Source organism: Thalassospira sp. MCCC 1A01428, assembly GCF_002115825.1.
Classification (GTDB): Bacteria; Pseudomonadota; Alphaproteobacteria; order Rhodospirillales; family Thalassospiraceae; genus Thalassospira.
The window spans coordinates 1-57,671 of the sequence record NZ_JFJZ01000017.1 but is presented as its reverse complement, the minus strand read 5'-3'; the positions used below and the strand labels follow the sequence as shown (position 1 = coordinate 57,671).

Genomic DNA, 57,671 nt, shown 5'->3' with positions numbered 1-57,671 from the left:
ATGTTCGCGGGGTTTATTTGCTTGATGCGGTAGCCGTCCCGGACTCGGTACGCGAGATTTTGCGCAAGGATGAAGCCGAATATCTTGCGGATATGTTTTCGGAACTTGGCTTGCTTGATGTTGATATGCTTCGGGCAATGACACCGGAACAAAGGATTGATTATTTGCTGGTACGTGGCAAAGATTCGGATCTTTTGCCTCAAAGTGCGGATCGCAGTGTTATTCGGCGTTTGTTGGCGGTATTCCAGAATAATGCGCTGGCAGCGATTCATTATGTACCGCCCAAACTTGACGATATCGATGTTTTGCTGGTGCGACCAACAACTGCAAGCCTGGCCGCACCGGGCATTGACGGCGACCCATATAGCGGTTGGGAACAGTTTGTTGGTGCGAACCTTACCCTGAAATGGGTGAGTGGCACGCACGGATCCATGATGATGGCACCAGATATTGTTGGCGTTGCCAAATGTATCCGTGAACAACTTGGCTGAAAATTCTGACCCGGGGCAGGTAACATCTGCCCCGGACCCCGATGTTAAGGGTATTTGGCGTTATGAACTGGCCCTTACGTCCAGCGAAAGTCTGATAGGGAAAGTGCTGTTTCGCGGGGAAGGGTAAGCCCGAACCAACCCTTAATGCCGGGCCAGATCAGGGTGCGGTATTGGGCAAAGTTTTCATATTGCACAACAAAAATTCCGTCCTGCATTTCGATTGATGACGGGGCATATATTGCTAAGGGCGTCATCATGCCGGTTGTCAGGGTTTTTCCGATGCTTTCGCGCGCCACCCAGATCAGGCCAGCACGGGCTTGGGTGCCAAGGTGCAGGCCGGCAAGCATTTTGGTGATGGCAGGTTTTAAGTCAGCCAGAATTAAGTTGGCATCGTCAGTGGTTGGCAAGTCGATATCAATTCCCATCGGATGAGCGCGATGAAACACCAGTGCAGCCGCATAATGGCCAGAATGCGTGATTGAAACACCAAGGTCATTAAATGCGGTGCTGGCACTTGTGATGACAGGCTGATCAAAAACACCGTTATCGACTTGCGCATGTCGCGGATTATGACCCGGGCAGTGATGAGAAAGTGCCAGCTTTGCCGCAAGCCTGCCAAACGTAAAACTTTGCTGGCGTTTGGCATGTGTAAATTTGTTGATACGGGTAATTTCAGTTTTGTTTAACAGGGACGCAACCAAATTGTTACAGGTCGCCGGTATCAGGCAATCAAGGTCAATTATTGCCAGTGTTGCGCGTAGCGGTGTATCGCTTGCAAAGCTTCCGGGTGCCTTGTTGCGTGTTAATACAAGTGATTGAATGCTGATCGCATCCGGATTGGTCATCTCATGGTCTCGTACTGATTACCGGGATTAAATATTTAAAATGAACAAAAATACTTGGGTGTGAACTCTATTATAAAACACAAATATATTTATCGCGATCTGGTCTGACAAACAGGTTCGGCACCAGATAAAAAAATGCCCAAAGCATGCTTTGGGCATTTTTAATAATATTACGATGTGCAGGCCAGAATCAGGCTTTGGCCGTTGCTGCACCACCGGTGGATTTTGCAGACGTTGTTTTGCTGCTGCCACCTTTAACAAATTCCGACGCTTTGCGTTTGCCTTCGGCAAATTCGCTTTTGAAACGGTCTTTCATTTCTTCTGAGTCGAAATCGCAAGCCGTGCCACCGCGGGCGAAATGCCAGGAAAAGACGCGCCCAAGGGCATAGGTGCTGGCGGCTGCAAAGGTTGGCATGGCAACCATACCAAACACAGTGCCCGCGACCGGGATACGACGGATAAGGCTTGCTGTTGCTACGCCAACGCCGGTAACCGGGAATACTGTTGCAACAAGGGTCGCAACCGAGTTTTTGATGGCATTTTCCGAGAACGGCACGCCGTAAATGTCACACAGCTTGGCAAGCATCCGTAACTGGATGGTGCTGCTTGTTGCCATTTCAAGGAAAGGAATTGGAACCAGTCCGCCCACCGCAGCATAAACGCTGTGGCGATGGATGCAGTCACGGGACTGAGCACGGAGCTCGTCAGCTTCTGCCAGCGTGACTTCTTCAGTCTCTTCGATTGTCTCTGCTTCGCTCATAATCGCCTCTTCGTAAATAGCTGTATGTCGATGGATGGGCTAAATAAACAGTGATAAGATATCTTTTATACTCTACCTCAACTTACGACCATTCGCAACGCGTAGAAGTAATTATCATTTTAGGACATTTTCATCAGCGGTTGAGGCATGGTTTTTTTCGTTTGCGTTTTTAGGATTGAATATTTTTCCCGACATTTCGGACGCAATAATAGATAATAACGTGTTTTGATGGTCCTGAATAAAGAAATGACCACCATGATAGGTGTGTATTTTAACGAGCGCATTTGTTGCCTGATGCCATCCGGCAAGTTCCCCTGGTCGAGGACTGGTATCTGTTGTGCCGCCGAAAACAGTAACAGGGCAATTCAGTTTTTGCAGGTTCCGGGAAGATGTTGTTTCGACCAGTTTGAAATCGGCCCTTAGTGAGGGTTCAAGCAGGGCACAAAATTCTGCGCTTTCCAGTATTTCTTTTGGTGTTCCGCCATAGTTGGCAATGTGTTGCCATAATTCATTCGATGGCAAGGCGTGAACCGGTGGCCTTGACAGGGGCAGGTCGGGGCCACGAAGAGCCGCAATAAACAGATGCGCAGGCGTGCGATGCCCCTGAATTGCCAAATGGCAGGCCAGATGATGGGCAATGATACCGCCCATGGAGTAGCCAAAAAATGCAAAGGGCAGGTCAAGTGACGGTAAAATTGCCTTTTCCAGGCCTGGAACCATCTGATCGATATGATCAATTGCAGGTTCCCCCAACCGCTGTTCCCGGCCGGGCAGACAAACAGGAATAACCTCAATATCGTCAGGCAGCTTTGATTGCCAAAGGCGATAAAAAGACGCCCCGCCCCCCGCACATGGCAGACAAAACAGGCGCATCCGCGTGGAATGTCGGGGTGTTGGCTGTATCAGCCAGGGTGTCTGGGTCATGTTCTGTGTTTCTGAATTTTATGCTTGCCGATAAAATCGCCAGGTAAAGGTAATTCTAACAGGCCGTTGCATTTCATCGTGACGCAACAGGCCTGTTACAGGATGGGTTATTTTCTGAGCGCTTCTTTGGTGCCAGGTGTTTCAGGTGCGCCCGCCGGATCGGCCTGGGCCGTTGGCTGGGGTTCGCCATCGGGCCCGACTGGATTATTGCCAGGTGCGGCAGCCGATGACAGCGTTGCGGTTTTCTGGCTGGTTTGGTTGCCATTTGGCATGCCATCAACCGGTGCAGCAGGGGCCTCGGTGCTGGTAATGCCAGGTGAAATGGCATTTTGTGGCGAAATATCTGGCATCCGGGCATTAAACTGTTGCCCGGATGGCAGGGTGTTCATTGTATCGCCAGTTAAATCTGCCGATGAACCCTGGTCTTTTTCCGGTTTATTGCCATCGTCGCTGATGTTGTTATCTGCGGTATTTAAAATAACCGGCAGGCCATCTTTGCCACCAATGATAATTGTTTTACTGTTTTTCGACGTTGCCAGCGCCATGGTTGCCTCGATACCGCGCAGGCGCAAATATTCCGGTGTAATTGTTTTGGCAACGATATCCTGAAATTCACGAATACCTTCGGCTTCGATTTTTTTGCGCTGTTTTTCCTTTTCTTCGCGCGCAAGCCGGAAATCATATTCCAGCATCGATTGATATTGTTCAGCCTTGCGTTCAATCGCGGCAGAGACACGTTCCGGTAACGTTACCGAACGGATCAGCACATCCTCGACAATTACCAGCTTTCCCTGGAAACTTTGATTAACCAGCGATGACCCCAACTGGTTGACCATGCGTTCGAGAATTTCAGCCTGAATGAAAGCACGGGTTTCGGTATAAAGCTGTTCAGGGGTATAGCGCGAAATCAGTTCGCGCGCGTGCGAACCGATTTCGGGGTAAACAAGTACCTCGGGGTAACGGGGGCCGACCAGTTTGTGCAGGTTGCCGGCATTATCGCGGTTAATGCGGTAGCGTACAGCAATATCGACCTTCATCGACAGGCCGTTCGATGAAATGGTGTCATAGACACGTGACTGATTTTGAAGGCGGGCATCGTAAATATACATTTCATCCCATGGGAAGATCATGTGGATGCCTTCGCCATAGGTATGATCGGTTACAGTACCGCCAAAAAAGCGATACCACAGCACACCGACATGCCCGGATGGCACGGTAATGAATATCTGCGGCGCCAACGCAATCAAACCGATTACGAAAAACAGCAGTGTTACCAGTATTGACGTGCGATATCTGCGAAGCAAGGCCGCCAGCCCGTCGAGATACCTGTCGATGATGGCACGAAGGCCGCGATTTTGTTCCTGCCCGCTTTCTGTCTTCCCTGTGTCAACGCCAGGTGAAACAGTTGCCGTGTCGGCGCTCTCAACCATTCAATGTCTCGTCCAAACCGGGAAATGCCAGAAGCTGCATCAGCATGCTATTCGATGTCATAATCTTTTATTCTCCTGCGCAGCTCGCGGGACGGGCGTGCAACGAGCTGTACAAGAAAATCGCCAATCGGGGTAATGATCAGTGCAAGAATGAAATGCCCAAGAAACCCGAATGCTGTATTGCGCCCGAGCATGCCGCATATTGCTGCGGCGATGATATACAGAATGAGAACGACGAACTGCATTGCTTTCCCCTGCGGACGCTATGTCCTGCCCCAAAATTTCGGCACTATATTTTTGAACGCGCCTTGATAGATATTCTCAAAATCAGGCAGCGGCGGCTTGCCGCGCCACAAATTCCTTACCTTCTTCAAATTTCTGGCGGAAATGCCGCTCTGTTTTTTGGGGGTCAAATGTCAGAAAAGTGCCACCCGCGGAAAAGTGCTGCTGAAAAACCTTGCCCAGTGCGTATGTTGCCGCACCGTTAAAACCGGGCATGGTTAAAATGCTTAGCCCATAGCCAATGACCGGAACAGATTTGGCCATTGCCCCGAATACGCCGGTCGCCAGCAGGGATTTCCCCAAAGCACCACTGCTGAGACTGCATATCAAGGCCGCAATCGCCGACTTGCCGCTGTTGCGGTTAAATGGAACGGTATAAATGGCACTAAGTTCGGCAAGCATTTTTAACTGAACCGCAACAATTGTTGCACTGTCAACCAGGGGTATGGGAATAAAGCCGCTGCCCACTGCCCACATTGTATTGCGGCGCACGATAGCGCTTGCAAGACGATGTTGCTTTAACTGTTTTAATTCAGCAAGTTTTTCCGCACTCATGACGGGCAGTCCTCTGATCGCAACAAGGAATGAAAGCATACCGGCTAAGGACTGCTACTGCAAACCTTATCAAGTTGGGGTAGCAGTCATATACAATCTGCTGGTGGGTGCTTGACGTTGGTACAGGACACAGGCAAACATGCAGCCAGCGGGGGGATAGGTTTTCATGATATTTAACGTCAGGGTTAACAGCAAAACAGACCGGGCTGTCAGTGTTGGAGGATGGTCGTGAGTTTGGCTCTCAAGATCGGTCTTGCGCTGCTTTTGGTCTTTGGTGCGGCAATTGCCATGACAACCGGGCTGAATTATTTGCGTTTTGATCAGACATTGCATCACCTGCTGTCCCAGCGCATGACGGTTGTGTTGTCCGAAACCCGACGCGATATTGTTGCAGGCCTTGATTTGGGGTTACGGCTTGAGAACATGGAAAATCTGGATGCCATTCTTGGCAGGCGTCTTGATATGTCGGAAGGTATCAGGAACATTCAGGTTTTTGCCTGCGATGGATCGCAAATTGATGTCGCGCAGGCAGGCTCTGTTGCGCCACCGCCATTTTCTTTGCCAGATATGGATCAATGGCAAAGTTTTGATCATGATCGTGCGATTATGGGAACGTTACTGCGCGATAGTGTGGGGCAGTGCGCGGGCTATGTTCGGATTATCACCGATATTTCCGATGCAAATGCCCAACTTGACCATGTTTCCAGCCGGATGTGGCAGGCGACCATGATCAGCCTTGGGACGATTGTGCCGGTTTTGCTGGTTCTGTTTGTATTGATGCGCCGACGGCACCGGGTTTTTGTCGAACTCAATGATGATCTCGAGCGTGCGCTGGACGGGAAAGCATCGGCTGTTTCTGCCCATGACGGTGATGTTCTGACCGGCGGTGAAATGCGCATGATTTCCCTGTATCGGCAATTGCGTGATCAATTGTCGCGTGAGAACGCAAATGCCGAAACCAGACATGATGACGGTTTGATTGACGGTGATGATCAGTCCGGGGATGGACAAAAACATGAAAAATGAACCTGTCACCCGTCGCAGCGGCCTGTTTCCCAAGGGCACGATCTGGGTTTTGTTGCTGGTCAGCGTGGTTGCCTTGTGTATTGCACTGGTTGGCATTTCCTGGCGTGCAGCTGATCTGGCACGAGATGACCTTCGCAGTGAAACCATCAAGAAGGCCACCATCGAGGCACAGGTTCTGGTCGAAAAGATCGCTCGTGCGCTCGACCTTGGTATTCCGCTTGATAAAATTACAGGGTTCGATGACCTGATCGTCGGGATGCAGGATGGTGACCCTGATCTGTTGTTTGGCGCGATCCTGACATCTGACGGACAAGTGCTTTTTAGTGGTGGGCTGGAGCCTGCTGCCTTTGAGAAAAGTCTGTCACTGTCGCAGGACGATCAGCAAAAAAACCGGTTTATCCTGACCCGTCTGCCCCTGAAAATGGGCGATGGTGCGCTGGAAGCCGGCGATATCAGGTTGGGCAGTCTTGTCATCGGGCATGATCGCCGGGCGCTGATGCGTCCGTTGATTGACAATCTGTTTGATATTGGTGTGATTTTGCTGATTGCGCTGGCATTGTCATTTGAACTGATGCTGCTTGTGTTAACGGTCAATGTCACCATGCCGGTCAGGGTGGCATCGCGGGTATTGGCCAATATCCACGCCCGTAAATTTACGCTTTTGCATGGTCAGTCAACGCGCGATGATATTGGCCAGTTTATGGGCGGCATTAATGCGGTGGTCGCAAACACGGCGCAAAAAGCCGGGATTATACCCCAACCCGCCCGCGAGGTTCGGCTGGTAGGGGTCAGGATGCTGGCCTTTATGTTTGTTCTGGCCGAAGAACTGGCCCGGCCAATTATGCCTGCCTATTTCAGCGACCTGACAGCGCACACGATGGGGGGGCAACTTGGTGCCGGCATTGTGATGGCGGTGCATCTGTTGATGATCGCAATTGCCATGCCGCTTTGCAGCCTGATACAGGGAAAAACCGGCCCGTTGCGTATGTATCTGATAGGGGCATGCCTGGCGACGGTCGGGCTTTTCGGGGCGGCCAGTGCCATCGGGTTCTGGGACCTGGTGATTTGGCGTGCTTTGTCCGGGCTTGGCTATGCCACTACCTTTGTTGCCTGTCAAAGTTATGTTCTCGATGCCACGACCGAAAAAAATCGCTCGCAAGGAACCGCGATGATGGTCAGCGGGATTATGCTGGCCGATATTTGCGGACCTGCGATAGGTGGCATTATTGCCGGATATTTCGGGGCATCGCTGACTTTTTTCATGGGTGGTTTTGTGGCGGTGTTTGCCACCGGCCTTGCCTTTTTCCTGATGGATAGCCAGGTCGGATTGCGTGGCGATATGGCTCCGGCCTTGCCTACACGGGCGGCGTTTGGGGCATTGTTGCGTAATCGCCGTTTGCAGGTATTGATGGTGTTTGCCGCGATTCCTGCCAAATTAATCCTTAGTGCATTCTTATATTACCTTGTGCCGGTTTTGATGTTGCAGAATGGGGCAACGATTGCCGAAATCGGCCGGGTTATCATGCTATACGGGATGGTTGCCTTGCTGTCAGGCTGGGGTGTTGCCCGCTGGACGGACCGTAAGCAACAAGAAATGCGGGCCGTTGGTATTGGCGGGGTTATAACGGCCATCGGGCTGGTAATGGCCGGAATCTTCCCCGCAGGGCCGGTAATTGCGGTTGCGGTTGGTATGCTGGGTTTGTCGCAGGCAACATCCATTCCGGCACAGGTTTCACTAAGCCTTAAACTTAGCCGTACATTCACGGAGAAACATGGCACGGGCCCTGTTTTGGCTGTTTTGCGGCTGGCCGAACGGTTTGGCGGTGCCAGTGGCCCCTTGATTGCCGCGATGCTGGTGCATTATTTCGGTCCCGAGAAGGCTATCCTTTATCTTGGGTGTGGTGCGGTTATTTGTATTTTGTGTTTTGAATTGTTTATCGGGCGATCACCGGTCGACAAGGATATTGCGGATAAAGCAGGGGTGAAACAATGAACCGGTTTTATGCCTGTATCCTGCTAGTGCTTCTAACCATAATCGGGGCAGGCAATGAACTTGCCTATGCATCAGACCACCGCGCGTCCCCTGACCATCCTTTTCATATTGCGATGGTTCTCTGGCGGGGTGAAACCCAGGTCGAAGAAGGGTTTCGCGCCTATTTTGCAAGCCGTAACATCCCGGTGGATATTCAGGTTTATAATATCAACCGGGATATCAGTGCCATTCCCGATGTGATTGCCCAAATCCGCAAGAACCCGCCGGATCTTGTTTATACCTGGGGGACGGGTGTTACAATGGCGGTCGCAGGTCGGTATGACGCTGTTGACCCGGTGCAAAATATTACCGAACTGCCTGTGGTTTTTGTGATGGTGTCGGCACCCTGGAAAACCGGGATTGCTGCGCCGCCCGGTCAAATGCGCACCAATATTACCGGCGCGAGCCACATTGCCCCGCTTGCGGCACAGATTAATGCTATTCGGGCCTATCGCCCCATGAAGCGTCTGGGCGTGGTTTACAATGTTCAGGAAAGCAACTCGGTTTCGAATATTGCCGACCTTAGGGCGCTGGGCACGGAAATGTCGTTTGAGGTTCTGGCCGAACCCCTGGGTGAAAACGGCACCCCGGACCCTGACCGTATTGCCGGTGCTGTGGCCGATCTGGCAAAGAAGGGGGCCGATTTTTTATATATCGGGCCGGACAACTTTATTGGCACCTATCGCGACAACCTGACAGATGCGGGCTTCGCAAATGGCCTTGGCACGTTCAGTGCCACAGAACTTGAGGTGCGCGAGGGACATGCCCTGTTTGGTCTGGTCAGCCATTATGAACTGGTGGGGCGTCTGGCCGCAAGCAAGGCGGCAGACATTCTGCTCAATGGTGCAAAACCGGGTGATTTGCCAATTGAAACATTAAACCGTTTTTCCTATCTGATCCGACTATCTGCGGCAAAACAGTTGCAACTGTACCCGCCGTTGCCATTGCTTGATTACGCGGAAATTGTAAAATGACGACGATCCGTCGCCTTGGCACCGAACACTTGCCTGCAATTATTGGACTTCATCACAAGGTCCTTGCATTATTGCCGACGAAAAACCTGGCCGCATGTGAAACAGATGGCTTTTTCGCTGATCATATTGCGACCTGCGGGCATATTTACGGGGCTTTTCGCGACGATACCCTTATGGCCTATAGTGTGTTGGGGCTTCCCCGCCGGGATGATCCCAATTTCGGTGTCGATCACAATTTTCTGCCGGGACAATTGGCCGGGGTGGCCCATATTGATGGTGTATCGGTGACCCCTGAATGGCGCGGCCAGGGCTGGCAGCGTAAGATGATAAATCACAGGCTGGCCGCTGCCCTGGCTGCTGGTCGTTCTATTGCCCTGTCGACTGTCGCACCGGGGAATGTGCCCAGTTTGCGCAGTTTGTTGTCGTGCGGGTTAACCATACGGGGAATGGTCGAAAAATTCGGGGGTATTCGCTATCTGGTAAGGCGTGATCTGGCGGCGGATTTTGCTCCTGTCCCGGTTACGGGCAATGGCATCGGGGAACCACCGCAAAGTGACATGCAATGGATTAATCTTGATGATCTGCCAAGGCAACGCACAGCGATAGCCGGGGGGTGTATCGGGGTGGGGTGGCGTGTTGACGGGGGCAAGATCCAGATTGGTTATGTCCCTGAATAATCCTCCCGGTCGGCTTATTGATCATCTGTAAGGTATTTTGATTTGGCGTTAAGCAGTCTTGCCGCCTCTGCATCGCGTGCAATATAGGCTTTTTGCCAGTCACAGGCGTGCGGGTCGGTTTCCCAATAACAGGCTGCACCACTGTGGAACGGCAAGAAATTGCCTTTTTTAAACATGTCATCGGCTTCAACACTTAGAAACATCGGCATCATTTTGCGCAAATCGGCAAGATGCTCGTGCACGATACGTGTTAACCAGTAAACAACATAGGAATTGGCCGGTTCATAAGCGATAAGGGATGCCTTGAAGCCGAAAGATTTGACCGGTTTATTTTGACCGGGATACGTGTTGGCAGGCAGGGTTTGGTTAAAGAAATAACTGTTGTTTTTGACCAGTTCCTCGGTTGGGCCGCCGCCCATGCCAACGACTTCTGCATCGCAACCCAATGTGTCGTTAATCGGTTCTGCCGGATGCCCGATCCATAGGCCGAACGCATCGAGATAGTTATTGCAAATGCCAATGCCGTTGTAATCCTGTGCAACGCCATAAACCTGGCCCAGGTCCTTAAGGCCGATATCGTATTTTTTTAACAGTTGCAGCCACAATCCCCGTGAAGCTGATCCTTCGGGGCCAACATTGATGCGTTTGTTGCGTAAATCAGCAACGGAATGAATGCCCGAATCCTTGCGCACGACCAACAGGCCCATTTCATCATGAAGTGACATCACAGAACGGGCACCGGGAATTGGACTGATGCCGTTCTGGGCCTCCCAGTTCGTATTGGACTGGACGATGGCAACCTGAACGCGGCCTTCTTTCATCAATTCAACATTGCTGCCAACCCCTTGCGAACGCAGCGGAACACAATGCACGCGATGTTCCTCATAGGTTTGGCGCATGAGTTCGCAAATCCTGGCCGCGACCTGAAAGTAAACACCGTTGGTACTGCCGCTATAGATGGCAAGGTAATAGGAAGGGCGTGTGTCGCCAGTTTCAGAGATTTTCTGGCTCAGGCCGCCTATCCCTTTGTAATCGCGCCGATATTGCGACAAAGGGATTGCATCGGGCTTATAAATCAGCCCGTCTATCATTTCGGGATTTGTCGGTATTTTTTCTGTGGGTTGATTATCGAACTGATCAATATTGCCGGTCGCATTATTTTGGTTGGCCAGCCGCGATGATGTATCTGGCGATGCATCGGGCAGGTCACTGCCTTGCGCGCAGGCAACAGAAATCGCGCCAGTCGATGCCACAATAAGCAGGCTGACCAGCAGCGCGTTTTTCAGAAGCCCGAATTTTTTGCCCATTGTGACCTGTTGCATTGGATCGCCCTGTAACCCCCTGGTTGCAAAAGAGAGTGTAATGGACCGCAGCATCCCCCGTCGAGGACGAAGTTACGCTGTTGTCGTCTGATATCAATTTCACGATTTGGGGGCGCGGTATAGCCCGGCAATTGTATTTTCATAATAATTCACGACATATGGATAGTGTTGTGACCAATTGAGTAGTAAAAACTTTGTTGCTTTACGGGGGCGATGGCGTGAACAGGCGGGTGTCTGAGACGGTCATAATAGATGCGGGGTATGGAATAATTGTCGAAACAACCGGATTCAGGCATCGATGCCCTTTTTCCCGGCCGGGATGAAATCTATCGGGCGCTGGACTTGATTTCAGACTGGCAGGAATATCGCCCCAGTCCGCTTCTTTCCGCTCCGGGTTTGGCAAAACAGCTCGGTATCGGATCGGTTCTGATCAAGGACGAAAGCAGGCGTTTCGGACTGGGCGGTGTTAAGGCACTTGGTGCGCCTTATGGGTTGAAACAACAGTTGCTGGACCTTGGGCTTGTGCCGGGCAGTACCGATTGTGCGGGCTTTACGGCCGTTGCGGCAACAGACGGGAATCACGGGTTGGCGTTGGCGTGGGCGGCAGCAAAATTTGGCTGCAACGCCCGTATTTATGTTGGCACAGATGTGAATGTGGGTCGGGTGCAGCGCATGCGCGACAATGGTGCCGATATTGTGGTGGTTGCAGGCACCTATGACGATGCCGTGCTTGCCGCAGAAAACGCCGCACGCGACGCTGGCGTATTACTGATTACCGATACCGATTATCACGGTGGCATTAAGGTAACCCGCGACATTATGGCCGGATATGCAGTTATGGGCATTGAATGCGCCCGGCAACTGGAACAGATTGGCGTGTGGCCCGGACATGTTTTTTTGCAATGCGGGGTGGGCGGCATGGCGGCAGGCTGTGTGCTGGGCCTGTGGCATGAAAGTGGTCGCAAGCCCGGTGTAATTACTGTTGAAGCCACCAACGCGGCTTGTGTGAAACAAAGCCTTGCACAGGGGCGCCCGGTCTCTGTCGCCGGGCAGTTGCTAACCCGGATGGTCGGTTTATCCTGCGGGCGACCAAGCCTTCCGGCATTCGATATTTTGCAAAAGGTTGCGCGCGGCAGCATTGCGATTGATGATGCCATTGCCCTTCATGCCCAGACAGAACTGGGACGGGGAATAAATGGGGATGTGCCGCTTGATTGCTGGGACACGGGCATTGCCGGTATCGCCGGGTTATGGCATGTGGCGCAAAGCCCGGTTTTGCGGGCGCAATTTAACCTGGACGCTAACAGCAGTGTTCTGGTGGTTAATAGCGAGGGCGCCATGCCCGCACGGTATGCCAGTACAATTACACCTGTTCCCGCCTATGCGATCACTGGACAGCCCTAACGCCGGCAGCTACACTCGCCGGGTTAATTCGGCCCGGGACACAATATCTTAATGGCCGGACCAGGGGGACTTCAAACCAATGAAATTGCTTGATCTGTTGTCGTCGGGGGATAACAGGCTGTTAACCCGTCTGACGCTTGCCGGTGGACTGGCAGGGGGCGGCAGTGCTGTGTTGCTGGCAATCGTAAATGCGGCAGCCGAACAGATTGAACAAACCGAAATTGACAAGGTTAACTGGTTTCTGGCCGGGGCATTTATTGCCGTATCAATAGTGTATTTTTTTTCCGAGATTTATCTGGTTGCCCATATTGGCGCGCGCATTGAAAATGGTATTCACCGTGTGCGCGCACGCCTTTTGACAGGTTTGGCAAATGCCGACTTTGCCCGGATAGAACGTTTCGGGCGGACCCGCCTTTATGAAAGCATCACACAAAGCAGCCAGGTAATTTCGCAAAATTCGCAATTGCTGGCCCATGCGTTTCGCTCGTTGCTGCTGGTTTTGGCGGTGATGTTGTATGTCTTGTGGTTGTCCCCGCTGGCCTTTTTTCTGATCGTGATAGTGATCGGGTTTGGCACGATGATTTATTTACGGATGGGGCGTGAACTATCGGCTTGTTATCATCGGCTGGCGGCAGCAGAAAATTCCCTGTTTGAAAGGGTTGCCGACCTGTTTTACGGCATCAAGGAAGTGCGGATGTCCTCGGCACGCAGTGATGCGTTAAATACTGCTTTTACTGCGACGTCGGCGCATAAGGAAGAAACCGCCGTTCAGGCGCATGATCTTACCTTTCGCCAGCAGGTAATGGGCATGATGGCGTTTTATATTTTGCTTGCAGTGATTGTGTTTGTTGTTCCGGTTTATTCCCCCGGCTTTTCCGGCACGGTAATGAAGGTCAGTACGGCAGTATTATTCATGATCGGGCCCATTAGTGCCGTTGTGCAAAGCTGGACTGTGCTTGGCGCGGCGGAAAACGCGGCATCGCGAATGATCTCGCTTGATGCTGACCTTGTCGCAATGGCGGAACCCGTGGCCGAAGATGATGGCGCGATGGTTGCCGGTGATTTTACCCGCATCGGTTTTCATAACGCGATTTTTCGCTATGCCCATCGGGATCAGAACCATGGTTTTCAACTGGGGCCGGTAACGCTTGAAATTGCGCGCGGGGAACTGATTTTTATTACCGGTGGCAATGGTTCGGGAAAATCAACCCTGATCAAATTGTTGACCGCTTTATATTATCCGACCGACGGTCATATTGAAATTGATGACATTCGTCTTGGTCCGCAGAGCATCGGCTCGTATCGCCATCTGATTTCAACTGTTTTTTCCGATTTTCATCTGTTTTCCCATCTTTATGGTTTGGGCGAAATTGACCGCACCGAAGCGGCCTTCTGGTTGCGAATGTTTGAACTCGACCATATTACCGGCATAAATATTCCTGACGAAAAAGACCCGGCAGAGGCAGATAGCGCGAACACCCTGTCGGTTGGACATGCCCGCTTCGTTCGTCAGGATCTGTCACAGGGACAACGCAAACGTCTTGCGCTGATTGCGGCCATTCTTGAACATCGCCCGATCCTGGTGCTTGATGAATGGGCAGCCGACCAGGACCCGCATTTTCGACGCAAATTTTATCGCGAGATTTTACCTGAGCTTTGCAAACGTGGCCTGACGGTTGTGGCAGTAACCCATGACGACCATTATTTTGATGCTGCTGATCGTTGTCTGCATCTTGAAGCCGGGCAATTGCGCGATGTGGCAGGCAAAAGCAAGGCCGATAGCGTTCATGACGCCGGAGGCCCAACAGCATGATTTTGGTCGATCTGATCCGGCAAAGAACACGGGTTAGCCTGCGTGGAGTTGCGATGTTGACCGCCCTGTCGGGCATTGCGACCACCATGATTTTGATGGTGGTTAATATGGCGGCCGAACAGGCGGCACAAGGACAGGCCAGTGTACGATTGCTTGCGCTGATGGGGGTGTCGCTTTTGGCATATGCGTGGTCGCAACGGCAGTCTGATGTCATTGTTGCGCGCGAAGCCGAACATATTTTGCATAATTTGCGGCTGCGGTTGTTTGATAATGTACGCAAGGCCGGGCCTGATACCCTTAATGATATTGGTCAGGGGCCACTGCAAACGGCACTGACCCAGGAAATGCAGACGATTTCCGGGGCCTTGCCGATGATTCTGACGGGGCTGCAACAAATGGTGTTGCTGGTTTTCGTCAGTCTTTATATGGCCTGGCTTTCAATGCCGGCCTTTATCATGGTGATGGGTTTTAGCGTAATTGCCGCTGTGGTGCATTTACACCGTGCCCGCAAGGTAAGTGATGCCACCCGCGATGCCGTGGCAGAAGAAAACAAGCTGTTTGATGGCCTGACGGATTTGCTGCAAGGATTTAAGGAAGTCCGCATGAGCCGGGCGCGCCGTGATGATTTGATGGTGCAATTATATGACCTTTCTGATCGTACACGCCTTGCTAAAACAGCAATCAAACGTCAATGGGGACGGGAATTTTCATTAATTCAGCTGGCATTCTATGTGATGATGGGGCTGATGGTGTTTGTGGTGCCAATATTCACCACGGATTATCACGAGGTTGCCACCCAAACGACAACCGCGGCCCTTTTCATGATCGGGCCGATTGGATCGTTATTGTTTGCCATTCCGTCTTTTGGCAATGCAGAGGCATCGCTTGCCCAGATTTCCCGGCTTGATCAGGCACTGATCGCTGCGGCGGCACCGCCAACAGGTAAAGATGGTGTGGTAAAAACGGGGCAAGGTGCCGTTTTGCCCGTAGATGATGTGGTTCGCGATATTACATTAAGCGATCTTTGTTTTGCATATCGTGATCAAAACGGGGGTAAAGGGTTTGCTCTGGGCCCGCTAAATGCAAAATTCGAGCGCGGCAAGATCAGTTTTATTACCGGTGGCAACGGGGCTGGTAAATCGACCATGATTTCGCTGTTAACCGGTCTGCGCAGCGCAGAAAGTGGTGATATCCTGGTAAACGGTGTGCCGTTGGCACCCGACCAGTTGCAATCCTACCGTGACAGGTTTGCCACTGTTTTTAGTGACTATCATTTGTTTCGTGACCTGTTCGGGATTGCTCCGGTTGACCCGGAACGGGCACAAATGTTGCTCGAAAAGATGGAAATCGACGATAAGGTTGAACTGGTCGATAACGCCTTTTCGACAACAGATTTGTCCCAGGGACAACGTAAACGCCTGATGCTGGTAACAGCAATGCTGGAAGACAAACCGGTCCTTGTGCTTGATGAATGGGCGGCGGACCAGGACCCGTATTTTCGCAAGATTTTTTACGAATACCTGCTGCCGGAATTACGGGATCAAGGCAAAATTGTTATCTGTGTTACCCATGATGACCGCTGGTTTCATATTGCAGATCAGGTTTGCTACCTTCGGGATGGTGCGTTCGAAGGTTAGAGGGCCCCTAACATGTAATACCGCGGGATTCAGTGCTGAAACCCGCGGCATATCTATGATGTATCAGGTGCTTCACGCGATCCTGTTGCCATCTTTTGCAAAGGCATGAACATTATCGGCTTTGGCATTAAGCGATATTGTTGTTCCCGTGGTTATTTTTGTGCCAACGGGTTGCTCAAGAATAACCGGGTCATGTCCTTCTATGTCGGCATGGATCAGGCAGGCATTGCCAAGATATTCGTTCAGGCGAACCTTCCCTGACAATATACCTTCTCCGGGTTGCACAATTTCAAAGCTGTCTGGTCGTATTCCGAAATAATGCGCGTTACGGTCCAGTTTCAGGTTTTCCCGCAGGTTTTGGCATTCATCAGTCAATTTGAAAATGTTCATCTTGGGCGCACCGATAAACTGTGCCGCAAACAGGTTTTGGGGGCGCTCATACAGATCATGCGGTGTTCCAACCTGTTCGATACGCCCGTCTCGCAAAAGAACGATTTTGTCGGCCAGCGTCATCGCCTCGACCTGATCATGGGTCACATAAATCATTGTCCGTTTCAAACGCTGATGCAGTTCGGAAATTTGGGTACGCATATGGACCCGAAGTTCGGCATCAAGGTTTGAAAGGGGTTCGTCGAACAGAAAAGTTTGCGGCTGTCCGACGATGGCACGGCCAATGGCCACGCGTTGCCGCTGCCCGCCGGAAAGCTCACGCGGATAGCGCTCCGTCAGTTTTTCAAGCTGCAACATGGTTACGGCCTCGCCGACCCGTGTTTTGATTTCGCTTGCCGATGTTTTGCGAACCTTTAGGCCAAAGGCAATGTTTTCATAAACGGAAAGGTGTGGATAGAGCGCGTAGGATTGAAACACCATGGCGACCCCGCGTTTGGCGGGGGCGATGTCGTTCATTCGGCTGCCATCAATTTCAAACGTTCCGCCGGTTATGTCCTCAAGCCCGGCAATCATACGCAAAAGTGTCGATTTCCCGCAGCCGGACGGGCCGATAAAAACGCAGAACTCGCCATCTTCGATGGTCAGATCAATTCCTTTGATGACATCGACGGTGCCATAGGATTTGCGGAGTTCCTTTAGGTGTAGTTTCGCCATCGTTTTACTCCACACGGCCAAACAGTTCGAGCCTTGGGGTTTCGCGGATGTGTTTTGGCCAGGAAAGGGGCACTTCAAAACGCGTCGCGAGCAGGTCCTGGAAAGCGGTGAGTTCGTTTTCTGTTTCGCGCACGGCACGCGGTGTTATTTTGTGGTCAAGGCAATAGGCCGCCAGTGCACCAACACTTTCGCCAATATTCCATTCCACCGGATGCAACCGGTAACAGCCGTTGGTCAGGTGGGTTGTGCCAATATTTTTACAGGCAGGCAGCATGTTTTTGACGCGTTGTGGTATCAGGCTGCCGAGCGGTATTTGAAACGGCCAGTTGGCAATATCGACATAGTTGCGCGGTGCCGTTGACGGGTGAAGGTCGATGCGATAACTGCCAACACCCACTGAATCATGGAACTGTTCTGCCCCGACAAGGCCATCTCGCGCATCAATACCAACATGATTTTCGGTAACAGTGAACAGCGCCTTGATCCGCCGGCTTTCGCGGATATAGGGGGCAATGGTCAAACCGTCTAGTGTGCCCATTGCGTTTCCAGCAGGTTTAAGGCCGCGGTAACCATAACCACCATCATGGCGGGGGGCCTCTGTTTGCATCCAGTAAAGCATGGACAATGATAGCTGACGTGCCCCTTCCAGGTGTTTTTGGGCTTCTTCTGCCGAAACGCCAACAACCGGGCCATCGCAATAATCAATTTGCGGCCAGTTAACCAGGCAAATATCGGATGGATATTGATCGCCGACATGGTTCCGACGATAGAAAATGCGCCGATAATGCCAGTTGTCAGGGGCGAATTTTTCATCGCTGTCCCCCACGAAAAGCGGGCGGTTGTCAGGTTCCAGTGTTACCGGGTTGGGGCCAACAAATGAAAGTTGACGGTCAGGCCAGAAATCCAGCTTGTAATCGCGCCAGATATCGTAATCACGCGGGCGTTCTATCGTATGATCTTCATCGGGGTGGTAGCTCATGGCAAAGCACCAGCTAACGGCCTGCTGGTCGAACGGGTCTGCGTCACCGGGTAACGCCGATGGCTCACCGGTTTGGGCCTGGCTCTCCGCACCAATGACATGTTCAACCTTGCCAAGCTCTAAAAGGTCGCCAAGTTCAGTGGCATCAACGAAGTAGGCGCCGGTCAGAACAATGTCACCATATTCGGCAGAATGAACCGTAACAGAGGTAAATTCGTCGTCTCTGGTTTCTACAGCAACGGGCTTTGCATTCATCAATATTGTCAGGCGGCCCGTTGCAAACCATGGTGCCAGCATGGCGTCGATCGCGGCAACGCCTGCGCGCGGTTCAGCACAAATGGGCGATACATTGCCACTGCCAGGGTTAAGGGCCTCATCGGCCATTGCCTCGTCGGTCAGGGGATAATTACGGCGATAATATTCGCGAATATGCTGCCGAAGCTCGCGGTAGCTTGCGGTTGAGCCATCAGATTCAATCCACGGATTTTCATCAGGCGGGACGGCCTGTGTGGTTAATTGCCCGCCCAACCATTTAAATTCCTCTGTCAGGATGACGCTTTTGCCAAGTTTCAATGCGGACAAGGCAGCGGCTATCCCTCCCAGTCCGCCTCCGATGATTACGATATCAGAGTTAAGTTCTTTCATTTTTTATCCTTTCACGCCTGACAGGGCGAAACTTTCGACGATTTGGCGCTGGGCCAGAATGTAAACAATAAGCATGGGAATAACGGCAAGCGCGGTTGCTGCCAGTTGCAGATGCCAGAGCGGCAAGCCGTAGGTGTCGGTAAAATTGGCAAGGGCAAGCGGGAGGGTGAACAGTTCGATGTCGTTCACAAAAACCAGTGGTTCGAGAAACAGGTTCCAGGAAAACAGGAAGGTGATAATGCCAACGGCTGACAGGGCCGGCCTGGACAGGGGCAGCGCCACCTTGAAGTAAACCCCGAAACGTGAAAGCCCGTCCATGCGCCCGGCTTCTTCAAGTTCTTTGGGCAAGGCCAAAAAGAACTGCCGCATCAAAAAGGTCGCCATAACCCCCTGCGAACCAAAAAGCGGCAACAGGATGAGCGGCATATGGGTGTTCATTAACCCAAGCTTTTTCATCAGGAAAAAATTGGGAATGATGGTGACTTCCTCGGGCATCATCAATGCCGAGATCAGCAATAACAGTACCAGCGCACTGCCGGAAAACCGTAAACGTGCCAGCGCATACCCGGCCATTGATGCCAGAAACAGGGTTAACCCCGTTACAAGCACAGCAATGTAAAGCGAATTGAAATATTGCCGGGCAAAAGGCTGGTAGGCGAAAATTTCTGAAAAATTCGACCAGTGTATTTGTGACGGGATCAGGGATGCCGAGGAAAATACGTCTGCCTGCCCTTTCAGTGCACCGGAAAGCATCCAGATGAAGGGAAAGACAAAGGGGATAGCCAGCGCACAAAGACCGATGATCCAGCAAATACGGGTGATTTTCTGTTGGGTGCGATAAGTCATTTGCGCGCCGCCTTCAGGATCGTTTGCAGGATGGTAAGCGCCAGAATCAGAACGAACAGGATGACGGCAAGCGCTGATGCGTAACCGGTATTGAAGAATTTGAAACCCTGTTCATAGATGTAAAAGGCAAGCACCAGTGTTGCGTTCTGTGGTCCACCGCCCGTCATCAGATAGATGTGGTCGAAAACCTTCAGGGAACCGACAACTGTAATCACCATGATGACAAGTGTGGTGGGGGCAAGAAGAGGCCAGGTGATCCGGCGGAAAATTTCCCAGCCATTGGCACCTTCAAGTCTGGCAGCTTCCGTATAGTCGCGCGGGATGGATTGCAGCGCTGCGATATACAGGATCATGTTCAGCCCAACTGTTTTCAAAACACGGGTGAAAATGACCGACGCCATGGCCCAATGTGGTTCGTGTAACCAGTTTGGCCCGTTTATGCCAATGACGGATAATGCCCGGTTAACAGCGCCACTTTCATGTTGAAGCAGGAATGTCCAGATGATGGCCCAGGCAACAGCCGAGGTAATAACCGGCGCAAAAAACACGGTACGGAAAAACACAGCCCCGCGGACCGACCTTGAAAGGGCTAGTGCCAGTCCAAGTGCCAATAACATGTTAAGGGGCACCAGCCCTGCTGCAAAGACCAGCGAATTTACCAGTACGTTCCAGAATGTGTCGTTGCGGGTCAGGGCATCGACATAGTTTTCCATACCCACAAAGTGCGATTGCTGGCTCAGCAAATTCCATTCGGTGGTGCTGTAATAGAATACTGCGATCAGGGGACCGACGAAAAAAATCATAAAGCCCGTTAGTATCGGACTTACGAAGAGCCATCCCGATATCGCTTCGCGCGCTTTCAGTGTCAGGGATGGCCCCTTGATGGCAGCGGACATGTTCGCTTCCTTTGTAGGGCAATGTTGGATGCAGGTTTTACGCGTGCCGGGTTAAGGGCGACGATAACGGGTGGTTATCGTCGCCCATCCTGGTGGTGCGTTACAGAAGGGGCTGAATGCCCTGGCAAAGTTTGGTCATGGTTGCCTGAATGTCGGCATCCTTTGACCAAAGCGCATCGAACTCCGGCCGAGCTTTTGCTTCGATTTGTGGGAAATGTTCATGGCTTGGCAGGACGGAACCGTTTTCAATGCCCTGGGCAACAATTTTCATTTGTTCCGGGGTGATTGCCGGGTTACTGGACAGGAAGGCGTCTCCTTCAAGCACGGATTTACGTGCCGGCGGAAAAAATTCGGCCATCTTTGCAACGTTTTTTGCGTTGGTCATATAGGCAAGAAATTCAGCTGCGATATCTTTGTTCTTACCCTGTGCAAAGGCAACAACAGCCGCCTGGCCAACGGTTGCCGCATTTCCGGCGGGGCCGGCGGGCAGGGGCGCAATTCCCCAGTCAAAATTTGCGTCGGCCAGTTTGGAAACGCGTGAAATCTGGGTAACGGTCAGGGCTGATTTACCTGAAAAGAAATCACCCTGTTCGCCAGGGGGAACGGCTGATCCATCGACATAAATCATGTCGTGAAACAACTTGATGGCCTTAACGGCCTCGGGGCTGTCAAGATGGCAGGTCCCGTCTGTCCATGCATTCCCGCCATAGGCGCGGATGATCGGGATCAGGTTATGCCATACGCGTGCGCTATAACCCTGACCGTCAACTGTTTCATAACCCCACACCCCTGCATCTGCGTTGCGCAGGGTGGCAGCATCTTTTTTAAGCTGTTCCCAGGTCCAGGTACCATCTGTCGCACGCTGGTCCGGTGTTTCCAGTCCGGCGGCATCGTAAAGCGATTTATTGTAATAGACGAGAAACGGCGACGTCGAAAAAGGAATGCCATAAACACCATCATCTTTGGTCCAAAGGCCCATGGCAGATGTCGAGAAATCGGCATAGTTGTAATTTTCTGTGGCGTGCAATGTCTTTGAAACGTCGGCCAATGCGCCTGCTTCGACAAAAGCCGGGGCCGAGTTTTCAAGCAGCCAGCCAAGATCGGGCGGATTGCCCCCTGCCATTTGTAATGTCAGCTTTTGCACGTAATCCCCAAAGGGAATGGTGTCGTAGCGGACGGTTACATCAGGATGGGTTTGCCTGAAACCCTCGGCGATATCATTTAGCATATCAAGATGTGCCTTGCTGCCGGTCCAGACGGTAAAGCGCAGTTCCTCGGCGTTCACGTTTGTTGCTATGGTTCCACTAAGCACAGCTGCGCAAATTAAGCGCTTAATCATTATGGTTGACATTTTTTATTACCTCCCGTTTCAGATTAAATTTAGATGGCTTGCAGGGTGCTGCCTGGTACGAAACCGCAAGGCAACGTGGTTTTTATGGGGGTGTTTTCAGGACTTCTGATTTGGGCAATCAGGTTGCGCACGGCGACTTCGCCCATTTCTTCCCGGGGAACGGAAATACGGGTCCAGCGTTCCACATCGGCGGGGCGGGTTAACGGGGATGCCAAGGCAACGATGGAAATGGTTTGCGGGACACTGCCTGACATTGCAGCCACCTGGCGTTCCAATGCAACCGCATGCTTGAAGGTTTCGGTCAGAACAACAGTATTCCCATCGTCCAGACACCGGCGAAGCCATGCACCGTCGATGTCATCAGTTTCAAGTCGTTCAACAGAAAGGGTCAGGTTTTCTGCCTGCCGATCCATAAAACCACGTTCGCGGTCAATATTTTGTTCGCGTACTTGCGTTGCGCCCACAAACTTTAATTTACGATGGCCCAATGCGGCACAGCGTTTTACAACATCGGCAACTGCAGCGGTGTAATCGGCAGCGACCCAGTTAAGTTCCGCCTTGTCAGTGTCACGTCGGCCAATCGTTACAAACGGAAAGCCTGTATCGTAAAGCCGCTTTAGTTCGCGTTTGTCGGGTTCTTCGCCCAGCAGAATGGCCCCGTCGGCAACGCCCATGCGATTGGCCCCACCCGGAAAAATGCTGCGCGGCCCTTTTTCAAGCGACGATGACGTAAAAAGCAGCAAGTCCTGCCCAAGTTTCATCGCGCCACGTTCAATGCCAAGCAAGAACGGATAGAAAAAGTTTTCGCTGTCGGAGGGAAAGATGGCTTCATAGGTAAAAACGCCAATGATATTGCGTTTTCCCCCTGCCAGTGACTGGGCAACAACATCGGGGGCGTAGCCCAATGTTTCCATCGCCGCACGGACCCGTTTTTCGGCTTCTTCCCCAACCCGGATGGTTTTGCCCGGCTTTGGCGAAATCACAGCAGACACCACGGCGGTTGAAACACCGGCCATCGCGGCGACATCGCTTTGGGTGACGCGCTTGATGCGACTTTGCTTGACGGACACGCGAATTCTCCAGATTTGACCTTGATTAAGCGTATAATCAAAAAGAAAAGCGCTGTCAATACGGTGTGAAACTGTAGCGTCAATGATGTAAGCGATCTGAACCAAAGGGTGAAAATGCCTTTAGGGATCCAGCCATCATTTTAATGGGAAAAGATATTAAGTTTGCTGTTCGCGGTCGTTGTGCATGTGCTGGGCGTGAAATATTCCACGTTTGCTGTGCGCGCAAAAAGTGTTTTTTAGAAAGACAAACTGGAATAATTCCATTTTCAGAATGGATGTTAAATGTCATATGATGACATTTGAATAAGTCATAATGCATTTTTGTGTGTCTTCTTTTCCTGGTCCGGAATGCTTGTCGAACGAACAGGGCGCTTGGTGATTTGCGCGATGCCCATGTTTTGATTGGGGCAGGGAAGACATTAAAAAGCACATGATTGACGCTGGTTACTCAATGCACAACTTGATATCCCCCTATTAACAAAAAATTGCATCCGAGGAGAAACGTTCGTGATTCTTCAACTTTTTCCGGTTTGGGCATTATTGCTCTCTTTGCTGGCTTTTTTCGTTCCTGGTCCATTCACCTCGCTAAGTGCGGGTATTGTTCCGCTGCTGACGGTGATTATGCTGTCCATGGGCCTTACGCTGACGGCGAAAGATTTTGCCAATGTTGCTAAAAGCCGCAAGGCATTGGTTGTTGGTGTTCTTTTGCAGTTCCTGATTATGCCGGTTGCAGCCTGGCTGACAGCTAAGTTGTTCGGGTTCGATGCCGAACTGACTGTTGGCATGTTGCTGGTGGGCAGTGTTGCGGGGGGAACTTCGTCCAATGTGATGTGTTACCTGGCAAAGGGTGACACCGCGCTTTCAATTTCAATGACGGCAACTTCCACCATTATCGGTGTGTTTCTGACCCCGGTTCTGGTGTCGCTTCTGGCGGGGCAAAGCATTGATGTTCCCGTACAGCCGATGCTGCTGGCATTGGTCAAGGTTGTTCTTGTGCCGGTTATTCTTGGCGTTGTTCTGAACGAACTGGCATCAAAATGGGTTCGCAAGATCGATATGATCTTTCCCTATGTTTCGATGGTTGCCATTTTGCTGATCATTGCCATCGTGGTAGCGCTTAATGCCGGTACGATAGCAAGTGTTGGTCTGATCGTGGCCTGTGCGGTGGTTTTGCATAATGCCATTGGTCTGTGCCTTGGCTATGGGGTAACCGCATTGCTTGGATTTGATCGCAAAATTTGCCGGACCATTGCCTTTGAAGTTGGGCTGCAAAATTCCGGTCTTGCAACGGCGCTGGCAATGAAGTTTTTCACCCCGGTTTCGGCCTTGCCCGGCACATTGTTCAGTGTCTGGCACAATATTTCCGGGTCGTTGCTTGCGGGTTATTGGAGCCGCAAGCCGCTGGGTGATTTAACCGACGATACCACGCCCGAACGTCGCGTTTCCGAGACCGTTTAATCAAATAAAAACCCGGACTGGATGCTGCAATGGCAGAATCTTTGGTCCGGGTTTTCGTTTTAATATGTCAGGTATGGCAACGGACATTCCACCATCAAAGATGCCGTTGTGTTATCGCTGATCGATCCTGATCAATGTGCCTTGGAACGTCCGGTCGGGCACAGAACGCCACTGGTCCCCCCCAGAACATCCCCATTTAGGTTTAGGCCCAAAAACCGGTGCCGGTCAAAATAACCGGGCATCGACAGGCCTGCTGCCGGTGCGGCCATAAAGTCGAACCGGGCGTAATATTGTGGATCCCCAACCAGCAGAATGGCCCGGTGGCCCGCGTCAAAGGCGGCATTGATGGCAGCGTACATCAGACCAGCCCCGACACCGGAACCATTATAGACCTTTTCTACCGCAAGCGGGCCCAGCATCAGGGCGGATCCGCCATTGCCCGCATTGACATTCCACAGCCGGACAGTACCGATCATGTGTTTGCCATCATGGGCAACAAAGGCCAGCCCGTCGGCCGGAAGGCGGCCTGCACGGATCACTTCGGACGATTTTTTAAACCGGTCTGGTCCCATCACGCGATCCAGAAGCTTTTCCCGATCAATGTGGGACAAAGCACCTTCGCGATCAATGACAATCATTGGCGGGGTGCCTAAATGATATAGGCGGCTAACGGCGAAAAGCCGTTAAACGCCACCGATGCATAGGTTGTGGTATAGGCACCCGTGGCTTCGATCAGAACTTCGTCGCCAATTGTTAAGGCAATCGGCAGATCGTAGGGTTTCTTTTCATACATCACATCGGCTGAATCACAGGTCGGACCGGCCAGAACACACGGGGCCACAGCGCCACCATCATGGATGGTGGTAATGGGGTAACGAATGGCTTCGTCCATGGTTTCGGCCAAGCCGCCGAATTTACCAATATCAAGATACACCCAACGCACCGGATCGTCTTCGTGCTTGCGCGAAATCAGCACCACTTCGGCTTTGATCACGCCTGCATCGCCGACCATGCCACGGCCCGGCTCAATGATGGTTTCGGGCATGTGATTGCCGAAATGATCATGAAGGGCGTCTACAATGGCGGCACCATAGGCTTCGGTTTTCGGCACATCGCGCAGGTAACGGGTCGGGAAACCACCGCCCATATTGACCATGCGCAGCGTAATGCCTTTTTCCGCCAGGGTGCGGAAAATCATCGCGGCTTCGCCCAGGGCGGTGTTCCAGGCATCAAGGTTGCATTGCTGCGACCCCACATGGAACGACACACCATAGGCATCCAGGCCCAGATGATGGGCATGTTGCAATACATCAAGCGCCATGGTCGGTGCGCACCCAAATTTGCGCGACAGCGGCCATTCGGCACCAAAGCCGTCGGTCAGGATGCGGCAAAACACGCGTGATGCCGGGGCAACACGGGCAATTTTTTCAACTTCTTCAACACAATCAACGGCGAACAGCCGCACCCCCAGTGCATAGGCACGGGCAATGTCGCGTTCTTTTTTAATGGTGTTGCCAAATGAAATGCGTTCGGCAGAGGCACCAGCGGCCATTGCCATTTCAATTTCAGGCACCGATGCGGTGTCGAAATTGCTGCCAAGATCGGCCAGAAGGCTCAGAACTTCCGGTGCCGGGTTTGCTTTGACGGCATAAAAAATGCGCGAGTCAGGCAGGGCACGGGTAAAGGTTTCGTAATTGCGCTGGATGACATCCAGATCAACAACAAGGCACGGACCTTCCGGTCGGTTCTGGGCAAGAAAATCAATAATACGCTGCGTTGCCATGGGGGCGTTCTCCCATTCCACTATAAAGAGCATAGCGACACCTGATGCACACTGACGCGGTGGAGGCGCAGAATGCGGTCTATCGTTATGCCAGACGTGAACACCGATGATCCGGGTTCGCGAAAGTTGCCTCGATATAAGAATGGGAAAATGCCATTCCGCACGGCGGGCAATGATGGTGTGCCTCTTCAGTGTCGATGGTATTTGGACAACCACCTGAGACCAAAAAAGCCCTACACCGTCGTTGCTTTAAGTAAGTCCTACAGGGTTCCTGATCAGGACCACCACAGGCACGTGCGACTTTGGGCAAGTCGCGATTTACGCCTGTTCTAACCTTTGTGCAAGTGAAATTTTCAACCATTTTGTCATGGTTCAATCGCAGGATCGTCGAACAAGTTCACGTCCTGCGCAAAAAATGGCGTAAATGGCCGTGTTTTGCCCGGGCGGCTTTTTTATTTAAGGTGTTTTGGAATGGGGCATTGCAATTTGCGCATATCGCACGGCCTGATCAACCGCGTTTGATGACCAGGTGTGTGTCTGTCAGTCGGGGACCGTTGCAATATAAAGCGGGTAGGGGCCAACAATGTGCCACCCCAGGCGTTTTTGTAACCGGATCGAGGCCGCGTTGCGGCGTCGGGTAATACTCCATAACGCGTCAAACCCGCGTTCGCGATACAGATCCATCGTATAGCCAATGATCCACTGGGCAAGTCCGGTGCCCCACCAAGGCCGCAGCACCGCGACGCCGGAAAACAATGACGTCCTGGTGCCTTCGGTATAGGCCGCGATCTGACCGCTGGCATCGTCGCGGGCATAAACCATCCAGACGTCATCACTGGTAATCAGGCGCCTGATTTTTGCCCCGGTGAACGCGACACCTAATTGTTCATTGGCATAGGCGCGATTGTAGAAATTGGCCAGTTCGTCATCGATCTTGTCATCAAGACAGCTGGCGTCATAGAGATGAAAAGACAGGCCGGGGACTTCCTTATAGGAATAATCATCGCCGTCCCATGCAAGCTGTACCATATCATCTTCGGCGACAAATCCGGTTTTTTTAAAAAAACCTGTCGCCGGAAGGGATATTTCGTTGAGTAAGGCGACCTGATGGGTCAGTCCGCGTTTGCGAAAGGCGACATCCATTCCGTTTTTCAGGGCCGTACCGATACCTTTTTTCTGGCAATCGTTGGAGACGAGATAAACGACAGAGCGTGCATTCTCATTGCGGTAGGGACGCCAGTTGGCAAATGCGACGCCCTTTGCCTGATCATCCTTTACGGCCAGCAAAACGACTTCCATGCTTTTATGCGGCGCCGCAATCACCGATTGCCAAAACTCATAGTAAGGCGATGCCGGATCATTTACACCCCATCCCGCGACCAGTGCGATCAGCAAGTCTTGCATGCAAGCCGGATCATATTCGACAATCTGGCAGGCTAAGGGCTGTATCGTGGTCATGAAACGTTTCTTTCTTAAATGCCGGGGAAGCAATATGCGGTGGAATGGCGCAGCACATTTTGAGAACAAAAAAGCGCGATTGCCAAATCCAAATAGCAATCACGCCCTTGTCAGATAATTTTTAGCCTGCCGACATCAGAATTGTCACATCAGAGACCACGCATATCTACTAGAATTGTGGGGCCTGTTCGCTGAGGGCGCAAGCGCAGCGCAAGCAGCCGGTGGGTGCAGGAACAGCCGACAGGTTTTGGTCGTCGCTGATGGAACGGCAAGCCGATATCGGCGGCCTAGGGCCGCTGGCGGAAAGCATTTCTTCGGCATTGGTCCAACAGAAAGTTGGCCGCACCGGAGCTGCCACTGTCAGTTTCTCATCCTTGATATTCATACAGGGGCCGAGGCACATGGTGTTCGGATTTGGCACAGGGCCGGATAGTACGGCAAGAGCCTCAACATCGCTAATGCGCGATAATAGCGGTGTTGGGAGACTGGTTGAAACCTGAGCGGTTTCGTCGTCATTAAAACGAGAAAAAACCGGCGGCGGCAAGTGACCTGCCCTGATGGAATTGTTCTGTGTCATAACCCCTGCTTCTCCTGATTGTGTGTCTACGCCAATAAGGACCGCCCTTGCGGCGTAATCCGGAATTCAGGCTGAAAATCCTTGCTAAAGGAATGCCCGCCTATTGTAAAATTTCAAGAAACTTTATTTTAGTTTATTGATCTCCCAAGACTTTTTATTGCATGACCTTACGCGATGAATGAAAATGACGCAACTGAAGGGTGATTTTGGTTTTGGGCAATTGTCGGGTGTTCGGCCCGGACAAAACAAACACCACAAGACGGGTTACAGCTCGTCAAAAAGAGGGGCCGGGTCACAAACCGGCAAAGATCGGTTTATGGGACAAAATAGCAGTCATTATTTGGCCATCGCACCGCATTTTAATGTGCATCGTATGGGGGATGACCAGTTTATTTTATTGTCCGAAGATCAAAGTTTCCGGCTGTCCGGGGCAGGGTATATGATGCTCATACCCTTGCTTGATGGTCAGTTTACCCGTGTGCAAATCCTTGAACAAGTGGCCGGGCGTGCCTCTGTTGACGAGCTTAATGCTTTGATCGATACCATGCTGGCCAAGCGCTATGTCGTCCCGGTCGAGCCATGGGCAGATAGTGCGCGATCCGCATTCTGGAGTGCACAGAACCTGCCGCCGGTTGATTGCGAAAGCCACTTGGCGCAGTATCGCGTAGCGGTGGTGCCGTTGGGCAAGGATGGACCGGCTGGGTCCGTGCAGGCATCGCAACTGGCCGCCATGTTGATGGCAGCGGGGTTTTGCATCAGTGATTATAAAAATGCCCATGTTTCGATCGTGCTGGTCGAGGATTATCTACAGCCCGCCCTTGGCGATTTCGCCCGGTCAGCCGCACAGCGAAAAGCCCTGTGGATTCCGTTCAAGCCGGGCGGTATGTCCGCATGGTTCGGGCCGGTCATGGGCAGCCACAGCGGCGAGTATAATTGTTATTTCTGTCTGGCACGACGGCTGGCGGAGCACCGGCCAACTGAGCATGTGCTAACCCCGACCATGATGGGTGTTCGCGCGGCAAAGGCATGGACCCCGGCCACTTTGGCGATTGCAAGTGGTCAGGCAACGCTGGAAATGACCCGCTTTGCCCTTGGTCAGTCGCAACAGATCGAACAGCGCCTTATGACCTGGGGCCTTGTTGACGGTCAAAATGCGATGCACATGGTGCCGTTGTTTGATGATTGCCCCTCACAAGATCGCGCGCAGGCGCATGGGCAGAACGGGGGGGCTGACGGGACAAAGAATACCGTCGATGCCGTTCCGATCCGGTTGCTGCCGGTTAAAAATTTCGATGGTGCCGACAGTGGCTGGCGTGCCCTTTCGCCAGAGCAAGCATTGGCGCGGTTAGAACCGATCGTCAGCCCGATTACCGGAATTGTCGCCTATATAAGTCCGGTTGCCCTTGGCGAAGGGTTGCATGTTTACAGCGCGTCCCAAGGGAGCAGGAGTGCGATTGATCCGCGCCAGAACCGCACCCTTGGCCGTGCGGGCGGGGCAGCAGGCAAAGGATTAAGTGCTAAGCAGGCAAAAATCAGCTGTCTGGCCGAGGCGGTCGAGCGATATGGTGCGCAATGGGTGGGCAGTGAACCCCGGCGACAGGCAAGCTGGCGCGATCTGGGCACACTTGCCCCACATCCCCGTGATTTGTTGCAATATAGCGACTTTCAATACGAAAACCGGGCCGAATTAAACAAAACGATTGGCATGATGGGCCGGATTGCCGAGCCGTTTGATGAAACCGCATTGGTTGACTGGAGCCCGGCATGGTCGCTGCGTGATGACGCTGCGCGCTGGTTGCCCAGCCGGTTTTGTTTTTATCAATATCCCGACGGTCTTGCGCCGGGCGATCATAAATTCTGTTGGGCGGATTCCAATGGCTGTGCCACGGGGGGCAGTCTTGAGGAAGCCATCCTGCAAGGGTTCCTTGAGGTGGTTGAACGCGATGCGGTGGCGATCTGGTGGTATAATCGCCTGCGGGTTCGACAGGTTGCGTTTGACGGGCTTGATGATACCTATGTGGCGCAGGTTCAGGATTATTATCGCGGCTTGGGGCGTGATATCTGGTTGCTCGATATCACCACAGATCTTGGGATTCCGGTGGTGGTTGCGGTTTCGGCAACCTTTGATGGTCGTCGTATCCTGACCGGTTTCGGGTCGCATATTGACGGGCGGATCGCCGCTTTGCGCGCCCTGACCGAAATACATCAGATTATATTGTTCGATCAATCCCCCGATACGGAGCGCAGTGCAAATCATCTGGTTGATGATGGGCTTTGGCAATGGCTTGATCAGGCCAGTCTGGATGATCATCCCTATTTGAAACCCGATGGCATGATCACGGTGCATGAGATGCCCGCCCATCAGTTTGACAGCATCGATCAGGCGGTACGTTATGGCGTTGACCGCGTGGCGCAGGCAGGCCACGATTTTATTGTTGTTGATTACAGTCGTAATGACTTGCCGCTAAATTGTGTGCGGGTAGTTGTGCCCGGCTTGCGCCATTTCTGGAACCGCCGCGCGGTGGGGCGTTTGACCGAGGCACCGGTGCGTATGGGGAACCTTGCCCGGCCTTTACGCGAAGACGAACTTAATCCTGTTAACTTTTTCATTTAGGGCATTTTTTATGACATTCGATGCGGCCGAACCGATGCCCGGTATCATGCTGTCGCCCATGATTACCGCAGTTTCGTATGATGCAGATCGTCTTGTGCTGTCAGTGCATTTTCAAGATTGGCCAAGCCGGGATTTGCCCTGGAATGATGCAGCGCTGGCCGAATTGATCGGGAAGATGCAGGGGACTGCGGGTATGTCGCTTTCAGACGTTGGGCGCGCAATGGGGGGCTTGTATCCTGGCATTTCTGATGCTGATCTTGGCAAAGCCACCGACACTTTTTTGCTTTTTCTGTCTCAGAACGACATGCTGCACTGGTGGTTTGGCACGGCACAGAAACCCTTGTGCATTCTTCATCCGCAGTCGCATCTGTTTTTCCCAAGATTTAGCTTGGGGCCGTTGCCCGATGGGGTGGTTTTGTCGCGTTTTGTCTTTATGCGGCGTGATGGGGATGCTGTTCTTCTGGAAAATCCTGAATATCATGCGGTGTTGCGCTTTACTGCCGCCGGGCGGGATTTGCTGCCGGTGGTTTTTGCTCATTCTGCATCTGACGCGGCAGCAGAAGTAATATCATCCCATCAGGCCTTCTGGCATTTTCTGTGGTGTTCAGGGTTTCTTGAAACTGGCGCAACCGATACGCCATCCCGGCAAGCGTGGGATTTTCATGACCGGGTTTTTCATGCCGGATCACGGTCTTTTCTTGGATTGGCGCGCCTTGGTATCCGGGAGCACTTAAATGACACGGTTGCCCCGCCCCCCGCTCAGAAATCGGCAATGTCGAACCGCAAGATTAACTTGTTGCGCACACGCGACGGCGAAGCAACACCGCAATCCCGGCCCTTAAGCAGTGTGATGGAAACCCGGCATTCTGTGCGCCACCCCGGCCACTTTCCACTCAGCCTTGCCGATTTGGGGGTGTTTTTATGGCGCACAGCTTCTGTCCGTGGGCAAGGGTTTGGCGGGGGGCAGGAATTGTTAAAACGGCCGATGCCCGCGGGTGGTTCGATCCATGAGCTTGAATTTTATATTGCGGTCCATCGCTGTGACGGGCTCGAACCAGGGCTGTATCACTATCATGGCAGCGAACACGCCCTTTATGCCCTGCCGACCAAACCGCCCTATGTGCAAGCGATTGTATCCAGGGCCGCCGGCGGCATGGGACAGCTCGACATTTTGCCTGATTGTGTGATTGTCATGGCGTCCCGGCTGTTGCGACTGGCGTGGAAATATCAGGCAATTTCTTATCGGCTGTCGCTTTTGCATACCGGGGTGGCGATGGAGACATTTTATCTGGTGGCCGAGGATATGGGGCTTTCGCCCTGTGCGGTCGGCAACGGCGATTCATCCCTGTTTTCGATTGCCACGGGCCTGCCCGAGGACGAAGAAGCGGCAATTGGCGAATTTGTTTTGAACGGTCGTCAGTTAACTGGAACGGCAGGGGGTGAAAGCGGGCTGCTGCAATAAAAAGCCCGGAACCGGCACGACCATCATATTATTGTCACCGTCATCGCTGATTTTCGCCTAAACCATTTGGGACGTTATAGCAGGGATACTCGCCCATGATCACGACTGTCCGATTGTTTAAATCCTGTATCGTGATGGCGGGCCTGTCGCCGTTTGTTTTGACTGGATGCCAGACACTTATGGCCGATGACGTTGCTGCCAACCCGGATCGTCAGCCGCCAGCCCTTATTATGCCCGACCGCCCGGCGGTGGCTGATGACTGGTCGGACAATTTGCCGATCATTTATAATCAGGTGGCGGGATGCCTTAATGCGGACCCGACACCACCGGCGCGTGTGGTTGATGCCGGACAAAATGCGGATGGGCAAATTGTCATTGATATGCTTGGTGACAGTGGCAGTTATATCCGTTGCATCAGCGATCCCTCGGGCAAAAGCAAACCGGTATTGCTCGATCAGGTGGCCCCGGCCGATTTGCCCGGCCCTGTTTACACATCTACCCCGTATCCGCCCCCCAAATCGCCCGACGCCGCAATATGTTATGAACATTTTCCAGTGTTGGACAAAACCGGCTGGCAATTGGGGTGGCTAAGTTATGCGCAAGCGGCAGGTGACTGCACCGATCGGACCGTTGCCAAACCATAAACCGGAATTTCCGGCTGCCCAAACCGGGCCGCACCTGTGTTTTCTTTCATATTGCCGGGTAGTCTATGTGATCGCTATTTTAAAGCTGTAAACACCGCAAGGATGAAAGAAACCTGGAATGACCAAACTGAAAATCACGGCAGGCCCGTTTGTATTTGCTGGCAAACTGGAAACCGAAGCCGCACCCAAAACCTGTGCTGCTTTTGTGGAACGCCTGCCGTTTGAAAGCAAAGCGGTTCATGTGCGCTGGAGCGGCGAGGGAGTATGGATGCCGCTGGGGGATTATCAGTTTGGTGTCGATTATGAAAATCATACCAGCTATCCGGCACCGGGGCAGATTATTCTATATCCCGGTGGGATTAGCGAAACAGAAATCCTGCTGGCTCATGGCGGTGTTCATTTTGCATCCAAGGTCGGCCAGCTTGCCGGCAACCATTTCATCACCATCACCAGCAATCTTGATGACGTGGTTAAACTTGGCAAAATGACCCTGTGGGAAGGCGCGCAGGATATCCGGTTTGAGCTGGTTTCCGATTAGTCCGTGATCTTGTTTGGGTGGGATGCGGGCCGTTTAAGCAGCATTGATGTACCGCCCGAAATATTTAATGACCAGCGGGTTTATCACAAACACGATGCTAACGACCGTGGCGGGTGTTAAAAGCAGGGTTTGATGCCAAATCTGCCAGCCCTGGGTGAATGGCGCGATCACATAAATCAGCATTGTCACCAGCGGATAGACACATGCGATCATAATGATTGCCAAGCGGCGTTTTAGAGGGCGCACTGCTGGCGGGTTGCTCTGGCAAGGGTGTTGTGGCCTGGTGGGACCAGGATGTTCACTTGTTTGCATCATATATTTTCCCGCTTAATAATCGGCGCTGGGCCGTTTGCGGAAATTTCTAAACCACGCATCAAGTCGTGGGTGTTCAGTGCCAAACGGCAGATTGAAGCGTTCGCGCGCTGTCTGGAAAATTGCAAATACGGTGAAATCCGCGATGGTTGGCTGGTTACCAGTCAGAAATTTGTTATCCCCAATTGATTTTTCCAGTGCATCAAGAATTTCTGTAACATGCCTGAACATGATGTCGGCGGTTTCTGGCGAAGGTTTGGGCTGCATATGCGGGAAGCTGTTCGTTACATTCCATAGCCAGACCTGCGTGCGAACCACGAGATCGGTACCCAGCCGTTCAAGGGCACGAACCTTGGCCCGCGTTTCGGGATCGTCACCGATCATTGAATTGGCGGGGTAAAGCTCCTCGAGATATTCAACAATTGCGGCAGAGTCCGTTATAACCTCGCCATGATCGGTTATCAGTGCGGGTGCGCGACCAGCGGGATTAATTGCCAGATATTCTGGCGATTTGTGTTCTCTGTTGGCGTAATCGAGTTCGTAGCGAGGAATATTCAGTTCCTTTTCCGCCAAATAAATCGAAACCCGCCTTGGGTTTGTTCCGGCTTTAAACTGATAGAGTAACATTCAAAATCATCTTCTCATGAGGCATTGGACAAACAGGAAGACGGGGTGTTTACGCATCTTCCTCTGGGGGCAGTATGTGCCCGTTGGTGTAAATCTAGATTTGAATTTATTATGTTACTATATAGCCTTTATACTATTACTACAGTGATGGTGAGCGGGAGGGATGTATGCCGTCAAACCGGTTGATTCGTTCGGATGACAAAGAAGAACTGGCGAAATTTTTACGTTCCTGCCGTGAACGCATTTTGCCCGAACAGCTTGGTTTGCCAGCAACACGGCGGCGCAGGACAAAAGGACTGCGCCGGGAAGAAGTCGCGACATTGGCTGGTGTCGGCTTGACCTGGTATACCTGGTTTGAACAGGGGCGCGATATTCAGGTTTCGGATGATTTTTTGCTGCGCCTGTCACGGGGGTTGCGGCTTAATCGTGCGGAGCAGGAACATTTGTTTGCACTGTCTCAACATAACTCCGGGCAAGCTGTTCCGCGTGCGGCTGATTTGCCGCCAAGCCTGATTGCAATCGTCAAACGGTTACCAGATGCAGCATATGTGCTGGATAAATGCTGGGACGTGCTGGCTTATAACGATGCAGCGTTAAACCTGTTTGAGGATTTGAGAGCCGATAAGCCAAACATGTTGCGGATCGTGTTTTTCTCGGACGCGTATCGCCATAAAATCAAGGATTGGGCATTTGCCGCCAGACTGGTTTTTCTAAAGGCCCGGCATGACTTTTTCACAGCGGGGCGCAGTCCTGTTCTAGGTTCTTTGCTAGACGAGGTGATGGAGGCTTTTCCCCAAGCCAGAGACTGGTGGGACGACCCCCAATCCCTGCGTATTGGCGATACTAAAATAGAGCTGAATGACCCCAAGACAGGATGGACAACCTACCATCTGAGCATCTTTGCCCATGAAGACCATCCCAATCTTCGATTGGCGATTTACACCGCCTAGCATTGCGGCATCAGGCGTGGATATCCGTGCTTAACGTGGGTGTGAAATATTGCTTTCAGAATACCGGGGACGGGCAATTATCGGTGCGTTTCGTGTGGTCCACAGTACAAAAACGGCAGCAAAGGAAACCGATGCTGCCGTTTTTTGTTTGAGACGAGTTAGGCGGTTTACTCTGCCGCCACCGTCTTCCCGTCATGTTCCAGCATTTCGCCCTGTTTGCGTTTGCCAAGGATTTCGCGGGCTTTGGCGTATTGCGGGTCGTGCCAGAAGATCAGGCAGCCATTACAGCCCCGACCGCAACAGCCCTGGGTGCCAACGCGCGGGGTGCGGAAGCTGCGGTCTTTCTGGCGGTCATCAAGGGCGGTTTGCAGGGCTTCGCGTTTAACGTCGTAGCGTTCCGGGTTGCCCTTGCCCATTTCAATTTTATGGCCTTCCTGATCCAGCTTCATGCGCTGCCACTCATCCGGCGTTAAGGCTTTTTCCTTGCGGATGATGGTTAGCGGCGGGAAGGCGGTGCGCAGATAATCCGGGTCTTCCTGTTCAAGCAGGGAAAACGGAATGCGGACCATGGGTTTGGCACCGGCATGAACGGCCTCGCCGATTTTGCCGGTATTGGCATCGATGAATTCATACATGCGGATGAAAATGGTTTTGCGGCCCTTGGGCGGCACAATTTCCAGAACATCCCCGGCCAGCAGACGGTTTTTGACCGAAATGACAAAGGCATCGTCTTCAACCCGTTCGATCAACCCGGCAAATTCCCAGTCCGATACGTTTGATGCATTGTCATATCCGTGCGCGTAGTTGGTCAGACGGCCTTCATGGAAGGCCAGCGTATAGCCCCGGTTGGGGATGGTTGCCAGTTCCTTCATATAGGGTTCGGGCGACCAGTTTTCGGGGTCTTCGTACCAGTCATCAATCGCCATGCGATAGGCGCGTGCGACCAGCCCGGCATAATAGGGGCTTTTACCGCGACCTTCGACCTTCAGGCTATCGACACCGATTTTCAGGTAGTCTTCCAGTTTCGGCATGATGCACAGGTCGCGCGAGTTCAGAATATAAGACCCGCGTTCGTCTTCCTGAATTTCCATCAATTCGCCGGGGCGCATTTCTTCTTCAAGGAAGAAATCAAACATTTCCATGTTTTCTTCAGACAGCTTCAGTTCCTTAACCGTGCCGTCTTTCAGTTTCATATGGATCTTGTATTTCCAGCGGCATGAATTGGCACATGCGCCCTGGTTCGCCCCGCGTTCGGCCATGAAGTTCGACAGCAGGCAGCGCCCGGAATAGGTCATGCACATGGAACCATGCACGAAGGCTTCCAGTTTGATGTCCTGGCATTTTTCGCGAATTTCGGTCAGTTCCTCGTAGGAAACCTCGCGGCCCAGTACCACCAGCTTCGCGCCAATCTGCTGCCAGAATTTTACGCTTTGCCAGGAGCAAACATTGGCCTGGGTTGACACATGCAAATCAAGTTCCGGGGCATGTTCGCGCACAAACATGAAAACACCGGGATCAGCAACAATCAGGCCATCTGGCATCACCTTGCGCACGGTATCAACATATTCCGGTAGCTTGGCGATATCTTTATTGTGCGAAAACAGGTTCAATGTCAGATAAACGCGCACCCCATGCTGGTGGGCAAATTCAATGCCTTCCACCACATCATCGAGCGACATTTGGCTTTTGACCCGCAACGACAGATCGGGCGTGCCCATGTAAACGGCATCGGCCCCATACAGCACGGCAATTTTTAGCTTTTCCAAAGAGCCAGCAGGCATCAACAATTCGGAACGGCGCGATTGATCACTCATATCGTCGGGTCTTTTTTCATGGAATGCGGGGAAAGTCTCTCTCTTACCTGCGCGTCATATCACAAATGCACGCCAGATTGCGCCCAAAATCGCATATTTCAGGCATTCTGCAAAGGCATGGCTTTGCAAGGCTGCGTTGTGAGGCGGCCAACGGTTATTGTTATTTTGCCAGTTTTGGGCAAAACCGGGCCAGATTTTGCAAATAATCGGCCAGAACATGGGCGGCAATATCCGCATCGGCTGCCGTAATTGCTTCATCGGGATGGTGGCTTAACCCGTCTTTACAGCGTACAAACAACATGCCGATGTCGCATAAATCATGCATGGCAAGGCCGTCATGACCGGCACCACTAAACAGGCGTAACGGGGTCAGGCCCTGTTTGGTAATTGCGGCTTCCAGCCCGTTCATCATCCAGCCAGCACAGGGTACACCCTCGGCCTCGTAGGTTTGATCGGCGGTAATGGCGACAGTGCGGTTTTGGGAAATGTGCCCAAGTGCAGACAAAATGGCACCCCGGCCATTCACACGTACCGCACGTTCGGGCGCGCGCAGTTCAATCGTCAGATCCACAGTATCGGGAATAACATTGACCGCGTTTGGCAAAACCTCGATTTTTCCGACCACACCTACCATGCCCTCGGTTTCCCGGCAGACCTGATTGACCTTGTGAATAATATCGGCTGCGGCAAGCAGGGCATCCTGGCGTTTATCCATTGGTGTGGTTCCGGCATGGCTGGCTTTGCCCTTGATCAGCACGCGGTGACGTTCAATACCGGTGAGCGCGGTGACGATGCCAACAGGCAGGTCGCGGCTTTCCAGCACCGGACCTTGTTCGATATGGATTTCCAAAAACCCCAGGATTTTTTTGCGATCGCGTTTCAGCGCGGTGATGGCATCGGGGTTACAGCCAAAGTCGTGCAAGGCGGCGCGCACCGAAATACCATCATCGTCGGTTGCATCCAGGGCTTTGGGGTCAAACGTGCCCGCAAGGGCGCGTGAGCCGACAAGGGTGGATTGAAAACGGGTACCTTCCTCGTCCCCGAAGGCAACGATTTCGATGCCGAAGGGAAGGTCGATGTTGCGATTGTAAAGGTCACCAACCACCGCAATTGGCAGGGCCACACCCAGCATTCCGTCATATTTTCCGCCAGAAACCACCGTATCCTGATGCGACCCCATGATCAATGTGGGCGCCCCTTGTTGTGCCTTGGCATCGCGGCCAACAATGTTGCCGGCGGCATCAATTTCGGTTTGCAGGCTCGCCTGTGTCATCCAGTCGCGGATCAAGGTGGCAACCTGTTTATGTTCGGGGCTGAGAAACAGACGGGTGACGCCAGGGCCGGATTGCGAAAATTGCGCGGCTTGTTCCAGACGGTCATAAACAAGTTGTCCCAGCATGGGGGGCCTCCGATATGTGATGCGGCGATTATGGCGGGTTATGTTCTGGTGGCACAGTGTTGATAAGAATTAATGTTGGTGCGGATGATCCGGTGTGGGCAGACGCACAAAGAAAGATTGATAATCGTCTTGTTGTGTCATGTCGTAAAGCCGGTGCAGCTCGGTAATCGGCTGGGGATGATCGTCAACGCGCAGATCCAGCGGCAGGGCATTTGGCGCAACAACCTTGATCACAGCCGAACTGGTGCCACGTTTGTCCCCACCCGCCTCAAACGCCGCCTTTAACGCACACAGCAGGGCACGCGAAAACGGGACGCCGTTTTTCAGTGCCTGTTCAAAGCCCGATTTCATGGTGGGAATAACCTCATCATTCGCCAATATATTGCCCCCGGCGACCAGGTTGGGGGCGATGATATGGGCGTGGTGCGCGGTGTTGGCATGGCCCGTCCAGGCGGCCCCGTTACCCTTTGCATCAAGCAACAACATTTGCCGATAATCCCGGCCCTTGTCGGCATCGGTCAGGTTTTTAACCACCGAATCGGCATTTTCGCCGTTTTCCAGCTGTTTTAATCCGTTAACACCATACCAGTAGTTGGTAGAGAACCCCTGTGTGGCAATGGCGCCCACCCCGGGGCACAGATGCGGAACAAAGCCCCCTACGGCAAGGTTGCCGGTGGCGGTAACCAGGCCAAGGGCGTTGGTTTTCGGGTCTTTCGCGATAAGAGAGTAGGTCATGTTTCCTGCCTGGTCAGAGGGGCGGCAATGCGGGTTGGTTAAATTTATTATGATAAATAATTGCCGAAATCCAATTTATCATTATAAATAGAGTTTGCAACCGTGATGGCCAAAAGGACGGGCAACGGCTTTTGGTTCGGGAAACGTTCAGCACAATAACAAGCGGTCGTTGCCGCAAGGTTCGGATTCTGATCCGGGCGAGATCGAGAGGCTTAATAACAGGGAGGCTTGAATGAAAAGCCTGTTTAAGGGGGCGCTGATCGCAGCAGCCCTGACAGTTTCAGCATTCTCAGCCGGGCAGGCTGAGGCACAGACCCCACCGGGCGTTCTGCTGGTCGGACAAATTGCCGAACCAAAATCGCTTGACCCCGCAGCGGATACGGCGGTTAACGACTTTCGTATTCTGGTTAATATGTATGATGGTCTGGTGCGCTATAAGGATGGCACGCTTGAGGTCGAGCCCGACCTTGCCACCAGCTGGACCATTTCGGACGATGGCAAGGTTTATACCTTCAAGCTGCGCGACGGGGTGACGTTTCACGACGGTACGCCGTTTAATGCCGAGGCGGTAAAATACAATTTTGACCGGATGCTGGATGAAAAGCACCCGGAACATGACACGGGCCCGTTTCCGCTGGCGTTTTTCTTTAGCACCGTTGATAAAATCGACGTGCTTGACGATCTGACGGTGAAGTTTACCTTAAAAGAACCTTATGCGCCGTTTTTGTCCAATCTGGCCTATCCAACCGGGCTGATCGTATCGCCCGCAGCGGTTCAGAAATACGGCAAGGATTTTGGCCGTCACCCGGTGGGGACCGGGCCGTTCAAGTTTGAAGAATGGGACAGCAACGCCAAAGTGGTTGTCAGTCGTAATGACGATTACTGGGATGGTGCGCCAAAACTTGACGCTGTTGTTTTCCGACCGATTACCGACGCCAATACCCGTGTGGCTGAATTGATGGCCGGTGGCATTGATTTGATGGTTGAGGTGCCGCCCGACAGTTTGACCAACCTTGCCGGTGACGACAATTTTCAGGTTTATCAGCAGGCGGGGCCGCACCTTTGGTTCCTGATTTTGAATATGAAGGAAGGCCCGTTCAAGGATAAGCGTGTTCGCCAGGCGGTTAACTATGCCATTAATAAAAAGGCATTGGTGGACAATGTGTTGCAAGGCACAGCCGAGGTTGCAGCCGGGCCAACACCCCCTGCCTTTGCCTGGGCCTATGACAAAAGCCTGGATCCTTATCCCTATGATGTGGAAAAGGCCAAACAGTTGATCCGGGATGCCGGGGCCACAGGCAAGGAAGTGACTTTTTATGTCACCGAAGGCGGTTCAGGTATGCTTGATCCGATCCCGATGGGGGCTGCCATCCAGGCAGATCTGGCGAAGGTCGGTCTTAAAGTTAAAATCGAAACCTATGAATGGAATACCTTTCTGGGCAAGGTTAATCCGGGTTTGGCAGGCAAGGCTGACATGGCCGAAATGGCCTGGATGACCAACGACCCCGACACCCTGCCTTACCTGGCCCTGCGCACCGATGCCTGGCCCGATAAGGGCGGTTTTAATTCCGGTTATTATTCCAATCCCAAGGTGGATGAATTACTGGAAAAGGCCCGCACCTCGACCGATCAGAATGAACGCGCGAAGCTGTATCGCGAGATGCAGCAGATTGTTCATGATGACGCCCCGTGGGCCTTTATTGCCAATTGGAAACAGAATGCTGTGAGCAGTTCGGCGGTAAAGGGCTTTAAACTGCAACCGTCATTCTTCTTGCTGTTAAAAGACGTTAGCAAGGATTAAGGCCGTTTGCCGATGACATTGTAACGTCATGGTCCCTGTGACCATGCCGACATGTGGCCGGGTGTGAAATATCATGTCTTTTGCACCCGGTATCTTTTCCCGCATTCACACCGACGAGCCGTAATCATGCACGTCTATATCCTTCGCCGACTGGTTTTGATGGTCCCGGTGCTTTTCGGGCTGACCGTGATCGTGTTTTTAATCATGTCGCTTATTCCCGGCGATCCGGCCCTGGCGATTTTGGGATCTTATGCCACCCCGGAAAATGTTGCCAAATTGCGCGCTGATCTGGGTCTGGATAAATCACTGATCAGCCAATACTGGATCTGGCTGACCCATATGTTGCACGGTGATTTTGGCCGGTCCTACAGCCTTAACCGCCCGGTTTTAGATGAAATTCTGGAACGGTTTGGTGCGACGTTGATTTTGGCGGGAACATCGTTGGTGTTGTGTACGATTTTGGGCCTGCTAACCGGTGTGGTGTCGGCTGTGCGCCAATATGGCTGGGCCGATAAAACCCTGACTTTTGTGGTGCTGATCGGCATTTCCGTGCCGTCATTCTGGTTGGGGCTGATGATGATGTTGCTGTTTGCGGTCAATCTGCGCTGGTTGCCGGTTAGTGGCATGTATGCGATTTACGGCGGGGGCGACTTGCCCGATTTGTTGCGCCACCTGGTGATGCCGTCGATCACGTTGGCGGTGGTGGCAACCGGGGTGATAGCCCGGCTGACCCGATCAAACATGCTGGAAGTTTTACGACAGGATTATATCCGCACCGCACGCGCCAAGGGCCTTGATGAAAGACGGGTGATTTATCGCCATGCCTTTAAGGCGGCACTGGTGAATGTCATTCCCGTGATCGGGGTGCAAGCGGGCTTTGTGCTGGGCGGGGCGGTTTATATTGAAACCGTGTTTCAGTGGCCCGGTATTGGCCGGATGCTGGTAACTGCCATTGCCACCCGCGATATTTTGCTGGTGCAAGGGGGCGTTGTGATTGTGGCGGCAAGTTATGTGCTGTTCAATCTGTTTGCTGATGTGTTGCAACATCTTATCGATCCGAGGGTCAAGGCATGAGCAACCCGGCAGCAACCGCAAAAATGGCGGCAAAACCCCGTAAATCGTCGGCCCGGCCGTCGGCATTTAAATTGCTGGCGCGCAATCACCTGGCCCTGCTAGGCGCAGTGATTTTGGCCGGTGTTATTATTGTCGCCCTGATCACACCGTGGCTGCCTTTGACAGACCCGGACGCAACCGACCCGGCCAACCGTCTTTTGCGGCCCTTAACAGACGGGCATTTTCTGGGAACCGACCATTTGGGCCGTGATTTATTATCGCGGCTGTTATGGGGCACGCGGGTTAGTCTGGCTGTTGGCATTTCCGCATCGTTGTTTGCAGCGGTGTTTGGCTCAGCGATTGGTATTATTTCGGGCTATTTCGGCGGACGCACTGATAATGTTTTGATGCGCGGCATCGATATGGTGATGGCATTTCCCTATATCCTGCTTGCTCTTGCAATTGTCGCCGCCCTGGGACCGGGATTGATGAATGCGCTTTATGCCATTGCCGTCGTCAATATTCCGTTTTTTGCTCGCAATATTCGCGGGGTTACGGTTGGGATCGCCCACCGCGAATTTGTTGATGCGGCCCGTTTGTCGGGCAAGGGGCATATCCGCATTTTGCTAAGCGAGATTTTACCAAATGTGATGCCGGTGATTGTGATCACCATGTCGACCACGGTGGGTTGGATGATTTTGGAAACAGCGGGGCTAAGCTTTTTGGGCTTGGGCGCGCAACCCCCACAGGCCGACCTTGGGTCCATGCTGGGCGAGGGCCGCAAGCTGATTACAACAGCCCTGCATTTATCGGCCATTCCGGGCGGTATGATCTTTTTATTGGTTATGAGCATCAATTTACTGGGCGATGGCATTCGCGATGTGCTTGACCCGCGTTTAAAATCGGGTGCATTGGCCCGCCCGGCACCTGTTACCCGTATTGATCGTTCCAAGACCATGACGAATGGGAACGTTACCGATGCAAACCCAAACATAAATTCAGGCCGTGATCCTATTTTGTCGGTCGAGGATTTACGCACGGAATTTGTGCTGGGCGACGATGTTTACAAGGCTGTTGGCGGTGTGTCTTTTAGCGTTGGCCGCAATGAATGTGTTGGGCTGGTGGGGGAATCCGGGTCGGGTAAATCCGTCACGGCTCTTTCGTTACTGGGGCTTGTGGCATCACCACCGGGCACCATTGTCGGCGGGCGGGTTATGCTTGAGGGCCGCGATGTGTTTGACATGCGCGAAAGCGAAATTCGCGCCATTCGCGGAGGCCGTGCTGCCTATGTGTTTCAGGACCCGCTTTCAACCTTGCACCCGTTATTTTCGGTGGGGGATCAATTGGTTGAAGCGATCCGCGCCCATAACCGGGTCAGTTACAAAGATGCCTGGGCCAAGGCCGTATCGCTGTTGCGAATGGTGCGTATTCCCAACCCCGAACAACGCGCAGATAGCTATCCGCATCAACTTTCGGGCGGGATGCGCCAACGGGTGGGCATTGCCATGGCGCTGGCCAACGAACCCGAACTGATTATTGCCGACGAACCCACAACCGCGCTTGATGTGACGGTACAGGCGCAGATTTTGAAATTGATGAACAATCTGCGCACAGAACACGGTACATCGGTGTTGTTTATTACCCATGATTTTGGTGTGGTATCGGAAATTTGCGACCGGGTTGCCGTGATGTATGCGGGCCAGATTGTGGAAATGGGCACCACTCAACAGGTTTTGCAACAACCCGCCCATCCCTATACCAAACGCCTGATCGATTGTGTGCCCCGGTTGGGCGAAGCCAAACGTGACGTGGCGGCCATTCCCGGTTTGCCCCCGGCGGTGAACAATTTACCCGCAGGATGTGCCTTTGCCGAGCGCTGCGACCGCGCGGATGATACCTGCCGGGCAGGGGCCGTCGCCCTTGATGATTTAGGGGCGGGGCATGCCGTGCGCTGTTTGAAACCGATGGGAGGCGAAGATGCCTGATATTGTTCTTCAAACCCGTGATCTGGTGCGTGTTTTTGGCGGTGGACGCACTCTTTTTATGGGCAAAAAACCATCTGTTTATGCCGTGCGCGGGGTGGATATTGCGGTGCGTAAGGGCGAAACCCTTGGCGTTGTCGGGGAATCCGGTTGTGGGAAATCAACATTGGCGCGGATGCTGGTGGGGTTGGACCGGCCCAGTGCGGGCGATGTGACTGTATCGGGTGAACCGTTAAATGATTTGCTGTCACGTGATCGTCATGCGCTATCGCGGCGTATTCAATATGTGTTTCAGGATCCGATCAGTTCGCTTAACCCGCGTAAGCTGATCCGCGAAACATTGTCGGCACCGCTGTGCTATTTGCGCAATCTTTCGGGTCAGGCCTTGACCGATCGGCTGGAAGAATTGATGGATTGCGTTAATTTGCGTCCCGAATTTCTGGATCGCTATCCACATGAATTTTCAGGCGGGCAGGCCCAACGTGTCGGCATTGCGCGGGCCCTGGCAGCAGAGCCGGAAATTATCGTGCTTGATGAACCGGTATCGGCCCTTGATGTGTCGGTGCAGGCGCAGGTTTTAAACTTGTTAGATGACCTGAAAAAACGGTTTGGTTTAACCTATATTTTCATCAGTCATGATTTATCGGTGGTCGAGGCGGTAAGTGACCGTGTGGCTGTGATGTATTTTGGCCGTGTTGTTGAACAGGCAGCCGGACAGGCCCTGTTTGTGGCACCGCGCCATCCCTATACCCGGTTGCTACTTGATAGTGCGCCCGTACCAGGCAAACGAGGATTGCAAGTCGAGGATGCCAATGCCGAATTGCCCGACCCGATGGCGCCACCGCCGGGCTGTGCGTTTGCGCCGCGGTGTCCATATGCGCAGAATGATTGCCGAAAAAAAGTACCCGAAGCCGATTTTGGAATGGATAATCATGCCGCGGCCTGTTTTCACCCGCTTGGCGCGATGACATAAGACAGACCGACCCGCAAAATTGATTTGCCTGAATGGGACAGCATACAGGTCGCACTAGCGGCATATGGAGCGTGAATGACCGACCGACCGACATTTCCCAAATCCCGGCAGGATGCGCTGGATAAAACGCGCAAGCGGGACCGCAAACGCCCCGAAGCGATTAGCGAGGCGATAAAGGATTATATTGCCCAGAAACGCTTGCGACCGGGATCACGCCTGCCGCAGGAGGCAGAGCTGATTTCGCTGCTCGGCGCATCGAAAGGCACCGTGCGCGAGGCATTAAAATCACTCGAAACGCAGGGCCTGATTGCCACCCGGACCGGGCCGGGGGGTGGGGCGTTTATTGACAGCGTGCCCGAACAACGCGCTGTGGAATTGCTGGGCAATTACTTCTTTTTCAAGGATTTATCGATCCGCGATATTTATGAATTACGCATTTTGCTGGAACCTGAAATGGTTGCCGCCTGCATTGGCCGGATGGACGAAGCCGATTTTGTGCGTCTGGAAGAAAAAATGACATGGTACGCTCGCCAGCCAGCCACCATCGAAGAAGCCCATCGCCAGCGGATCAAGGAACTGGAATTTCATCTGGTTCTGGTTGAGATTTGCCCCAATCCGCTGCTGGCCTTTGTGTGCCGGTTTATGATTGATCTTTTGATGAACCTGACGGTTTGCAAAAAGATCTATGATCAGCCCAATACCGAATTGCGCGAGGTTGGCCGCAGTTATCAGTTGCGTTTGATTGAAGCATTGCAAAATGGCGATGGCGAAACCGTTCGTGCTGTCACCTATCAGCATATGTGCGCCGCCCAACGCCTGATGGAAGAACAGGAAGCCGTGGTTGAACGCCGCTTTCTTCGGGTGGGCAGCAATGACGTGCCGCCCGATCAGCCGTTAAGTCCTGAATTGCAGGCGCTTTCCTCGATTATCACCAAACACTGATTTGCCCGTAGATGTAATTCGGCCCGATGACTGACAGGAGTTTTCATGTCCGCCCCGCATATTGACCGTGACTATCTGGCTGCCATTCTGGGTCGGATGCTGCAAATTCATAGCCCGACGGGGATGACCGACGACATCGTTGCGCTTGTTTGCAACGAATTGAAAAACTTTGGCGTGACGTTTGATTTAACCCGGCGCGGTGCCATCGTGGCAGAATTACCCGGTAAGCGCCAGGTCCCTGATCGTGCCGTGGCTGTTCATGTTGATACGCTAGGCGCGATGGTCAGGGAAATTAAGGATAATGGCCGTTTGGCGGTGGTTGCCGTTGGTCACTGGTCGTCGCGTTTTGCCGAAGGTGCCCGGGTGACCGTGCATGGGGATGACGGCAAAAGCTGGCGCGGGACGATTTTGCCCAAAAAGGCATCGGGACATACCTATAATGCCGAGGTTGATAGCCAACCTGTTGATTGGGCACAGTTGGAAGTGCGCCTTGACGCGCGGGTTGCAAACAAGGCCGATGTGGTGGCAGCCGGGGTCAATATCGGCGATTTGATCGCGGTTGATACCAATGCCGAATTTACCGACAGCGGATTTGTGGTGTCACGCCACCTTGATGACAAGGCCGGGGTGGCATCGGTGTTGGCCATGATGAAGGCGGTTATGGAAAACCGGCTGGAACTGCCGGTGAATTGCCATGTTATTTTCACCATCGCCGAAGAAGTGGGGCTGGGCGGGGCGCATGTGCTTGATCAGGACGTCGGTGAACTGGTCGCGGTGGATAATGGCACCTTTGCACCGGGCCAGAACACCAGCGAATATGGCGTCACCATTGCGATGATGGACATGTCCGGCCCGTTTGACCGGCGTTTGAACCACCATCTTATGGATTTGTGCCGGGCAAACGACATTGACCATTCGCGCGATGTGTTCAAGTTTTATCGCAGCGACGTCGCCTCTGCCCTTGAGGCCGGATACGACACCCGGGCGTCATTGATTTGTTTCGGGCTGGATGCCTCGCACGGGCATGAACGCGCCCATATGGACAGTTTTGTTGCCGTGGCGCGGTTGTTGCTGGCCTATGTGCAAAGCCCGCCTGTCGTTTCCTGATAAACGGGTTAGTCAAGAACATTGCGGCAGCCAGGATGACTGCCGCAATGTGTTTGAATGTATCGTCACATACGATGTTATTTGATCTTTTTGATCTCGCCCCGGTCAATTTTTTGCCAGTATTGAACAGCCTCGCGTTTGACGATTGGCATTAGAAAATAAAGGCCAATGACATTGGGCAGGGCCATGGCAAAGATCATGGCGTCGGAAAAATCAATTACCGGGTCCAAATTCATGCTGGCCCCAAGAATGACGAACAGGCAGAAAAACGCCTTAAAGGTTATTTCCTTGCCTTTGCCTTCGCCAAACAGATAGGTCCAGGCCTTTAACCCGTAATAGGACCAGGACAACATGGTGGAAAAGGCAAAAAGGACGACAGCAAGGGCCAGCACGATCGGGAACCATGTAAAGGCGGTTGCATAGGCCGCAGATGTGAGTTCAACCCCGGTCAGGTCGGTTTGCAACTGGCCGGATATGGTGATGACCAACGCCGTCATGGTGCAAATCACCACGGTATCAATAAAGGGTTCAAGCAGGGCAACATAACCTTCGGTAATGGGTTCTTTGGTGCGCACGGCAGAGTGGGCGATTGCGGCTGAACCAATCCCGGCTTCGTTGGAAAAGGCGGCACGTTTGAACCCCTGGATCAGCGCACCGACAATACCACCGGCAACACCCGCCCCTGTGAAGGCGCCATCAAAAATACGATAAAAGGCATCGCCGACATGTTCGATATTCATTCCGATGATGACCAACCCTGCCAGCAGATAAATGACCGCCATGAAGGGCACGATTTTTTCGGTAACCTTGGCAATGGACCGAATGCCGCCAATGATGACCATGCCGACAATGATGGCCATCACCAGCCCGAACAGCCAGCCGCTATCGGCTATGAAACTTTGTTCACCGCCAGTTACATTTACAATTTGCTGAAAAGCCTGATTGGACTGAAACATATTGCCGCCGCCCACAGCGCCGCCGATACAGCAAATGGAAAATACAATGGCAAGGGTTCGGCCCAGACCGGGTTTTCCCTGTTCCGTCAGGCCTTTGGATAAATAATACATTGGTCCGCCCGACACACGGCCATCAGGATATTCGTTGCGAAATTTAACGCCCAGGGTGCATTCGGTGAATTTTGATGCCATGCCAAGAAGGCCAGCCAAAATCATCCAGAATGTGGCACCCGGCCCGCCAATGGAAATGGCAACAGCCACTCCGGCAATATTGCCAAGACCGACAGTACCTGAAAGGGCAGTGGCCAATGCCTGAAAGTGCGACACCTCGCCAGCATCGTTAGGGTCGGAGTAATCACCTTTGACCAGCGAAATGGCATGACCAAACATGCGAAATTGCACAAAACCAAAATAAAGGGTGAAAACTGTGGCGGCAATAACCAGCCAGCCAACAATAAGGGGGAACTCTGTGTCGCCAATGGAGACAGAATAAAAAATCGCCCCGGCGATTACATTCGAAATCGGGGCGATTGCTTCGTTAATGGCCTGGTCCATGCCGCTTTCCTGCGCATGGGCCAGTTGCGAATAAGATAAAATGGCGACACCGGCCGTGGTGGCAGGAATCCATTTGGGCGAAAACATGAGGTGCTCCTGATTTTGTCTTTTTTGTTTGCTCGTGTTCTTAACGGCGACGGGGCCGGCTTATGGGACAACGGTAACCGGCAAGGGGGCTGCCTGAACCAGGGTCAGGGCCAGACTGCCAAGTAATCTTGCGCCAAGTGCAGACCCGCCTTTACGACCAATGATGATCTGGGTGGCCTGCTGTTCCTTGGCGATTTTGCACATCAGTTCACCCGAATGCCCGTATCGGACTTCATAGGTCACGGCGATGTTTTTTGTTTTAAGGATTTCAAGGGCGGGGTTAAGGGTGGTTTCCGCGCGTCCCAGTTCTTCGCTGCGGCGTTGATGGCGTTCTTCAAGTTCCTGGGCGGACAGGAAACTGTAGGGGGACCATTCCAGAATATAGGCAATGTGAATGGGGCAGCCTTCGGCCTCGGCGCGGGCGCCGGCAAATTTTACGGCCCGATGGGCCGCGTCGGTGCCGTCAAACCCGACCAGTATGGGGTGTTCGGACATTTTTCTTGCTCCATGAACGGGGAAAGGTGTGGGTTTTCATGTTGTGGGCGATACTCCCTCTCTGCTCGGTAATGCCGGGTGATACACATGGACAGGCCGCAAAATACAGGCGCACCACTGGCGAAGGGATAATCGGAAGGGAGAGCGGGCAGGCAGGTACTTAAACCCGGAATATTGACGGTAAATTGCATCCCTGATTTCCCTGACCAGCAGGCATTTCGCCGCGTGCTGTTCGTCCCTGACGGGGTCGGAACGGGGATGCCGGATTGAATTTCCCCATTATGTCGCAACCCTTCAGATTGAAGGGTGCAACGCTTTAGGTTGTTAAATGTTCCAGAAAAACTATCCTGGATTTAATTTTAATCTGGTTCAAATACCGGCTTAGTTCCCCTTAGCCGTTGATATCCGGGCTTTTGGATAGGTTTTTATCGTCGTTTTTGCCGGTTGATTTTTAATCTTGACCAAATGATCAGGATTGATCATGCTGTAAAGGTCAGAGAGAGGCTTCTGACCGCGTATGCAAAGTTTAATGACAAAAACGCGGCAGAATAAAACGGGATCGACGGCCTGATCGCAAAATGCGACGGGTTTGTTGAAAAACGCCAGGAATACATTTGCCGGATATGTCAGGGTTGGCAGGCTTTGCTGTGCCAACAACACCCGCGATGTATCTGCGATATGTATTTCAATCCGCACATGTCTCTCGCTGACACAGGAGAGGACGCCTTTACGGCAGGGAGACATGAAATGACGACCCAGCAGGCAAAGCCCGCTTTGCAATCCGGCCAGATGTCGGCAGGAGCCATTGCCGACAATTTTACCGATCTGCACCCGCCTTTTTCCACTTTGCAGGCGATGGCAGAAAGCAATCGCTGCCTTTATTGTTACGATGCGCCTTGTGTTACGGCGTGCCCGACATCGATTGATATTCCCAGTTTCATCCGCAAAATCAGCACTGGCAACCCGGACGGGGCGGCAAAAACCATTTTGTCGGCCAATATCATGGGCGGCACCTGTGCCCGGGCCTGCCCGACCGAGGTTTTGTGTGAGCAAGCCTGTGTGCGCAATGTTGCCGAGGACGAAGCCGTTGAAATTGGCAGTTTGCAGCGTTACGCCGTCGACCATTTAATGGCCCGAAACCTGCCGCATCCGTTTAAGCGCGCTGCGGCAACCGGCAAAAAAATTGCCGTTATTGGTGCTGGACCCGCCGGGCTAAGCTGTGCGCATCGCGCCGCCATGCTGGGCCATGATGTAACGGTGTTTGAAGCCAAGCCAAAGCCGGGCGGCCTTAATGAATATGGCCTTGCCGCCTATAAAATGACCAACGATTTCGCCCAGCGCGAGGTTGAATTCTTGCTCGGTATCGGCGGTATTACCATCGAATATGGCAAGGCGTTGGGCCGTAACATAGCGCTTGGCGATATTAAAGCCTCCTTTGATGCGGTGTTTGTCGGTGTTGGCCTGGGGGCGACCAATAATCTGGGCCTTGCCGGTGAAGCCGCCAGTGGCGTTGATGACGCGATTGATTTTATCGAGGAACTGCGACAGGCCAGCGATAAATCCACCATGCCGGTGGGCAATTCGGTTGTTGTGATTGGCGGGGGTAATACCGCGATTGATGCCGCCGTGCAGGCCAAGCGCCTGGGCGCGGATGAGGTCACATTGGTTTACCGTCGGGGGCCAGAAAATATGTCCGCTACCGAATTTGAACAGGAGCTGGCCAAAATCAATGGTGTCATCGTGCGCTATTGGGCCAAACCGGTCGAGATCAAGGCCAATGGCCGCCTGATGGGCATGGTGTTTGAAAAAACCGCGCTGGATGACAGTGGCAAGCTGGTGGGGACCGGCGAAACGTTCGAGATCAAAACCGATCAGGTCCTTAAGGCGATTGGTCAGAAAATTAAAACCGATGATCTGGCCGGGATGGAAATTTCCGGTGGCAAGATTGTGGTTGATGACACTTATCAGACAACGGCACCGGGCATTTTTGCCGGCGGTGACTGCATCAAAAGCGGCGAGGATTTGACCGTGCAATCGGTTGAAGATGGCAAATGTGCCGCCATCGCCATGGATGCCTTTTTGAAAACCGCCTGAGCATTGCCCGCCGAGGAGAGAGAACATGGCTGATTTAAGCTGCAAGATTGCCGGTATTGATAGCCTTAACCCGTTCTGGCTGGCATCTGCGCCGCCGACCGACAAAAAATACAATGTTGTGCGTGCCTTTCAGGCCGGGTGGGGCGGTGTTGTCTGGAAAACGCTGGGCATTGATCCGCCTGTCGTCAATGTATCGTCGCGCTATGGCGCGCATCATGACCAGAACCGCCGCCTGTTGGGCATTAACAATATCGAACTGATTTCCGACCGCCCGCTGGCGCTGAACCTTCAGGAAATTCGCGAATGCCGCGCTGAATGGCCCGATCATGTGATTATCGGGTCGATGATGGCGCCAATTGAGGAACGCGCATGGAAGGATCTGGCCCAGCAAATTGCCGAAAGTGGTGTGCATGGCCTGGAGCTTAATCTGGGCTGCCCGCATGGCATGTGCGAACGCGGCATGGGCTCTGCCATTGGTCAGGTGCCGGAAATGGTTGAACAGGTCACGCGCTGGGTCAAGGAGGCGGTGGATATACCCGTTTTCACCAAGCTGACGCCGAATATCACCAATATCCTGTGGTCGGCCGAGGCGGCATTAAAGGGCGGGGCGGATGCCGTGTCGCTGATTAACACGGTTAATTCGATCATCTCGGTCGATCTTGATCAGATGGTGCCCGAACCGGTGGTGGATGGCAAAGGGACGCATGGCGGATATTGCGGATCAGCGGTGAAGCCGATTGCGCTCAATATGGTGGCTGAAATTGCCCGCGCCCCGGAAACCCGGGCGCTGGAAATTTCCGGGATTGGCGGCATCACCACCTGGAAAGATGCCGCCGAATTTATGGCGCTGGGCTCCAATGCGGTGCAGGTTTGCACGGCGGCGATGATTTATGGTTTCCGTGTTGTCGATGATTTGGTTGATGGCATGTCGCAATGGATGGATGATCAGGGTTACACCAGTGTTGACCAGTTTACCCGCAAGGCAGTGCCACAGGTGGCGAACTGGAACGAACTGAACATGAATTTCGATACCAAGGCCGTGATTGACCCGGATAAATGTATCGAATGTGGTCGTTGCCATATTGCTTGCGAAGATACCTCGCATCAGGCGATTGCGATGAATGCCAAGCCCGAAGGTGGCAAGGAATTTGTTGTGATCGACGAGGAATGTGTGGGCTGTAACCTGTGTTACCACATTTGCCCGGTGCCCGATTGTATCACGATGGAGCCGGTCAAAACCGACAAGCCCTATATGACCTGGCCGCAACATCCGCTCAACCCGATGCGCGACGCCGCCGAATAGGCGCAGCATCCCGCAAGTTTTGCATTTATATGCCCCACATATGAAAGGATTTTGATTTATGACTGCTGCGTCAACCGCTCGTAACCTGAACATCAATGCGGACCGCCTTTGGGACAGCCTGATGGAAATGGCAAAAATCGGTAAAACCGCCAAGGATGGTGTGTGCCGCCTGGCCCTGACCGATCTGGACCGCGAAAGCCGCGATTTGTTCATCAAATGGTGCAAGGATGAAGGCTGCTCGATCCGGATTGACAAGATGGGCAATATCTTTGCCCGTCGCGAGGGCAAAAACCCCGACCTGCCGCCGATTGTCGCAGGGAGCCACCTTGATAGCCAGCCGACCGGCGGCAAATATGATGGTGTTTATGGGGTGTTAAGCGGGTTGGAAGTGATCCGTACCCTGAACGATGCCAAATATGAAACCGAAGCTCCGGTGGAGGTCGTGTGCTGGACCAACGAGGAAGGATCGCGCTTTGCCCCGGCAATGGTGGCATCGGGTGTGTTTGCCAAGGTGTTTGACCTAGAATACGGCCATTCCCGCGCCGATGTAGATGGTAAAACCATGGGCGAGGAACTTAAACGCATTGGCTATATGGGCGATGACGAGGCCACGATTGATGCCCATCCGATGGGGGCCTATTTTGAGGCCCATATCGAACAGGGGCCGATCCTGGAAGATGAAGGCATGGATATTGGCATTGTCACCGATGCCCAGGGCCAGCGCTGGTATGAAATCACCCTGACCGGGGTGGAGGCCCATGCCGGACCAACGCCGATGACCTCGCGCAAGGATGCGCTTTTGGGGGCGGCAAGCATCATTGAACTGGTCAATAAAATTGGCCTGGATCGCGGGCCGCTGGCCTGTGCCACGGTCGGTATGATGCAAATCCACCCCAATTCGCGCAATGTCATCCCCGGTCGGGTGTTCCTGACGGTCGATTTCCGCCACCCGGATGACGCCGTTCTGGCCGATATGGATGCTACCCTTCGCAAAGGGGTAGAGGAGATTAAATCTGGCATCGGCCTTGACTGCGAGTTCGAGCAAATCTTCTATTACGCACCAGTGCCGTTTGATCCGTCCTGTGTGGATGCGGTGCGCAAGGGCGCGGAACGCGGCGGTTACAAGGCACGCGAAATCGTCTCGGGTGCCGGGCATGACGCCTGTTACCTCGCCCATGTCACCCCGACAGCGATGATCTTTATCCCCTGTGTTGATGGCATTTCCCATAACGAGATCGAGGAAGTCCATAAACACTGGTCAGATGCGGGCGGGCAGGTGCTGCTCGATGCCGTGCTAGCGAAGGCGGATGAGGCAGCTATAGTGAAAACCGTTTGAGTTTTAGCCTAATACCGCAAGATCATTTAGTTTACTGTTGTTGTGGGCGGTCCGGTTATCCGGTCCGCCCTTTCTTCGGGTTGGGAGGGGAATTTGGGCCAAAAGCTCGTGGATTGACGGGATGGATGACCTTGGTGAAGGGTTCCCCCTGTTTTTCGGCAAACCAGTTTGCCCAGTAACGCGGTCGCTCTGTGTTCTGATCGGGTTCAAGGCTTAAGAAGTTACGTGCCCCGACAAACTTGGTATCCGTGCCGGGAAAGATACCCATTCGCGAAAGGATACCCGGATCAATTTCTCTTTCTTTGTCCAACAGGTGGGTTAAGGCAAACAGTACCATCTTGCTGGGGGCAGGGTGGACAATGGCCGATGATATCAACTGATTAATGACCCGGGTATGGCCCTTATATTCGGTGCGGTTATTCTCAAGCATGCCAAAGGCCGCGACGTGAACATCGCCAGACAGGATCGTTACCCTAATACCCCGTTCCTGAAACTTAAACAGCCGATGAACCATGCGGTTTCGTTCCCCTTTGTGGCTTCGACTGCTCCAATGGTCTTGCAAATCGTCTTCAAGTTCCTGCTGTCCCGGTACTGCACCCAGGAAGGATTCAAGTATGTTAAAATCGGGGTAAACGACGGGGATGCTCGACATGACGAACAGGTGGTCAATATTGGAAAGGCCGGAAAGCCACGCATATATGTTTTCCCAGTGTTCGGGTGACAACACCTGTGTTTGACTGCGTTCAGAGCGCATATCAATCGACAGGATTGCGGTCGAGCCCACAACATGTCCCACCGAAAATCCTTGATTTGGTGCCAGATAGGGGGCGGGTTTTTGAGCGTTGAGTGCAAGGTGCTGCTGAAAAACGCTAAAGGTGTGTTTGGCGATGTCGCCTATACCTTGAAACACATCGCAGTTTTGCCGTTCTGCGGGATATGATCCCCAGCCATCGAAAATGTCGTGATCATCCCACATCGAAATTGCTGGAATGCTCGCCATCATTTGGGCCACTTCGGGCTGTGCCCACCTTTCTGTGTAAAGGTCGAAATAGAATTTGGTAAGTTGGCTGCGCATTGTTTTGGTGAAGGATGCCTTATTGGCCTTAGCGTTCGGCAAACTGTTCCATTTTTTTATGGCGGGGACTACTTCCCAAACGGAATCGGCATAAACTTGATCTCCGCCCAAAAGCATCAGGTGATAGGGCATCTGATCATGGCGTGCTGCCATCTCCAGCCACATGCGATTTTTAACCTCTACCCCCTTCATGACCTTTTGCGATGAAAAACCGTTGCACGACGCATAGGCCATAAAAGGTGCTTCACTGCGTGCAGGAAGATGAACATCAAAGTAGGTATTTTCCGCCGGGCTGTAGGTTAGCCTGGTTGGCGTGTCTGAAAGGGGAGCTTCAAAGGAAAACTGATATGCCGCGCGGTTGCCGACTTGCCAAAGTAACGTTGCAGGTGCGGGGGGAACATGGACATTACCGGAAAAGTATAGGTCGCGGGGTGCGCCATCTTCAGTAACGACCAAAGCACTCAATTTCCAGCTGTTTGATTGTTCGTCATAGCCGCGAAATGAAAGTACCGGCCCCATTAGCGTTTTCATTGTCAATTTCCCCGCTATGAACTGTGTGTTGTGTTTCCAGTCAGGATTGGATTTTCTTCTTTATAATACATTGATAGTTGTATTTTTTAACGATTGATTTCGGTGTGCCTGTTGCACTCAGTTTTGCGGCACGGTTGGCAGATGGATTTCGGTCATTTCCATCAAACGACCCGTTTTTTCCAGCTCGGCGATAAAATGATTAAGCTGCGGCACGAGTTTCAGACAGGGCGATTGGCGCGAAAACATAAACATGACCGGATTTTTGACCAGTGGGGGTTCAACCATATGAATTTGATGGCTGATATTGTCATTGGCGATATTTGCCAAACCGTCATATCGGCCCAGCATCACGTAATCGACCCGCTGATTGATCAGCAAATCCAGAATGCGGTTGCCCGTCGGCGAAAAAATAATATCCAGATGGTCCTTGGCATAGCTATCCAGAAAATCGCCATAACTCCCCCCTTGGGGCCGCGCCCCGCGACGATTGATCAGATCGCCCACCTCATTGACCTCAAAGACATGATCGGCATTTTGAAACACGACAATGTCGTCAGAGGTAAAGGGCAGGGAATAGAAAAACTGGCGGTCGCGCTGTTGCGTAAAATAGGCCCCGGCCATGACATCAATCTCGCCATTGGCCAACATTAACATCGCCCGGTTCCAAGGAATGTCGAGATTGACCTCCAGATCGATCCCGCTTCGGGCCGCAAATTCTTGCAAAATGTCAACGCCCAACCCCCGGGCGACCCTCCGATCATCCAGATAGGTCACAGGTTCCCATCCCACAGCACCACTGGCACGCAGTTTTGTGCATTGTGTTGCGTTTGGCCCCTTTAAGACGTTTGTAACGGCTGGCGGGAGCAGGAGGCCGGGATTGCTATTGCCCGGAGGCATGCTAGCGATTGGGGGATTGTTGACAGGTGTGTTTACCACCTTATGCCCCACAGACGGCGCATTGGTTTGCGCCGTTGTCGGTGCTGTAATGCTCAATAGCCCGAGCGGAATCAATGTCAGTAAGAATTTACCCTTGTTGCTCATGCTGCTTTCATCTGCACAACCTGAAGATATGTATTTCAGATTGTCACGATTTCGGACAGATCAACTATGCAAAGGGAGGGGCGCTGGAGGGTTGAATTTTAACAGTCCTTGTTCACGAGGTTTTGTTGGTGTAAAAAAGAGAATATTTTACCAAATATAAGTGAAAATATTTTTATGGAAAGTTTCTTATAACTTTGTAGGTGATGCTACTATTGTCTGAATTAATTATTTCAATCAAAGCGCCTTTATATCCAATTATGTTGGAGTTGGAAAGGTCGTATTCAACATCATTGTTGAAAGCTGGACGTGCTGTGTTATTGCTGAATTCTCGGTAGCCAATATTTATCTTGTCGCCAACTCGTCCGCTATAAATTAACGTTTGTTGGAAGCTGTTTCCTCGTTCTGACAGCCGTTTTTTTCTTTCATAATCTCCGTTGTAGCAGGAGCTGGCTCCAAACACTGTTATTACGCATAACTCTGCGTTGCCTTGTTTCTTTAGCGATAGAGCTGTAATGGGGTCAGCTAGGGCGGCTTTAATTACACCTGTTGCAGAATAAAAATCCTGTTTATCGTCAAAGCCTATTTGCGAATAAGATTTTGCAGGTATGTCATATAGCAATCCACTGATTGTGTTATGGACTACCAGTACATTTTCTTCAGTAATGTTGCCTTTCTGTAGCATACTATCACCAACATATACTGTCGTGACTGCTCCTATCGGAGGATAGTCTACTTCTTTAATAAATGTGTCAGTGCCATTATATTTAACGGATGTACATGCGCTTAGCAGTAAAACTGCAAATACGGAAAATATTATTTTTCTCATGGATTAATTCACTTTGAAAATTTTTCACGATTTTTAAGAGCATCATAATTCAGAGGGATGGCTAGTGTTCCGAGTCTGAC

51 protein-coding genes (1 of these 51 running past the window's edge) are annotated in these 57,671 nt (G+C 52.5%); 23 read left to right on the top strand and 28 right to left on the bottom strand.

Annotated features, from left to right (window positions below; translation table 11 throughout):
- Positions 1-491: the end of an AMP-binding protein gene (locus THS27_RS14245; protein ID WP_085591989.1), read on the top strand. Its footprint begins 3,004 nt before the window's first position; the window shows 491 of its 3,495 coding nt (coding positions 3,005-3,495); its start codon lies beyond the left edge, outside the window; its stop codon occupies positions 489-491.
- Positions 492-565: 74 nt separating this feature from the next.
- On the opposite strand, the gene THS27_RS14240 is transcribed toward THS27_RS14245, so the two are convergent.
- The 6 genes from THS27_RS14240 to THS27_RS14215 form a co-directional block, all read right to left on the bottom strand.
- Entirely contained in the window at positions 566-1,336 is a 771-nt protein-coding gene (locus tag THS27_RS14240) for a hypothetical protein (protein WP_085591987.1), read from the bottom strand.
- A 190-nt stretch (positions 1,337-1,526) separates the two neighbouring features.
- A complete protein-coding gene (locus tag THS27_RS14235) occupies positions 1,527-2,096 on the bottom strand; it encodes a YcjF family protein (protein ID WP_085591985.1) in 570 nt (189 codons plus the stop codon).
- Positions 2,097-2,210: 114 nt separating this feature from the next.
- Positions 2,211-3,020 (bottom strand): thioesterase II family protein, encoded by an 810-nt coding sequence (locus tag THS27_RS14230; protein ID WP_085591983.1) that lies wholly within the window; start codon positions 3,018-3,020, stop codon positions 2,211-2,213.
- A 107-nt stretch (positions 3,021-3,127) separates the two neighbouring features.
- Entirely contained in the window at positions 3,128-4,450 is a 1,323-nt protein-coding gene (locus THS27_RS14225; protein WP_085591980.1) for an SPFH domain-containing protein, read from the bottom strand.
- A gap of 47 nt (positions 4,451-4,497) precedes the next feature.
- Entirely contained in the window at positions 4,498-4,695 is a 198-nt protein-coding gene (locus tag THS27_RS14220) for a hypothetical protein (RefSeq protein ID WP_085591978.1), read from the bottom strand.
- Between the two features lie 82 nt (positions 4,696-4,777).
- Entirely contained in the window at positions 4,778-5,287 is a 510-nt protein-coding gene (locus tag THS27_RS14215; protein WP_168184902.1) for a YcjF family protein, read from the bottom strand.
- A gap of 228 nt (positions 5,288-5,515) precedes the next feature.
- On the opposite strand from THS27_RS14215, the gene THS27_RS14210 reads away from it, so the two are divergent.
- The 4 genes from THS27_RS14210 to THS27_RS14195 are packed head-to-tail and all read left to right on the top strand — an operon-like array spanning position 5,516 to position 9,996.
- Positions 5,516-6,313 (top strand): hypothetical protein, encoded by a 798-nt coding sequence (locus THS27_RS14210; protein WP_139835590.1) that lies wholly within the window; start codon positions 5,516-5,518, stop codon positions 6,311-6,313.
- A complete protein-coding gene (locus THS27_RS14205; RefSeq protein WP_168184901.1) occupies positions 6,303-8,306 on the top strand; it encodes an MFS transporter in 2,004 nt (667 codons plus the stop codon). The genes THS27_RS14210 and THS27_RS14205 overlap by 11 nt, the downstream gene beginning before the upstream one ends.
- A complete protein-coding gene (locus THS27_RS14200) occupies positions 8,303-9,319 on the top strand; it encodes an ABC transporter substrate-binding protein (RefSeq protein ID WP_085591971.1) in 1,017 nt (338 codons plus the stop codon). Before THS27_RS14205 ends, THS27_RS14200 begins: the two co-directional genes overlap by 4 nt.
- The gene (locus tag THS27_RS14195) at positions 9,316-9,996 is read left to right on the top strand and encodes a GNAT family N-acetyltransferase (RefSeq protein ID WP_085591969.1); all 681 of its coding nucleotides are present in this window, start codon (positions 9,316-9,318) and stop codon (positions 9,994-9,996) included. The genes THS27_RS14200 and THS27_RS14195 overlap by 4 nt, the downstream gene beginning before the upstream one ends.
- A 14-nt stretch (positions 9,997-10,010) precedes the next feature.
- Here the strand turns inward: THS27_RS14195 and THS27_RS14190 are convergent, their stop codons facing one another.
- Entirely contained in the window at positions 10,011-11,318 is a 1,308-nt protein-coding gene (locus tag THS27_RS14190; protein ID WP_168184900.1) for a TAXI family TRAP transporter solute-binding subunit, read from the bottom strand.
- 270 nt (positions 11,319-11,588) lie between these two features.
- Between THS27_RS14190 and THS27_RS14185 the strand changes: the two genes are divergently transcribed.
- The 3 genes from THS27_RS14185 (at position 11,589) to THS27_RS14175 (ending at position 16,172) form a co-directional block, all read left to right on the top strand.
- Positions 11,589-12,722, top strand: a complete 1,134-nt coding sequence (locus THS27_RS14185) for a diaminopropionate ammonia-lyase (RefSeq protein WP_085591965.1) — start codon at positions 11,589-11,591, stop codon at positions 12,720-12,722.
- 79 nt (positions 12,723-12,801) lie between these two features.
- Positions 12,802-14,535 (top strand): ATP-binding cassette domain-containing protein, encoded by a 1,734-nt coding sequence (locus tag THS27_RS14180; protein WP_085591963.1) that lies wholly within the window; start codon positions 12,802-12,804, stop codon positions 14,533-14,535.
- Positions 14,532-16,172 (top strand): cyclic peptide export ABC transporter, encoded by a 1,641-nt coding sequence (locus THS27_RS14175; RefSeq protein ID WP_085591961.1) that lies wholly within the window; start codon positions 14,532-14,534, stop codon positions 16,170-16,172. The genes THS27_RS14180 and THS27_RS14175 overlap by 4 nt, the downstream gene beginning before the upstream one ends.
- A 72-nt stretch (positions 16,173-16,244) precedes the next feature.
- Here the strand turns inward: THS27_RS14175 and THS27_RS14170 are convergent, their stop codons facing one another.
- The 6 genes from THS27_RS14170 to THS27_RS14145 form a co-directional block, all read right to left on the bottom strand.
- Complete coding sequence (locus THS27_RS14170) at positions 16,245-17,276, bottom strand: ABC transporter ATP-binding protein (protein WP_085591959.1); 1,032 nt, start codon at positions 17,274-17,276, stop codon at positions 16,245-16,247.
- A gap of 4 nt (positions 17,277-17,280) precedes the next feature.
- Positions 17,281-18,900 carry an FAD-dependent oxidoreductase gene (locus THS27_RS14165; RefSeq protein WP_085591957.1) on the bottom strand — a complete coding sequence of 540 codons (1,620 nt, stop codon included), beginning with the start codon at positions 18,898-18,900 and terminating at the stop codon, positions 17,281-17,283.
- Between the two features lie 3 nt (positions 18,901-18,903).
- Positions 18,904-19,746, bottom strand: a complete 843-nt coding sequence (locus THS27_RS14160) for a carbohydrate ABC transporter permease (RefSeq protein WP_085591955.1) — start codon at positions 19,744-19,746, stop codon at positions 18,904-18,906.
- Entirely contained in the window at positions 19,743-20,642 is a 900-nt protein-coding gene (locus tag THS27_RS14155) for a carbohydrate ABC transporter permease (protein ID WP_085591953.1), read from the bottom strand. The genes THS27_RS14160 and THS27_RS14155 overlap by 4 nt, the downstream gene beginning before the upstream one ends.
- Positions 20,643-20,742: 100 nt before the next feature.
- Positions 20,743-21,927 carry a sugar ABC transporter substrate-binding protein gene (locus THS27_RS14150; RefSeq protein WP_210402911.1) on the bottom strand — a complete coding sequence of 395 codons (1,185 nt, stop codon included), beginning with the start codon at positions 21,925-21,927 and terminating at the stop codon, positions 20,743-20,745.
- Positions 21,928-22,022: 95 nt separating this feature from the next.
- Positions 22,023-23,063, bottom strand: coding sequence for a LacI family DNA-binding transcriptional regulator (locus tag THS27_RS14145; protein WP_139835588.1), 1,041 nt, complete (start codon positions 23,061-23,063; stop codon positions 22,023-22,025).
- 507 nt (positions 23,064-23,570) lie between these two features.
- On the opposite strand from THS27_RS14145, the gene THS27_RS14140 reads away from it, so the two are divergent.
- The gene (locus THS27_RS14140) at positions 23,571-24,521 is read left to right on the top strand and encodes a bile acid:sodium symporter family protein (protein ID WP_085591949.1); all 951 of its coding nucleotides are present in this window, start codon (positions 23,571-23,573) and stop codon (positions 24,519-24,521) included.
- Positions 24,522-24,652: 131 nt separating this feature from the next.
- Here the strand turns inward: THS27_RS14140 and THS27_RS14135 are convergent, their stop codons facing one another.
- From THS27_RS14135 to THS27_RS26665, 4 genes are all read right to left on the bottom strand, one after another.
- Positions 24,653-25,159: a GNAT family N-acetyltransferase gene (locus THS27_RS14135; protein WP_085591947.1), complete on the bottom strand. Its 507-nt coding sequence runs from the start codon at positions 25,157-25,159 to the stop codon at positions 24,653-24,655.
- 11 nt (positions 25,160-25,170) lie between these two features.
- Complete coding sequence (locus THS27_RS14130; RefSeq protein ID WP_085583868.1) at positions 25,171-26,304, bottom strand: type III PLP-dependent enzyme; 1,134 nt, start codon at positions 26,302-26,304, stop codon at positions 25,171-25,173.
- A 540-nt stretch (positions 26,305-26,844) separates the two neighbouring features.
- Entirely contained in the window at positions 26,845-27,762 is a 918-nt protein-coding gene (locus THS27_RS14125) for a GNAT family N-acetyltransferase (protein WP_085591945.1), read from the bottom strand.
- Positions 27,763-27,931: 169 nt separating this feature from the next.
- Entirely contained in the window at positions 27,932-28,339 is a 408-nt protein-coding gene (locus tag THS27_RS26665) for a hypothetical protein (protein WP_139835587.1), read from the bottom strand.
- A gap of 184 nt (positions 28,340-28,523) precedes the next feature.
- On the opposite strand from THS27_RS26665, the gene THS27_RS14115 reads away from it, so the two are divergent.
- The 4 genes from THS27_RS14115 (at position 28,524) to THS27_RS14100 (ending at position 33,597) form a co-directional block, all read left to right on the top strand.
- On the top strand, positions 28,524-30,953 hold the full coding sequence (locus THS27_RS14115; RefSeq protein WP_168184899.1) for a TOMM precursor leader peptide-binding protein: 2,430 nt from the start codon (positions 28,524-28,526) through the stop codon (positions 30,951-30,953).
- 10 nt (positions 30,954-30,963) lie between these two features.
- On the top strand, positions 30,964-32,415 hold the full coding sequence (locus tag THS27_RS14110) for a SagB family peptide dehydrogenase (protein WP_085591939.1): 1,452 nt from the start codon (positions 30,964-30,966) through the stop codon (positions 32,413-32,415).
- A 95-nt stretch (positions 32,416-32,510) separates the two neighbouring features.
- Complete coding sequence (locus THS27_RS14105; RefSeq protein ID WP_085591937.1) at positions 32,511-33,059, top strand: hypothetical protein; 549 nt, start codon at positions 32,511-32,513, stop codon at positions 33,057-33,059.
- A 118-nt stretch (positions 33,060-33,177) separates the two neighbouring features.
- Positions 33,178-33,597 (top strand): DUF3830 family protein, encoded by a 420-nt coding sequence (locus tag THS27_RS14100; RefSeq protein WP_085591935.1) that lies wholly within the window; start codon positions 33,178-33,180, stop codon positions 33,595-33,597.
- A 33-nt stretch (positions 33,598-33,630) separates the two neighbouring features.
- On the opposite strand, the gene THS27_RS14095 is transcribed toward THS27_RS14100, so the two are convergent.
- Positions 33,631-33,810 (bottom strand): hypothetical protein, encoded by a 180-nt coding sequence (locus tag THS27_RS14095; RefSeq protein ID WP_085591933.1) that lies wholly within the window; start codon positions 33,808-33,810, stop codon positions 33,631-33,633.
- A 114-nt stretch (positions 33,811-33,924) separates the two neighbouring features.
- Positions 33,925-34,536 carry a glutathione S-transferase family protein gene (locus THS27_RS14090; RefSeq protein ID WP_085591931.1) on the bottom strand — a complete coding sequence of 204 codons (612 nt, stop codon included), beginning with the start codon at positions 34,534-34,536 and terminating at the stop codon, positions 33,925-33,927.
- A 167-nt stretch (positions 34,537-34,703) separates the two neighbouring features.
- Here THS27_RS14090 and THS27_RS14085 point away from each other — a divergent pair, with 167 nt between their 5' ends.
- Positions 34,704-35,486 carry a helix-turn-helix transcriptional regulator gene (locus THS27_RS14085; RefSeq protein WP_085591929.1) on the top strand — a complete coding sequence of 261 codons (783 nt, stop codon included), beginning with the start codon at positions 34,704-34,706 and terminating at the stop codon, positions 35,484-35,486.
- A 167-nt stretch (positions 35,487-35,653) separates the two neighbouring features.
- Here the strand turns inward: THS27_RS14085 and THS27_RS14080 are convergent, their stop codons facing one another.
- The 3 genes from THS27_RS14080 to THS27_RS14070 form a co-directional block, all read right to left on the bottom strand.
- Positions 35,654-37,300: a U32 family peptidase gene (locus THS27_RS14080; protein WP_085591928.1), complete on the bottom strand. Its 1,647-nt coding sequence runs from the start codon at positions 37,298-37,300 to the stop codon at positions 35,654-35,656.
- A gap of 160 nt (positions 37,301-37,460) precedes the next feature.
- A complete protein-coding gene (locus THS27_RS14075; RefSeq protein WP_085591926.1) occupies positions 37,461-38,699 on the bottom strand; it encodes an allantoate amidohydrolase in 1,239 nt (412 codons plus the stop codon).
- Positions 38,700-38,768: 69 nt separating this feature from the next.
- The gene (locus THS27_RS14070; protein ID WP_085591924.1) at positions 38,769-39,434 is read right to left on the bottom strand and encodes a DUF1028 domain-containing protein; all 666 of its coding nucleotides are present in this window, start codon (positions 39,432-39,434) and stop codon (positions 38,769-38,771) included.
- A 232-nt stretch (positions 39,435-39,666) separates the two neighbouring features.
- Between THS27_RS14070 and THS27_RS14065 the strand changes: the two genes are divergently transcribed.
- The 6 genes from THS27_RS14065 to THS27_RS14040 all read left to right on the top strand — a co-directional run bounded on the left by THS27_RS14065 (position 39,667) and on the right by THS27_RS14040 (position 47,292).
- Positions 39,667-41,235, top strand: coding sequence for an ABC transporter substrate-binding protein (locus tag THS27_RS14065; RefSeq protein ID WP_085591922.1), 1,569 nt, complete (start codon positions 39,667-39,669; stop codon positions 41,233-41,235).
- 126 nt (positions 41,236-41,361) lie between these two features.
- Positions 41,362-42,309, top strand: coding sequence for an ABC transporter permease (locus THS27_RS14060; RefSeq protein ID WP_085591920.1), 948 nt, complete (start codon positions 41,362-41,364; stop codon positions 42,307-42,309).
- A complete protein-coding gene (locus THS27_RS14055) occupies positions 42,306-44,273 on the top strand; it encodes a dipeptide/oligopeptide/nickel ABC transporter permease/ATP-binding protein (RefSeq protein WP_085591918.1) in 1,968 nt (655 codons plus the stop codon). The genes THS27_RS14060 and THS27_RS14055 overlap by 4 nt, the downstream gene beginning before the upstream one ends.
- On the top strand, positions 44,266-45,243 hold the full coding sequence (locus THS27_RS14050; protein WP_085591916.1) for an ABC transporter ATP-binding protein: 978 nt from the start codon (positions 44,266-44,268) through the stop codon (positions 45,241-45,243). The genes THS27_RS14055 and THS27_RS14050 overlap by 8 nt, the downstream gene beginning before the upstream one ends.
- Before the next feature lie 75 nt (positions 45,244-45,318).
- On the top strand, positions 45,319-46,185 hold the full coding sequence (locus THS27_RS14045) for a FadR/GntR family transcriptional regulator (protein ID WP_085591914.1): 867 nt from the start codon (positions 45,319-45,321) through the stop codon (positions 46,183-46,185).
- Positions 46,186-46,230: 45 nt separating this feature from the next.
- Positions 46,231-47,292 (top strand): osmoprotectant NAGGN system M42 family peptidase, encoded by a 1,062-nt coding sequence (locus THS27_RS14040; protein WP_085591912.1) that lies wholly within the window; start codon positions 46,231-46,233, stop codon positions 47,290-47,292.
- Positions 47,293-47,369: 77 nt separating this feature from the next.
- On the opposite strand, the gene THS27_RS14035 is transcribed toward THS27_RS14040, so the two are convergent.
- The 3 genes from THS27_RS14035 to THS27_RS14025 form a co-directional block, all read right to left on the bottom strand.
- On the bottom strand, positions 47,370-48,890 hold the full coding sequence (locus THS27_RS14035; RefSeq protein WP_085591910.1) for a sodium:alanine symporter family protein: 1,521 nt from the start codon (positions 48,888-48,890) through the stop codon (positions 47,370-47,372).
- A gap of 60 nt (positions 48,891-48,950) precedes the next feature.
- The gene (locus THS27_RS14030) at positions 48,951-49,385 is read right to left on the bottom strand and encodes a universal stress protein (RefSeq protein ID WP_085591908.1); all 435 of its coding nucleotides are present in this window, start codon (positions 49,383-49,385) and stop codon (positions 48,951-48,953) included.
- Between the two features lie 381 nt (positions 49,386-49,766).
- Positions 49,767-50,039, bottom strand: coding sequence for a hypothetical protein (locus THS27_RS14025; RefSeq protein WP_139835586.1), 273 nt, complete (start codon positions 50,037-50,039; stop codon positions 49,767-49,769).
- Between the two features lie 93 nt (positions 50,040-50,132).
- On the opposite strand from THS27_RS14025, the gene THS27_RS14020 reads away from it, so the two are divergent.
- Genes THS27_RS14020 through THS27_RS14010 form a run of 3 tightly spaced genes read left to right on the top strand, consistent with a single transcriptional unit; the run spans position 50,133 to position 54,118 of the window.
- The gene (locus tag THS27_RS14020) at positions 50,133-51,479 is read left to right on the top strand and encodes an NAD(P)-dependent oxidoreductase (RefSeq protein WP_085591905.1); all 1,347 of its coding nucleotides are present in this window, start codon (positions 50,133-50,135) and stop codon (positions 51,477-51,479) included.
- A gap of 25 nt (positions 51,480-51,504) precedes the next feature.
- Positions 51,505-52,782 carry an NAD-dependent dihydropyrimidine dehydrogenase subunit PreA gene (gene preA, locus THS27_RS14015; RefSeq protein ID WP_085591903.1) on the top strand — a complete coding sequence of 426 codons (1,278 nt, stop codon included), beginning with the start codon at positions 51,505-51,507 and terminating at the stop codon, positions 52,780-52,782.
- A gap of 58 nt (positions 52,783-52,840) precedes the next feature.
- A complete protein-coding gene (locus THS27_RS14010) occupies positions 52,841-54,118 on the top strand; it encodes a Zn-dependent hydrolase (RefSeq protein WP_085591901.1) in 1,278 nt (425 codons plus the stop codon).
- 55 nt (positions 54,119-54,173) lie between these two features.
- Here the strand turns inward: THS27_RS14010 and THS27_RS14005 are convergent, their stop codons facing one another.
- The 3 genes from THS27_RS14005 to THS27_RS13995 form a co-directional block, all read right to left on the bottom strand.
- A complete protein-coding gene (locus THS27_RS14005) occupies positions 54,174-55,724 on the bottom strand; it encodes an alkaline phosphatase D family protein (protein WP_085591899.1) in 1,551 nt (516 codons plus the stop codon).
- Positions 55,725-55,841: 117 nt separating this feature from the next.
- Positions 55,842-56,498 carry an ABC transporter substrate-binding protein gene (locus THS27_RS14000; RefSeq protein WP_246832963.1) on the bottom strand — a complete coding sequence of 219 codons (657 nt, stop codon included), beginning with the start codon at positions 56,496-56,498 and terminating at the stop codon, positions 55,842-55,844.
- A gap of 439 nt (positions 56,499-56,937) precedes the next feature.
- Complete coding sequence (locus THS27_RS13995) at positions 56,938-57,591, bottom strand: hypothetical protein (RefSeq protein WP_085591897.1); 654 nt, start codon at positions 57,589-57,591, stop codon at positions 56,938-56,940.
- Between the last annotated feature and the right edge of the window lie 80 nt (positions 57,592-57,671).

Excerpts from the sequence above, each read along its gene's own strand:
- THS27_RS14240 (WP_085591987.1), bottom strand. The coding sequence starts at position 1,336 with ATGACCAATCCGGATGCGATCAGCATTCAATCACTTGTATTAACACGC.
- THS27_RS14235 (WP_085591985.1), bottom strand. The coding sequence starts at position 2,096 with ATGAGCGAAGCAGAGACAATCGAAGAGACTGAAGAAGTCACGCTGGCA.
- THS27_RS14230 (WP_085591983.1), bottom strand. The coding sequence starts at position 3,020 with ATGACCCAGACACCCTGGCTGATACAGCCAACACCCCGACATTCCACG.
- THS27_RS14225 (WP_085591980.1), bottom strand. The coding sequence starts at position 4,450 with ATGGTTGAGAGCGCCGACACGGCAACTGTTTCACCTGGCGTTGACACA.
- THS27_RS14220 (WP_085591978.1), bottom strand. The coding sequence starts at position 4,695 with ATGCAGTTCGTCGTTCTCATTCTGTATATCATCGCCGCAGCAATATGC.
- THS27_RS14215 (WP_168184902.1), bottom strand. The coding sequence starts at position 5,287 with ATGAGTGCGGAAAAACTTGCTGAATTAAAACAGTTAAAGCAACATCGT.
- THS27_RS14205 (WP_168184901.1), top strand. The coding sequence starts at position 6,303 with ATGAAAAATGAACCTGTCACCCGTCGCAGCGGCCTGTTTCCCAAGGGC.
- THS27_RS14200 (WP_085591971.1), top strand. The coding sequence starts at position 8,303 with ATGAACCGGTTTTATGCCTGTATCCTGCTAGTGCTTCTAACCATAATC.
- THS27_RS14195 (WP_085591969.1), top strand. The coding sequence starts at position 9,316 with ATGACGACGATCCGTCGCCTTGGCACCGAACACTTGCCTGCAATTATT.
- THS27_RS14190 (WP_168184900.1), bottom strand. The coding sequence starts at position 11,318 with ATGCAACAGGTCACAATGGGCAAAAAATTCGGGCTTCTGAAAAACGCG.
- THS27_RS14180 (WP_085591963.1), top strand. The coding sequence starts at position 12,802 with ATGAAATTGCTTGATCTGTTGTCGTCGGGGGATAACAGGCTGTTAACC.
- THS27_RS14175 (WP_085591961.1), top strand. The coding sequence starts at position 14,532 with ATGATTTTGGTCGATCTGATCCGGCAAAGAACACGGGTTAGCCTGCGT.
- THS27_RS14170 (WP_085591959.1), bottom strand. The coding sequence starts at position 17,276 with ATGGCGAAACTACACCTAAAGGAACTCCGCAAATCCTATGGCACCGTC.
- THS27_RS14165 (WP_085591957.1), bottom strand. The coding sequence starts at position 18,900 with ATGAAAGAACTTAACTCTGATATCGTAATCATCGGAGGCGGACTGGGA.
- THS27_RS14160 (WP_085591955.1), bottom strand. The coding sequence starts at position 19,746 with ATGACTTATCGCACCCAACAGAAAATCACCCGTATTTGCTGGATCATC.
- THS27_RS14155 (WP_085591953.1), bottom strand. The coding sequence starts at position 20,642 with ATGTCCGCTGCCATCAAGGGGCCATCCCTGACACTGAAAGCGCGCGAA.
- THS27_RS14135 (WP_085591947.1), bottom strand. The coding sequence starts at position 25,159 with ATGATTGTCATTGATCGCGAAGGTGCTTTGTCCCACATTGATCGGGAA.
- THS27_RS14130 (WP_085583868.1), bottom strand. The coding sequence starts at position 26,304 with ATGGCAACGCAGCGTATTATTGATTTTCTTGCCCAGAACCGACCGGAA.
- THS27_RS14125 (WP_085591945.1), bottom strand. The coding sequence starts at position 27,762 with ATGACCACGATACAGCCCTTAGCCTGCCAGATTGTCGAATATGATCCG.
- THS27_RS26665 (WP_139835587.1), bottom strand. The coding sequence starts at position 28,339 with ATGACACAGAACAATTCCATCAGGGCAGGTCACTTGCCGCCGCCGGTT.
- THS27_RS14115 (WP_168184899.1), top strand. The coding sequence starts at position 28,524 with ATGACGCAACTGAAGGGTGATTTTGGTTTTGGGCAATTGTCGGGTGTT.
- THS27_RS14110 (WP_085591939.1), top strand. The coding sequence starts at position 30,964 with ATGACATTCGATGCGGCCGAACCGATGCCCGGTATCATGCTGTCGCCC.
- THS27_RS14105 (WP_085591937.1), top strand. The coding sequence starts at position 32,511 with ATGATCACGACTGTCCGATTGTTTAAATCCTGTATCGTGATGGCGGGC.
- THS27_RS14100 (WP_085591935.1), top strand. The coding sequence starts at position 33,178 with ATGACCAAACTGAAAATCACGGCAGGCCCGTTTGTATTTGCTGGCAAA.
- THS27_RS14095 (WP_085591933.1), bottom strand. The coding sequence starts at position 33,810 with ATGATCGCATGTGTCTATCCGCTGGTGACAATGCTGATTTATGTGATC.
- THS27_RS14090 (WP_085591931.1), bottom strand. The coding sequence starts at position 34,536 with ATGTTACTCTATCAGTTTAAAGCCGGAACAAACCCAAGGCGGGTTTCG.
- THS27_RS14085 (WP_085591929.1), top strand. The coding sequence starts at position 34,704 with ATGCCGTCAAACCGGTTGATTCGTTCGGATGACAAAGAAGAACTGGCG.
- THS27_RS14080 (WP_085591928.1), bottom strand. The coding sequence starts at position 37,300 with ATGAGTGATCAATCGCGCCGTTCCGAATTGTTGATGCCTGCTGGCTCT.
- THS27_RS14075 (WP_085591926.1), bottom strand. The coding sequence starts at position 38,699 with ATGCTGGGACAACTTGTTTATGACCGTCTGGAACAAGCCGCGCAATTT.
- THS27_RS14070 (WP_085591924.1), bottom strand. The coding sequence starts at position 39,434 with ATGACCTACTCTCTTATCGCGAAAGACCCGAAAACCAACGCCCTTGGC.
- THS27_RS14065 (WP_085591922.1), top strand. The coding sequence starts at position 39,667 with ATGAAAAGCCTGTTTAAGGGGGCGCTGATCGCAGCAGCCCTGACAGTT.
- THS27_RS14060 (WP_085591920.1), top strand. The coding sequence starts at position 41,362 with ATGCACGTCTATATCCTTCGCCGACTGGTTTTGATGGTCCCGGTGCTT.
- THS27_RS14055 (WP_085591918.1), top strand. The coding sequence starts at position 42,306 with ATGAGCAACCCGGCAGCAACCGCAAAAATGGCGGCAAAACCCCGTAAA.
- THS27_RS14050 (WP_085591916.1), top strand. The coding sequence starts at position 44,266 with ATGCCTGATATTGTTCTTCAAACCCGTGATCTGGTGCGTGTTTTTGGC.
- THS27_RS14045 (WP_085591914.1), top strand. The coding sequence starts at position 45,319 with ATGACCGACCGACCGACATTTCCCAAATCCCGGCAGGATGCGCTGGAT.
- THS27_RS14040 (WP_085591912.1), top strand. The coding sequence starts at position 46,231 with ATGTCCGCCCCGCATATTGACCGTGACTATCTGGCTGCCATTCTGGGT.
- THS27_RS14035 (WP_085591910.1), bottom strand. The coding sequence starts at position 48,890 with ATGTTTTCGCCCAAATGGATTCCTGCCACCACGGCCGGTGTCGCCATT.
- THS27_RS14030 (WP_085591908.1), bottom strand. The coding sequence starts at position 49,385 with ATGTCCGAACACCCCATACTGGTCGGGTTTGACGGCACCGACGCGGCC.
- THS27_RS14020 (WP_085591905.1), top strand. The coding sequence starts at position 50,133 with ATGACGACCCAGCAGGCAAAGCCCGCTTTGCAATCCGGCCAGATGTCG.
- preA (WP_085591903.1), top strand. The coding sequence starts at position 51,505 with ATGGCTGATTTAAGCTGCAAGATTGCCGGTATTGATAGCCTTAACCCG.
- THS27_RS14010 (WP_085591901.1), top strand. The coding sequence starts at position 52,841 with ATGACTGCTGCGTCAACCGCTCGTAACCTGAACATCAATGCGGACCGC.
- THS27_RS14005 (WP_085591899.1), bottom strand. The coding sequence starts at position 55,724 with ATGAAAACGCTAATGGGGCCGGTACTTTCATTTCGCGGCTATGACGAA.
- THS27_RS13995 (WP_085591897.1), bottom strand. The coding sequence starts at position 57,591 with ATGAGAAAAATAATATTTTCCGTATTTGCAGTTTTACTGCTAAGCGCA.